The sequence below is a fragment of the Bacteroidetes bacterium GWF2_43_63 genome (assembly GCA_001769275.1).
GTDB lineage: Bacteria > Bacteroidota > Bacteroidia > Bacteroidales > DTU049 > GWF2-43-63.
Map to the genome: position 1 here is coordinate 1 of MEOQ01000047.1, position 57,671 is coordinate 57,671.

General features: G+C 44.6%; 37 protein-coding genes (1 of these 37 running past the window's edge). 22 read left to right on the forward strand and 15 right to left on the reverse strand.

Features of this window, described 5'->3' with window-relative positions:
- Positions 1 to 100: 100 nt before the first annotated feature.
- The 5 genes from A2W93_07460 to A2W93_07480 are packed head-to-tail and all read right to left on the reverse strand — an operon-like array spanning position 101 to position 6,888.
- On the reverse strand, positions 101 to 319 hold the full coding sequence (locus A2W93_07460) for a hypothetical protein (GenBank protein ID OFY52757.1): 219 nt from the start codon (positions 317 to 319) through the stop codon (positions 101 to 103).
- Between the two features lie 11 nt (positions 320 to 330).
- On the reverse strand, positions 331 to 3,711 hold the full coding sequence (locus A2W93_07465) for a copper transporter (protein ID OFY52758.1): 3,381 nt from the start codon (positions 3,709 to 3,711) through the stop codon (positions 331 to 333).
- An 18-nt stretch (positions 3,712 to 3,729) separates the two neighbouring features.
- Entirely contained in the window at positions 3,730 to 4,863 is a 1,134-nt protein-coding gene (locus tag A2W93_07470; protein OFY52791.1) for a hypothetical protein, read from the reverse strand.
- Between the two features lie 10 nt (positions 4,864 to 4,873).
- Positions 4,874 to 6,262, reverse strand: a complete 1,389-nt coding sequence (locus A2W93_07475; protein ID OFY52759.1) for a hypothetical protein — start codon at positions 6,260 to 6,262, stop codon at positions 4,874 to 4,876.
- Positions 6,259 to 6,888, reverse strand: a complete 630-nt coding sequence (locus A2W93_07480; GenBank protein OFY52760.1) for a hypothetical protein — start codon at positions 6,886 to 6,888, stop codon at positions 6,259 to 6,261. The genes A2W93_07475 and A2W93_07480 overlap by 4 nt, the downstream gene beginning before the upstream one ends.
- 500 nt (positions 6,889 to 7,388) lie before the next feature.
- On the opposite strand from A2W93_07480, the gene A2W93_07485 reads away from it, so the two are divergent.
- The 7 genes from A2W93_07485 (at position 7,389) to A2W93_07515 (ending at position 18,011) form a co-directional block, all read left to right on the forward strand.
- Positions 7,389 to 8,672: an X-Pro aminopeptidase gene (locus A2W93_07485; protein OFY52761.1), complete on the forward strand. Its 1,284-nt coding sequence runs from the start codon at positions 7,389 to 7,391 to the stop codon at positions 8,670 to 8,672.
- A 451-nt stretch (positions 8,673 to 9,123) separates the two neighbouring features.
- Positions 9,124 to 11,025 carry a 1-deoxy-D-xylulose-5-phosphate synthase gene (locus tag A2W93_07490; protein OFY52762.1) on the forward strand — a complete coding sequence of 634 codons (1,902 nt, stop codon included), beginning with the start codon at positions 9,124 to 9,126 and terminating at the stop codon, positions 11,023 to 11,025.
- 3 nt (positions 11,026 to 11,028) lie between these two features.
- Positions 11,029 to 11,364, forward strand: a complete 336-nt coding sequence (locus tag A2W93_07495) for a hypothetical protein (GenBank protein ID OFY52763.1) — start codon at positions 11,029 to 11,031, stop codon at positions 11,362 to 11,364.
- 1 nt (position 11,365) lies between these two features.
- Positions 11,366 to 12,142 (forward strand): hypothetical protein, encoded by a 777-nt coding sequence (locus A2W93_07500; GenBank protein ID OFY52792.1) that lies wholly within the window; start codon positions 11,366 to 11,368, stop codon positions 12,140 to 12,142.
- A 64-nt stretch (positions 12,143 to 12,206) separates the two neighbouring features.
- Entirely contained in the window at positions 12,207 to 14,246 is a 2,040-nt protein-coding gene (locus A2W93_07505) for a methionine--tRNA ligase (protein OFY52764.1), read from the forward strand.
- Between the two features lie 400 nt (positions 14,247 to 14,646).
- Positions 14,647 to 16,626: a glutamyl-tRNA(Gln) amidotransferase subunit E gene (locus A2W93_07510; protein OFY52765.1), complete on the forward strand. Its 1,980-nt coding sequence runs from the start codon at positions 14,647 to 14,649 to the stop codon at positions 16,624 to 16,626.
- Positions 16,626 to 18,011 carry a glutamyl-tRNA(Gln) amidotransferase subunit D gene (locus tag A2W93_07515; protein ID OFY52766.1) on the forward strand — a complete coding sequence of 462 codons (1,386 nt, stop codon included), beginning with the start codon at positions 16,626 to 16,628 and terminating at the stop codon, positions 18,009 to 18,011. The genes A2W93_07510 and A2W93_07515 overlap by 1 nt, the downstream gene beginning before the upstream one ends.
- A 49-nt stretch (positions 18,012 to 18,060) precedes the next feature.
- On the opposite strand, the gene A2W93_07520 is transcribed toward A2W93_07515, so the two are convergent.
- On the reverse strand, positions 18,061 to 18,357 hold the full coding sequence (locus A2W93_07520; GenBank protein OFY52767.1) for a hypothetical protein: 297 nt from the start codon (positions 18,355 to 18,357) through the stop codon (positions 18,061 to 18,063).
- A gap of 135 nt (positions 18,358 to 18,492) precedes the next feature.
- Here A2W93_07520 and A2W93_07525 point away from each other — a divergent pair, with 135 nt between their 5' ends.
- From A2W93_07525 to A2W93_07550, 6 genes are all read left to right on the forward strand, one after another.
- Positions 18,493 to 19,251: a hypothetical protein gene (locus A2W93_07525; protein OFY52768.1), complete on the forward strand. Its 759-nt coding sequence runs from the start codon at positions 18,493 to 18,495 to the stop codon at positions 19,249 to 19,251.
- 194 nt (positions 19,252 to 19,445) lie between these two features.
- The gene (locus tag A2W93_07530; protein OFY52769.1) at positions 19,446 to 20,300 is read left to right on the forward strand and encodes a hypothetical protein; all 855 of its coding nucleotides are present in this window, start codon (positions 19,446 to 19,448) and stop codon (positions 20,298 to 20,300) included.
- Positions 20,301 to 20,423: 123 nt separating this feature from the next.
- Positions 20,424 to 21,182 (forward strand): hypothetical protein, encoded by a 759-nt coding sequence (locus A2W93_07535; GenBank protein ID OFY52770.1) that lies wholly within the window; start codon positions 20,424 to 20,426, stop codon positions 21,180 to 21,182.
- Between the two features lie 493 nt (positions 21,183 to 21,675).
- Positions 21,676 to 22,119 carry a hypothetical protein gene (locus tag A2W93_07540; GenBank protein OFY52771.1) on the forward strand — a complete coding sequence of 148 codons (444 nt, stop codon included), beginning with the start codon at positions 21,676 to 21,678 and terminating at the stop codon, positions 22,117 to 22,119.
- Between the two features lie 61 nt (positions 22,120 to 22,180).
- A complete protein-coding gene (locus A2W93_07545; GenBank protein ID OFY52772.1) occupies positions 22,181 to 22,618 on the forward strand; it encodes a hypothetical protein in 438 nt (145 codons plus the stop codon).
- A 410-nt stretch (positions 22,619 to 23,028) separates the two neighbouring features.
- Positions 23,029 to 23,676, forward strand: a complete 648-nt coding sequence (locus tag A2W93_07550; protein ID OFY52773.1) for an isoprenoid biosynthesis protein ElbB — start codon at positions 23,029 to 23,031, stop codon at positions 23,674 to 23,676.
- Here the strand turns inward: A2W93_07550 and A2W93_07555 are convergent.
- Complete coding sequence (locus A2W93_07555) at positions 23,651 to 24,829, reverse strand: hypothetical protein (GenBank protein ID OFY52774.1); 1,179 nt, start codon at positions 24,827 to 24,829, stop codon at positions 23,651 to 23,653. The two genes, A2W93_07550 and A2W93_07555, sit on opposite strands and share 26 nt — an antisense overlap.
- Positions 24,830 to 24,877: 48 nt before the next feature.
- Here A2W93_07555 and A2W93_07560 point away from each other — a divergent pair, with 48 nt between their 5' ends.
- Genes A2W93_07560 through A2W93_07575 form a run of 4 tightly spaced genes read left to right on the forward strand, consistent with a single transcriptional unit; the run spans position 24,878 to position 29,430 of the window.
- The gene (locus A2W93_07560) at positions 24,878 to 26,335 is read left to right on the forward strand and encodes a hypothetical protein (protein OFY52775.1); all 1,458 of its coding nucleotides are present in this window, start codon (positions 24,878 to 24,880) and stop codon (positions 26,333 to 26,335) included.
- Positions 26,320 to 26,859: a hypothetical protein gene (locus A2W93_07565; protein OFY52776.1), complete on the forward strand. Its 540-nt coding sequence runs from the start codon at positions 26,320 to 26,322 to the stop codon at positions 26,857 to 26,859. Before A2W93_07560 ends, A2W93_07565 begins: the two co-directional genes overlap by 16 nt.
- Positions 26,860 to 26,912: 53 nt before the next feature.
- Positions 26,913 to 27,944 (forward strand): hypothetical protein, encoded by a 1,032-nt coding sequence (locus A2W93_07570; protein ID OFY52777.1) that lies wholly within the window; start codon positions 26,913 to 26,915, stop codon positions 27,942 to 27,944.
- 10 nt (positions 27,945 to 27,954) lie between these two features.
- On the forward strand, positions 27,955 to 29,430 hold the full coding sequence (locus tag A2W93_07575) for a hypothetical protein (GenBank protein OFY52778.1): 1,476 nt from the start codon (positions 27,955 to 27,957) through the stop codon (positions 29,428 to 29,430).
- A gap of 233 nt (positions 29,431 to 29,663) precedes the next feature.
- Here the strand turns inward: A2W93_07575 and A2W93_07580 are convergent, their stop codons facing one another.
- Positions 29,664 to 30,602 carry a UDP-3-O-(3-hydroxymyristoyl)glucosamine N-acyltransferase gene (locus A2W93_07580; protein OFY52779.1) on the reverse strand — a complete coding sequence of 313 codons (939 nt, stop codon included), beginning with the start codon at positions 30,600 to 30,602 and terminating at the stop codon, positions 29,664 to 29,666.
- Between the two features lie 17 nt (positions 30,603 to 30,619).
- Positions 30,620 to 31,186: an elongation factor P gene (locus A2W93_07585; GenBank protein ID OFY52780.1), complete on the reverse strand. Its 567-nt coding sequence runs from the start codon at positions 31,184 to 31,186 to the stop codon at positions 30,620 to 30,622.
- A 482-nt stretch (positions 31,187 to 31,668) separates the two neighbouring features.
- On the opposite strand from A2W93_07585, the gene A2W93_07590 reads away from it, so the two are divergent.
- Positions 31,669 to 38,697, forward strand: a complete 7,029-nt coding sequence (locus A2W93_07590; protein ID OFY52781.1) for a hypothetical protein — start codon at positions 31,669 to 31,671, stop codon at positions 38,695 to 38,697.
- Between the two features lie 205 nt (positions 38,698 to 38,902).
- On the opposite strand, the gene A2W93_07595 is transcribed toward A2W93_07590, so the two are convergent.
- The 3 genes from A2W93_07595 to A2W93_07605 are packed head-to-tail and all read right to left on the reverse strand — an operon-like array spanning position 38,903 to position 42,941.
- Positions 38,903 to 39,466 carry a guanylate kinase gene (locus A2W93_07595; GenBank protein ID OFY52782.1) on the reverse strand — a complete coding sequence of 188 codons (564 nt, stop codon included), beginning with the start codon at positions 39,464 to 39,466 and terminating at the stop codon, positions 38,903 to 38,905.
- A gap of 1 nt (position 39,467) precedes the next feature.
- Positions 39,468 to 40,346 carry a hypothetical protein gene (locus tag A2W93_07600; GenBank protein OFY52783.1) on the reverse strand — a complete coding sequence of 293 codons (879 nt, stop codon included), beginning with the start codon at positions 40,344 to 40,346 and terminating at the stop codon, positions 39,468 to 39,470.
- A 6-nt stretch (positions 40,347 to 40,352) separates the two neighbouring features.
- Positions 40,353 to 42,941: a DNA mismatch repair protein MutS gene (locus A2W93_07605; protein OFY52793.1), complete on the reverse strand. Its 2,589-nt coding sequence runs from the start codon at positions 42,939 to 42,941 to the stop codon at positions 40,353 to 40,355.
- Positions 42,942 to 43,057: 116 nt separating this feature from the next.
- On the opposite strand from A2W93_07605, the gene A2W93_07610 reads away from it, so the two are divergent.
- The 4 genes from A2W93_07610 to A2W93_07625 all read left to right on the forward strand — a co-directional run bounded on the left by A2W93_07610 (position 43,058) and on the right by A2W93_07625 (position 51,962).
- Positions 43,058 to 43,606 carry an RNA methyltransferase gene (locus A2W93_07610; protein ID OFY52784.1) on the forward strand — a complete coding sequence of 183 codons (549 nt, stop codon included), beginning with the start codon at positions 43,058 to 43,060 and terminating at the stop codon, positions 43,604 to 43,606.
- A gap of 165 nt (positions 43,607 to 43,771) precedes the next feature.
- Positions 43,772 to 45,472, forward strand: a complete 1,701-nt coding sequence (locus tag A2W93_07615; GenBank protein OFY52785.1) for a hypothetical protein — start codon at positions 43,772 to 43,774, stop codon at positions 45,470 to 45,472.
- A gap of 467 nt (positions 45,473 to 45,939) precedes the next feature.
- The gene (locus A2W93_07620) at positions 45,940 to 47,034 is read left to right on the forward strand and encodes a hypothetical protein (GenBank protein ID OFY52786.1); all 1,095 of its coding nucleotides are present in this window, start codon (positions 45,940 to 45,942) and stop codon (positions 47,032 to 47,034) included.
- Between the two features lie 245 nt (positions 47,035 to 47,279).
- Entirely contained in the window at positions 47,280 to 51,962 is a 4,683-nt protein-coding gene (locus tag A2W93_07625) for a hypothetical protein (protein OFY52787.1), read from the forward strand.
- A 270-nt stretch (positions 51,963 to 52,232) separates the two neighbouring features.
- Here the strand turns inward: A2W93_07625 and A2W93_07630 are convergent, their stop codons facing one another.
- From A2W93_07630 to A2W93_07640, 3 genes are all read right to left on the reverse strand, one after another.
- On the reverse strand, positions 52,233 to 52,451 hold the full coding sequence (locus tag A2W93_07630) for a hypothetical protein (protein ID OFY52788.1): 219 nt from the start codon (positions 52,449 to 52,451) through the stop codon (positions 52,233 to 52,235).
- A gap of 174 nt (positions 52,452 to 52,625) precedes the next feature.
- A complete protein-coding gene (locus A2W93_07635; protein ID OFY52789.1) occupies positions 52,626 to 53,324 on the reverse strand; it encodes a hypothetical protein in 699 nt (232 codons plus the stop codon).
- A 77-nt stretch (positions 53,325 to 53,401) separates the two neighbouring features.
- On the reverse strand, positions 53,402 to 57,671 hold part of the coding region annotated (locus tag A2W93_07640) for a hypothetical protein (protein OFY52790.1) (this coding region is incomplete at its 5' end). 3,702 nt of the annotated region lie beyond the right edge of the window; 4,270 of 7,972 annotated nt are visible.

Sequence of the window (57,671 nt, forward strand, 5' to 3'; positions counted from 1 at the left end):
ACAACGTAGTTGTGTTAATCAATTACAGCAAAATGAATTCTGAAAGCGCGCTTTCAAATTAACTTTGCTGTAATTGATATCGGCTTTTGCCTGAATAAATCTACTCTGTGCGCCTCTGTGTGTACTCCTGAAAACTCTGTGTTACAGAAGTTACATAGGCGTAAATTGCACGCTTATAGTCGGCATTGGATGCATTAACCAGAAGTGTTCTCAGGCATTTTAATACTTCAACCCTGCGGATGAGATTTTTGAACTGGCGAAGCCATAAAAAACCGGAGCTCTCATGCGAAGAACTCCGGTTGTTGTAGAAAAAATACAATTAGAAAAAAACTATGCTTTTGCGATTTTTTTGATTTTATGCCTGATTTGCGCGCGTTTTAGTTTCACTTTCATTGAATAGTGAATCAGGTACATGGCTGGCACAAAAATCAGTGTGAGCAAAGTGGCGAATGAAAGTCCGAACACGATGGTCCAGGAGAGAGGTCCCCAGAACATTACGTTGTCGCCGCCGAAGTAAATCTGCGGATTCCACGAAGTAAGCAGGGTTTCAAAATTGATGTTCATGCCCAGGGCAAGCGGAATCAAACCAAGAATAGTAGCCGTTGCAGTAAGTATAACAGGCGTAAGACGTGTCGAAGCAGCCCTTGCTATAGCCACGCGCGGACGGAGTCCTTCGGCAAGAAGCTTGTCGGAGAATTCCACAATCAGAATTCCGTTCCTCACAACAATCCCTCCCAGCGCAACCACGCCGATACCAGTCATAATAATGGATACCGGCATATTGAATATGACAATTCCGAGCAGTACACCAATGAGCGATAAAACAATTTCGCTTAGAATAATCAGCGTTTTTCCGATGCTGTTGAATTGCGAAATAAGAATAAAGAAAATCAGACCGATTGAAATAACCAACGCTTTGGATAAAAAGCTCATGCTTTCCTGCTGGTTTTCCTGTTCGCCGGTGAAATTGAATGTTGTTCCTGGCGAAAAACTAAAATCGCGTGAGGCAGACTGAATCTGCTTAATGATTTCGTTGGCATTGTAGCCACTCACAACTTCGGACGACAACGTGATGGCCCTCTTGTTGTCCACGCGGCGAATACCGCCGTAAGAGCTCGTGTATTTCACATTTACGAGCGAAGAAATGGGAACATCTTTCACCCTGCCAGTTGCAATATCGCGAAAAGTGATGTTCATATTCAGAATGTTTTCCAGATTGTCGCGGTACTCTTCACTATATCGCAGCATGATCGGATATTCATCTTCGAACTCTTTGAATTTCGACACTTCTTTTCCGTAGATTGATGTGCGCATAGCAAGACCGATGGTATAAGTGTTCACTCCTTCGGCATTGGCCTTGGCACGGTCGAGTTCTATTACAATTTCCGGCTTGGCTTCCTGAAGGTCGGACTTTAATTCCTGAATGCCTTCAATTCCCGAAGCATTGATGAAATCGGAAAATCGTTTTGAATCTTCAATCAGCAGATCGATGTCTTCGGAATACAACTCAATGTTGATGGGCTTTCCGGTAGGAGGACCCATGCGGTTTTTCTCAACAGTAATCACAGCTCCTGCAATATCATTGAGCGAGTCTCTGATCTGGTTCATATACGGAGTGGTGCTTGTCGTGCGGAATTTGCTTTCGATAAAATTGACGGACACCATGGCTTTCTCTGGTGTGATGGAGCGGTCAAAGCTATTCGGATCAGCGCCCAGAGCCACTTTTGTAATTATAGATTCAACATTGGGATTGTCTTTTCCAACAATTCCTGAAACCCGATGTTCAACAATTTTCGCAACACTGTCAGTCACCAGCACTTCGGTTCCCGGAGGCATTTTCACCAACACGTTAATCTGACTTGGATCATTGTCGGGGAAGAAAACAACTTCGGGTTTTGCCACAGCTGTTATCACCATTGTAATGATAAACAGACTAAGCGTGCCCCACATGATTTTTTGCGGGTTGCGGCCTTTCAGCACCTGAGCGATGAGTCTTTCGTATCGCTTCACAATGCGTGGCCACAAGTTGTGCTGAAATTTGTATACCCAGTGTGCCGTAACAAATTTGTGGAAAACAACGATGATAAACATAATGATAAGGAAGTTTCCTATCGCCGGAATATGTGCAATATGGAAAAGCACGGCAGGAATCAGAAACCATGAAGCTGAACGCAGAACCGATTTCCAACCCGGAGATACAGGAATCTTATGCTCATCTTTTTTCATGAAATTCACTGCAAAAACGGGATTAATAATGTAGGCAACAGCCAGTGATGCAAACAGCGCAATGATAATGGTCACTGGCATGTAATGCATGAATTGTCCGACGATGCCGGGCCAGAAAGCCAGCGGGAAAAAAGGAGCCAGCGTGGTGAGTGTTCCGCTCAGGATGGGATAGAACACTTCGCCCGCAGCATATTTTGCAGCCTTTTTAATATCCGGAACCGTCTTGTGCATCCGGTAAGTATTCTCCACCACCACAATGGCATCATCAACAATAATCCCGAGTGCGAAAATAAAGGCGAACATCACCATCATATTCATGGTAAAATCGAGTCCTGGCAAAATGATGTACGAAACCATCATTGAAAGAGGCACCGCTGCAGCCACAAAAATGGCATTGCTGACACCCATGAAAAACATAAGTACCAGTGTAACTAAAATAAACCCAAAAATAATAGTATTGTTAAGCTCTTCCAGTGTATTGCGTGTATGTCGGCTCTGGTCGCCGGTTTTATCAATTTTGAGATCGTCGGGCAAGGAGCTTACTTTCAGATCGGTCAAGATTTCATCAATCTGATCATTCGCATCCAGAAGGTTTTCGCCGGTTTTTTTAATCACGTTCAGCAGAACCACATTTTTACCGTTGAATCGCGCATAGCTCTCCTGTTCTTCGAATCCATCTTTTATTTCGGCAATGTCTTTCAGATAAACACCGCCACCGGTGGGTGTGTGAAGCACAATTGAATAAAGATCAGAAATCTGAAGAAATTGTCCTTTTACCGAGATGGAGCTGTTTACACCGTTGTTGGTGATGGAACCCGCTGAAATAATGGCATTTTCACCAGCAATTCCGCGCTCGATGTCGGTGAAAGTGAGACCTGCTGCTTTCATTTTATTGAGATCGACATTGATTTGAATTTCTCTGTCAAGCGCCCCAATGATATCTACTCTGGTGATTTCGGAAAGCGATTCAATACGATCCTGAATCAGCTCTGCATAATTTTTCAGTGCCTGATTCGAATAATCGCCTGAAATGTTTATGGTCACAATTGGGATTTCGCTCAGGTCAATTTCCCTTACTTCAGGATCGGCCAGAAGGTCGGTCGGCAGATCTGATTTTGCTTTATCAACGGCATCTTTAACCTTATCCTTTGCTTCCGAAACATCAACATCGGTATCGAATTCCACAACGACGCTGGAAAAGTCCTGCACCGAATTGCTCGATACTTTTTTTACTCCGTTGATGCTTTTAATTTGTTTTTCGAGCGGTCGCGTCACAAGGTTTTCAATGTCTTTCGGCGATGTGCCGGGATAAACAGTGGCCACCATAATGGTTGGAATAACCACCTCGGGCATTTGTTCTTTCGGAATGGAGCGATAGCTCATGAACCCGATCAACAGTATCAACACCGCAAGTACATATACACTCGTGTTATTGTTGATGGCCCAGCTTGAACCAATAAACTCCCTGTGTTTGGTTTTTTTCATTTTAAAAATTCCCCCGTATTATTTTTTCGACGACACATGAAGTTCAGATCCTTCTTTCAGATTGTTGTATCCAAGCACAATTACGCGGTCACCTTTTTTAAGACCAGTGAGAATTTCCACCGTACCCTGATACACTTCACCGGTAGTTATGATGCGCATTTCAGCAACTTCTTTTTTTCCTTTTTTTACGGCGACATACACAAATTCGCCATTGGCTGAGGACTGAACAATATTCTGCGGAACCACAATGGCTTTAGGATTTGTGTACACGCTGATTTTCATCACCGCAATCATATTGGCCCGATAGTCCACATCCTTAACAGAAGGCATTACACATTCAATGCGAAATGAACGGCTGCCGGGATTGATATACTTGCTTACAAACGACAGCGGAGCCTCGGTTTCATAATTCAGATCCGGAATAGAGACCAGCACCTTGCTTCCGATTTTTATGTTTTTGGAATAGGACTCACTTACTTCGGAAGCAACTTTTATTTTGTTGAAATTCACCACACGGAATGCGGGAGTGCCAGGAGCTACCGATGAACCAACCTTGACGTTAACTTCCTCAATGCGACCAGAAATAGGCGAGGTAATATAATTCATGGCAATCTGCTGCTTTGTGGTTGCAATGCGATTCTGAATTCCTTCGAGATTGTTCTTTGCCTGAAGATACTGCATCTCACTTCCGATATTCTGCTCCCAAAGCGACTTCTGACGATTAAAAACATCCTGCAAAAATGTTTCCTGCTGTTTCAGTTCAGCCAATCCCTGCTGCATTACGGATGCATCCATCATGGCAAGGGTTTGTCCGCGCGACACCATCTGTCCTTCCTTTACCATTACATTCATAATAACACCCACTGTTTTTGCAGTAGCAGTAACATTTTCGTCACCATCAACTTTTCCCTGCAAATCGAGATACGATATAAATTCGGTTGTGTCGATCTCAAGCACTTCTACTTGTGTTCCTTTGTCCTTCACGAGTAACCCTTCAGCAATCAGCTCTTCTTCGAGTGCGTTGATTTCTTTGGTCAGACTTTCCCGTTCTTTTTTCAGTTCTTCGAGTTTTTTTATTCTGTCGTCGCTGCTTCCATTATTGCACGAAGCCAGGATCAATGCGATCAACAGGATGGTTCCCACCTTTTTCATATTCTTTGTTTTATTTGTTTTCAAAAAGTTTTTGCATTTTGTTTCGGGATGAAACCAGTTCAAACACCGCGGCGAAATAATTTCCCTGAGCACTCTGATGCTGCATCTGAGCCTGAGTAAGTTCCATGCTGCTGCTTAACCCTTCGCGAAATTTTATCATGGTTTTGTTCAGAATTTTTTCTGCTATCGCAACATTTTCCTTTTCATGCTGATACTTGTCAAGCGCCGACAAATAGCCGATTCGCGCCTGTTCGTACTGAAGCAACAAAGCTTGTCCAACCATATCGCGGCTGGTAATGCTTTTCTGCAAATTCAGCTGCGCCTGTTGAATTTTTGTGTGACGTGTGCCACTGCTCCAAATAGGAACTTCGAGTTTTATTCCAACAAGCGTTGTAGGATACCACGACTGCTCGCTGTCGAAAAAATTAAATTCATCGCGCATAGCTTTTCGGGAATACGAAAAGTATCCGGCCATCGTTGGCAAATAGGCCGATTTCTCGCGCTTGAGCGATAGCTCCTGCAGGCGAACCTGTGTTTCCATTAACTGAAAATCGATCACGGCAGATGGATTAAAAGCCGACCCTGATAAGACTTCGGTACTGGTGCCATTCAGGATTTTTTCAAGATCATCGGTCAGGCGAACAGGCAACGTCACTTCCATACCGATCTGATATTTCAAAAGCATCTGGGCTGCCTCAATCTGGCGCTTGAGCGAATTGACTGCATTGTCGATATTTGACACATTCAGTTTAAGCTGGTCAACATTTGTCTCTTCGATGAAACCCTGATCAAACATGGCTTCGGACTCCCTCAGCAGTTTCTGAAAATGCACCAGATTGGAATCCAAAATGATTGCATTTTCCTGGAGGGATAAAATGAGACAATACGTTTCAGTGACTGAATATTTTATGTCGGTCGCACTTTTCTGAAGACCCAGTTCCGACATGTTTCCAAACACGCGCGAAGCCTGCAGTCCAACAATATATTGACCACTGAAAATCAGCTGCGACAAAGTCACTCCATACGCAGCATTGTGCTGAGTTCCGAATTTAGCCGGGAAGAACTGGGCCTCATCCGACGAAGGCAATTGAGCAGGCGTTATAAGACCTTCCTGAAGTAAGACTCCGTACACCGCTGGGCTTATAAAGTCTGGTAATAGCGTGGTCGGAATATCGAGAAAATTCTGGTACTCTACTGAACCATTGATCTGTGGCAAGCCAATGGCGGTGGTTTCCATGATTTTTTTCTTCGCAATTTCAACATCAAGCTGAGCGTTTTTTAAAGTGGGACTGTTCTCCTGTGCATAACGGATGGCCTGTTCAAGCGACAGATCCGTGCTTTCCTGAGCCCCCGACAACAGGCAAGCAAACACAAATACAACAACAAACGATTTTCTCATTTCTTTCCTTTTAGTTCTTTCAGTAGTTTATTTTCGAGATATTCAACGCCTTTTTCATTGGCAATACCTCTTATGTGATATATTAGCAGTTCGCGAAGAATGTCTTCGGTTTTTACATCTTTCAAACTCTCATCGCTGGCATCGAGGGCGAAAATCTGATCCATGCGTGCCATATAGAAATACGCAATGATTTTCACATTTAACCCCTTTCGGTATAAACCTTCCTTAATGCCACGGTTCAGGTTGAGCTCTATGTTTTCGAGCACATGACTATGTTTGTGGTCAAGCAGCGCTTTGAAAGCTTCAGGATAATACTTCTGCAGATCGAAATTAACCGCAGGGTTGATCTTCCCGAAATTTTCAATAAGAATTTCGCTCACTTTAACCAGGATGTCGATGGCGTTACCTTCCAGCTTCGACAATTCGTGAAAGCAAAAATTTGTTTCGGCCGTGTGATGGGTAATGATGGATAACACCAGGTCCTTTTTGTCGGCAAAATACTGATATAAAGTCTTTTTCGACATGCCCAGATGGTTGGCAATATCATCCATCGAGACACTTTTTACGCCATAGCGAATAAAGAGTTTTGAGGTTTCCTCTATTATATGTTTCAATTTTTCGTCCATGCCGCAAAGATATAAACTTTCAACACACCGGAAACTTTATTTATCATTTTTGTTTCCTGGGTTTTTTCAAAAATATACAAATTGGGCATTTCGGCTTGCATCCAGCTGTCGAAAATCTGCCAACTGTCAGAATTACTATATGAATATTTTGCAACCCCCATTCGATTTCAGATAACGCGGCAAAAGTATTTCGATAAACACAGGCAGAAATGTACTTTCCGGTGAACGGCGGTTTTTCTCGGGTGAATGGAGAAGAGTCACGCGTCGGGAGACGCGCGACCACTAACATATCGGGAGACGCGCCTAAGTTTAGGGATCATTTTGGTAATGCGCTGCTGCAAACGCACAACGCAAATTTGTTCTTCTTCAACGCACTCAGGTCACTATGCGATGCAGAGAGGTTGAAGAAGGCTGAGGGCGACAGCAATGTTGTAACGCGTAACGTCTGTAACGCGTAACGAAAAAAGAATTAGCATTTTTTGTATTTTAGCAAAAAAATCATGCGCTACCAACCGATAAAATCCGAATTTTTCAAACGAAACAGAAAGCGTTTAATTGAAAGACTGCTGCCCGATAGTCTCGTGGTGCTGGCCGGCAACGAACATATGCCCTGGAGCGGCGATCAGGACTATGCTTTCCGACAGAATTCCGACTTTTATTATCTTACCGGAATTGATGAAGAAAACGCGCTGCTTTGTTTGTGCCCGCATCATCCTGATCCGAATCAGCGCGAAGTCTTATTTGTGCAGGAAGCCGATCCCACCATGGTCATCTGGTATGGCAAACGCGTGAGCCGAGAAGAAGCGTCGGAGCTATCGGGAATAAAAACGGTAAAATGGGTGGCCGATTTTAAATCTGCACTGCGTGACATGGCGCAACAGTCGCGTACTATTTATATGGGTCTGAACGAATATCTGAAATACAGCACCAACACTCACGATGCGAATCGTCGTCTGGTCGATGAAATTAAAAATACTTTTCCGCTTCATCAGTATGAACGTCTTACGCCACTAACAACAGAGCTGCGCCTATGCAAATCGCCCGAAGAAATTGACATGATCGGAAAAGCGATTGAAATTACTAAAGAGGCCTTTCTACGCGTTTTGGAAACAACAAAACCCGGCATGATGGAATATGAGGTCGAAGCAGAAATGACGCATGAATTCATTCGCCGCGGCGCATCGGGACATGCCTACAGTCCCATCGTTGCCGGAGGCGAAAACGCCTGCGTGCTTCATTATGTAACCAACGACAGCCCACTGAAAGACGGAGATCTGCTGCTGCTGGACTTCGGCGCAAGTTATGGAAACTATGCATCGGACTGTTCGCGCACGATTCCGGTGAATGGAAAATTCACTCCCCGTCAGAAACAATGCTACAATGCGGTTCTTGATGTTTTGAAAGAAGCAAAAAAAATCCTAATTCCAGGTGCCACCATCGAAAAAACAAACAAGCAAATTGCGTTGATGATGGAGCAGAAAATGATTGAACTTGGATTGTTTTCAGCAGAAGAGGTGAAAAATAATACCGGCTCCACCCCGCTCTACTTCAAATATTATATGCACGGTGCTTCGCACTTTATGGGACTCGATGTGCACGATGTCGGCCTGCGTTCGATAATACTTAAAAAAGGAATGGTGCTTACCTGCGAACCCGGCATCTACATTAAGGAAGAAGGCATTGGCATCCGCATCGAAAATGATATTCTGGTCGATGATGAACCCATTGATCTGATGACGGAGATTCCGCTTGAGGCGGATGAAATTGAGAATTTAATGCGCTGATGCGACATAAGTGAAGATGTGCGACGGAGTTTATCCCGCTGGAAGCGGGGCGCATGTGGCGCCGTCGGCTCATGTGAAAATATAAAATTCCGGGAAAGGTTGTAACGACTAAGCTTTGTCTGAGAGCTGATTGCTGACAACTAATAACTGTCAGCTTTGCTGTAACGACTGCCACCTTGTTACACTGTCTCCTTGTAACCATGTAACTTTGTAACCATGTAACTTTGTAACGATTTCCGCTTACAGCGGAATAAATTCCACGTCCGTAACGTGTAACGACTATTTATATTCAAAGATCCTGACAATCAATCACCAAGAAAGAATGTGCAATTAAAGGGGAAATCTGCCGTTAGTCAATATTCTTAACAATAAAGTCCAAAATCGTACATCCGATCGAAAATCATAAAACTCAAATCATATCTCGTAAATCATTACCTTTGCACCCCGAAATATGGTAGTAAAAGCCGGCACATATTTATCCCGCATCGATGGGCCCGAAGACCTGAAGAAGTTTACCCCGCAGGAATTAAAAATTCTAGCTGAGGAGCTCCGTGATTTCCTTATTGAGAACATGGCACGTCATCCCGGGCACCTGGGAGCCAATCTGGGCGTGGTTGAGCTGACCATCGCCCTGCATTATATTTTCGATTCACCGAAAGACCGTATAATCTGGGACGTTGGTCACCAGTCCTACATTCACAAAATTCTGACAGGGCGTCGCGATGTTTTTCATACAATACGCCAGAAAGATGGTCTCAGTGGTTTTCCAAAGCCATCTGAAAGCGAACATGACATTTTTGGCACCGGTCACAGCAGTACCAGTATTTCGGCGGCGCTGGGCATGGCCGTAGGAGAGCAAATTGACGGACTCAATAAAAATCATTTTATAGCATTCATCGGCGATGGAAGCATGACCGGCGGAGAAGCGTTTGAAGCATTAAACAATATTGGCGCAACTAAAAACAATATTCTGGTAGTGCTCAATGACAACGGAATTGCCATTGATGAAAACACTGGATCTTTTACAAGATATCTTACACGTATTACTGCTTCGCACACTTACAACAAACTCAAATACCGCATCTGGCGCGTGTTCCGCGGAACCTTTATTCAGAAAATCGCCAATAAAACATCGACCGCACTCAAATGGACCTGGCTTAAAAAATCAAATCTGTTCGAGGCTTTTAATCTTCGCTATTTTGGTCCGGTAGACGGTCATGATATCCGGCAACTGATCAGCGTTCTCGAAGATTTACGCGACATCAACGGTCCAAAGTTGTTGCATGTAATTACAACCAAAGGCAAAGGATACAAGCCGGCTGAAAAAGATCAGGTTACGTTTCATGCCCCCGGACGCTATGATGCAAAGACAGGAGAAATTCTTGAAACTTCATGCGAATCCACTCCACCCAAATATCAGGTAATCTACGGCAAAACCCTCACCGAGCTTGCGGAAAAGAATGATGACATTTGTGCCATCACACCCGCCATGATTTCAGGCAGCTCGCTCAATATCATGCAAAACCGTTTTCCTGACCGCGTTTTCGATGTCGGCATTGCCGAACAACATGCAGTTACATTTGCTGCGGGACTCGCAAAATCAGGACGAATTCCATTCTGCACGGTTTACTCAACTTTTCTGCAGCGCGCATACGATCAGCTTATACACGATGTTGCCATTCAGAATCTTCCGGTTATTTTCGGTATTGATCGCGGTGGACTTGTTGGAGAAGATGGCGCTACGCATCACGGAGTCTTTGATCTGGCCTATTTGCGGACAGTTCCAAATATGATTATCGCTGCACCAATGAACGCTTTGCAGTTGCGCAATCTCATGTTTACAGCGCAACTGAAAAAGTCAGGACCATTTGCAATCCGCTATCCGCGCGGAAACTCAGATGATAAAAAATGGGAACAACCTTTTTCTGAAATCGAAATTGGTAAATCGGAAAAACTCCGCGAGGGAAAAGATATCGCCGTAATCTCAATCGGACAACCCGGTCTTGATGTTGTTTCACTATATCCAAAGCTGGATTCAGAAGGCATCAGCATCTCGCATTACAATATTATTTTTCTGAAACCTCTTGATGAAAATGCTTTGCACGAAGCATGCAAAAATCACAAAGCTATAATTGCCATTGAGGACGGGACTATTAAAGGCGGCCTGGGAACAGCTGTTGCAGAATTCATGATGGAACATTCCTATTTCCTTCCATTAATCAAACTGGGCGTCCCGGATCGTTTTATTGAACACGGCACTGTGCCAGAACTCAAGAAGGAATGCGGTTTTGATGCCGAAGGAATTTATTCGGCAATCAAACAAACACATACAAAAACAAATCAAACAAAATAAGCTATGGCAAACAAAAGAGCAATTAAAAAAGACGTGAATTATCTGACCAACGAAGTATTGGTTGATGGAATCATGCTCATGTCCTTATACAAAGAAGAAGAAGGCGAAGTAATCATGAAGGAACTTGAGAAAGTTGCCGAAAAAAGAAATCATGTGATTGATGCCCTTCAGCATGCTGAAAAAAAATTCGTACGTCTGCCGGACGAAGAAAGAAAAAACGGACGTGCTGCACGTTCAAAAGCTTTCCGCAAAGTAGTGAATGAAAAATTTGCCGCTTTCGAAGAAGCTCTGGATGCTGCTTACGAAAGTTTCGGCAAGCTGGCCAAAGAAGAAAAATAAAATGGATACACATCTTTTTGGAAGCATCATTTTCGGTCCGGTGCGCAGCCGCCGCTTAGGTTTATCCCTGGGTATCAACCTGCTGCCAGCTAATAAAAAGGTCTGCACATTCGATTGTGTCTATTGCGAATGCGGATGGACCGATAAAACTTCAGCCGACGGATTACCAAAAGCCACAGAAGTTGTTGCGGAACTTGAGAAAAAACTGCAGGAAATGCAGGCTGCCGGCGAACTTCCTGATGCAATCACCTTTGCCGGCAATGGCGAACCCACCATGCATCCTGATTTTAGTTTCATTATGCGTGATTCGGTGCGATTGAGAGACGAGTATGCACCCGCCGCCAAAATCACGGTGCTCACCAACTCAACACAGCTTCACAAGCAAAAAATTGCGGATGCTATTGCTCTTGCCGATAAAGGGTTACTGAAACTCGACACGACCGATCCAAAACAATTCGAGTTGATAAACCGCGCTGCCAAAGGCATTGAGCTCAACGAGGTTATGCATTTCATTGAACAATTCACTGGTGAAAAAATCATTCAGACCTTGGTGCTGCGCGGTGATAGTGAAGGCGAAAAAATCGACAACACTACCGAAGAATCGCTCCTGGCGCTGGCTGCATTTGTTTCGAAAATCGATGCTATTGAATGGATGATCTATCCTATCGATCGCCCGACACCAGAAAAACAGCTTGAAAAAATGAGCCGCGAAGAGATGGATCGCATCGGTGAATTTGTCAGAAAACATACAAATGTGCCGGTGACAATCCGGTATTGATTTTTAACCAATTCTGTCATCCTGAGCGAAGTCGAAGGATTGACAGCCCTTTCCTTTTTGACCCATGAAAGACTACAAACGATACACTGTTACAACTGCACTGCCCTACGCCAACGGACCGATACACATCGGACACATGGCCGGCGTTTATGTTCCCGCTGATATTTATGTGCGCTTTCTGCGCAAAACCGGACGCGATGTTCTTTTCATCGGCGGCAGCGACGAGCACGGCGTTCCCATCACCATCAAAGCGCGTCAGAAGGGCATTACACCGCAACAAGTCGTAGATGAGTATCATGGAATAATAAAAAAATCATTTGAAGATTTCGGAATGACTTTCGATATTTATTCGCGCACCAGTCTGCCCATTCATCACGAAACTGCTTCCGCCTTTTTCACAAAGCTGCATTCAGAGGGCAAGTTGACGCAAATGGAATCGGAGCAATATTTCGATGAAGAAGCTCAACAATTTCTGGCTGACCGCTATATCACAGGCACCTGCCCGCATTGCGGCAATGAACGCGCCTATGGCGACCAATGCGAAAAGTGCGGAACGTCGCTCAACGCCACAGATCTGATTGATCCAAAATCGACATTGTCGGGAAGCGCTCCTGTGAAACGCAAAACTTCTCATTGGTTTCTGCCGCTCGATCAGTACGAAAACTGGCTCCGCGAGTGGATTCTCGACGGACACAAAGAATGGAAGACCAACGTGTATGGCCAGTGCAAAAGCTGGATCGATCAGGGCTTGCAGCCACGCGCCGTTACGCGCGACCTCGACTGGGGAGTGAAAGTTCCGCTTGCCGATGCCGCAGGTAAAGTTCTGTACGTTTGGTTTGATGCGCCTATTGGATATATTTCTGCTGCGCGCGACTGGGCACAGCAGACCGGAAAAAGCTGGGAAGAATATTGGAAAAGCGACGATTCGCGATTGATTCATTTCATCGGAAAAGACAATATTGTTTTCCACTGCATCATATTTCCGGCTATGCTGAAAGCCGAAGGCAGCTACATTCTGCCCGAAAATGTTCCAGCCAATGAGTTTCTGAATCTCGAAGGAGAAAAGATCAGCACCTCGCGCAACTGGGCTGTCTGGTTGCATGAATATCTCGAAGATTTTCCCGGAAAGCAGGATGTGTTGCGCTATGTGTTGACTGCCAATGCGCCGGAAACCAAGGATAACGATTTCACGTGGAAAGATTTTCAGGCACGCAACAACAACGAACTTGCCTCTATTTTCGGCAACTTTGTGAACCGTGCTATGGTGCTTACTCATAAATATTTTGAAGGTAAAGTACCTGCTTCAACACAAGGCGCAGAGCTCGATGACATCCTGAAGGAAATCGGCGTTCTGAAAGAAAAAATCACCGGAAGTCTCGAACATTTTCGATTCCGCGAAGCGTTGGGATTTTTCATGGACATTGCCCGGATTGGCAATAAATATCTCACCGACAAAGAGCCATGGAAAGTATTTAAAGAAAACCCGGAAGCCGTGAAAGGCATTCTGAACAACGTGTTGCAGATCTCTGCAAACATGGCCATCCTTTCTGAAATATTCCTGCCGTTCACGGCGACAAAGTTGAAATCGATGTTGAACATGAACGAAGCTTCTTGGGATGATATCGGCAAAGCGTTGTTGAATGAAGGATTGCAATTGAACCAACCGGAATTACTTTTTGAAAAAATTGATGATGCCGATATACAGAAACAGCTGGATAAGCTCGAGGCATCGAAGATTGCGAATAAAGCTTCAAATGTCAGCTACGAGCAGGTGAAGCCGGATATTTCGTTCGACGACTTTTCAAAAATAGATTTACGCGTTGGAAAAATTCTTGAAGCTGAAAAAGTTGCCAAGACAAAAAAACTCATGAAGCTGAGTGTTGACATGGGTTTTGAAACACGCACCATTGTATCGGGTGTTGCTGAATATTTTACACCAGAGCAGATGATCGGAAAGAAAGTCGTTGTGGTAGCCAATCTCGGCAAGCGCGACATCAAAGGCGTGGAGTCGAACGGAATGATTCTCTTTGCCGAAAATTCCGATGGCACGCTGATGATGGTGAATCCGAGTGATGAAGCCATGTGCGGTGGAATGGTTAAGTGAACATCGAACACTGAACAAGGAACAAGAAAGGCAGAAGGAACACCGAACACTGAACAAGGAACAAGGAAGGCAGGAGGAAGAAGGAAATACAAAAATCTGAACATCAATCTTTGTTCAGAGTCCAAAACACAGTCTATGGTTTTCACTTCGAATTTCACACTTCCTTGTTCAGTGTTTATAAGACGTTCTTTTGCATTTACTTCGAAATTTCATCCTTCCTTGTTCAGTGTTCGATGTTCTACAGGGGATTTCACTTCAAATTTCTCATTTCCTTGTTCGGTGTTCATTGTTCATAGGGGGTTTTTAACCAATGTTTGAAAAAAAGCCGTGTTTTTTATCGGTTTGTTTCTGATTTATTTTACTTTTGACAAATAATTCAGAATAAAACAGTATCAATCACATGAGAACTGATTTCGACGCTCGTGCCAATTACGAGAACAGCAAAAAGGAAGTCGGGTATGTACCTCGTCGCGAGGCCACACAAGCCACTTACGACTCCATCGGCTTTATGTCGGGCCTTGAAGTGCATCAGCAATTGCTGACGGAAAAGAAACTTTTCTGCAACTGCCCTGCCGGCAAATTCAATCACAGCGATGTTTACGATGCAGAAGTCATTCGTCATATGCGCCCTACACTGAGTGAGCTTGGCGAGTATGACGGAACCGCGCTGATGGAATTCAAAACCCGCAAGGAAATAGTTTACCGCGTTAAAAACGAAACTACCTGCACGTATGAAGTGGACGACACACCGCCGTTCCCCATCAATCGTCAGGCGCTGGATATTGCAATCAGAATCTCACTTTTATCGAAACTGAACATTGTAGGCGAAGTGCATATTACCCGCAAGCAGTATCTCGACGGCAGCATCCCGACAGGGTTTCAGCGCACCGCCATCATTGGTGTTGAGGGCGAACTTGCGATGAAAGATAAAAAAATTCGACTGATTCAACTCAGCATCGAAGAAGACAGCTGCCGCGAAATCAGCGATATTGGCCACACCCGCGTTTATAAAACCGATCGTCTTGGAATGCCGCTGATCGAAACAGTGACTTATCCGGACATGAAAAATCCGGACGAAGTAAAAGAAGTCTGTGATTATATTCGTTTTCTGAATCGTAGTACAGGACTTGTCCGCACAGGCATCGGCGCCGGCCGCGAAGACGTGAATGTAAGCTGCAAAGGCGGAACCCGCATCGAAATCAAAGGCGTGGCTCACACCAAATGGATTCCTGAACTCACACATGTCGAGTGCTTCCGCCAATGGGCATTGCTGAAGGTGCGTGAAAAACTGCAGAAGAAAATCGGCACTGCTGCCAATTGGAAAATGCGTCATGAATTTCTCGATTACGACATGTTCGAAATCACATTCGAACCGCTGAAAATCGCACGTGATGCGGGCCACAAAATTGTCGCGGTTAATCTTCCGGGCTTCCGTGGCATTCTGAGCCATTTCACCCAGCCGACCAAAATGTTCGCCAATGAAATTTCGGATCGTCTGAAAGTGATTGCCTGTCTCGAAAAACCGAATATGCTGCATACGGAGCAATTCGACAATATAATTACAGCTGTTGATCTGGAAATCATCGCCCCTATGCTCGATGCACGCGACGACGATGCACAGATTATTTTCTGGGGACCTGAAGCCGACATCAAAACAGCTCTCGAAGTCATCGAGGAGCGTTGCCGTATGGCTTTTGAAGGCATTCCCAACGAAACACGCAAGAGCTTCGAAGACGGCTCAACCATTTTCGAACGCGTGCTGCCAGGTGCCGACCGTATGTATCCAGACACCGACAGCGCTCCGATTCCGCTCACCGACAAGCAGATCGAAGATCTCCGCAAAGACCTACCGACTGAAGTGAGTGAACGCTACACCCAATTGAAAAAATGGGGCGTTGCCGAAAGTACGTATTACTACCTCTTCACAAATAATCTGTATCCGGCCATAGAAGCCATCAGCAAGAATACCGACACCGATCCGAAATGGGTTGGCAATTTCATCGGTCACCGCCTGAAATGGGTGGAAGGACATTTTGAAAAAGGCGCCGGTTTCAGCATCAACAATATTGAAAGCATGATTCAATATCTGAAGAAAAATCACATGGATCTGCGTTATGCATACAACATGCTGCCCGTGGTTTATCAGTATCCGAAAATGGATTTTGATTCTGTGCTGATCAGTTTGAAATTCAAAGCGCTGAAATCCGATGAAATAACCGAAAAGATCAGTTTCCTGAATGAAAAGTTTGGAACGGTTTGTCACACCGACACACCCGAAAACCGCACCAACTGGATCATGGGAGAGCTGCAGCGCATAGCCCGCGGCAACATGAGTCTGACCGAATTACACACAATCGTTAAACAGAAAATTTCAAAATAATGAGCGAAGATTTTTTCCAGGGATATAAGGGCCATGCGCTCGAACTGCTGAAGAAATATCAGGTCCGTGTTTGGGGTCAGGCCGAAGTGGAAACCACCCGCGGCAATTTTCAGGGCACCGTGCTGCCACGTTCCGAAAACGACGATGACAAACACATTGTGTTGAAAATCATCACCGGCTATAACGTTGGTGTTGACACCACCACCATTCTGAACATGAAGGAGACCGGCTACAAAAAAGCCAATTATAAAATTCCTGAAAAGCAATTTCCGGTTACTCCCGGTTTACCGAAGGTAAAACTGCTCGGAACCGGCGGTACCATTGCTTCACGTCTCGACTACCGCACCGGAGCTGTGATTCCGGCGTTCACTCCGGGAGAATTATATGGCGCTGTTCCCGAACTGGCCGATATCTGCAACCTCACCACCGATAAGCTCTTTGCGGTTTTCAGCGAAAACATGGGACCGGAGCAGTATAAAAAACTGGCCATTGCCATTGGCGAAGAAATTGAAAAAGGAATTGATGGTATTGTGATCGGTCACGGAACCGACACACTCTCACATACCGCAGCTGCATTAACTTTTATGGTGCAGAATTCACCAGTACCCATCGTACTCGTAGGCTCACAGCGCTCTTCGGACCGACCAAGTTCCGATGCCGCACTCAATCTGATGCATTCAATGACCGCTGCTGGTCATGGCGATATTGCCGAAGTAATGGTGTGTATGTTCGGACCAACATCGGACGAATATGGATTCCTCCACCGTGGTACGCGCGTTCGCAAAATGCACTCGTCGTATCGCTCTACATTCCGCACCCTGAGCGATGTTCCGCTTGCCACCATTACACGCAAAGGCGTTGTTCCGATCAAACAGAATTACAATCCGCGTCGCAAAGACCGCAAAGTCAATATCTATCCGTATTTCGAAGAGAAGGTTGCCATCGTCTATTATTATCCGAACATGATGCCCGACATTATCGACAGTCTGGTTGACAATGGCTACCGCGGAATCATCATTGCCGGAACCGGATTGGGACACATCAACAAACCGCTGTATCCCGCCATTGAACGCGCGCACGCAAAGGGCGTACATATGTTCATGGCCGTTCAAACGATGTATGGATATTGCCATATGTTTGTGTATGACACCGGTCGCGACCTGATGGCAAAAGGCATTGTTCCTGCCGGCAACATGTTGCCCGAAACTGCTTACATCAAACTGGGCTGGGTACTTGGTCAGACCGACGATCCCGAAGAAGTGAAGCGACTGATGCTGACACCCATCAACGATGAAATCACCGAGCGAGAGCCATACAACGGGTATCTTGTTTTGCAGGGCGGCGTGAAAGAGGTGGACGATTTTGTGAAAGCATTCCACAAGTAATAGTTATTGGTTAATAGTGAATGGTTATTGGTGAGTGGTCCGTTGTGAGTTATGCTTCGCAAAGGTGGAAATGCGCGACTGCGATTGACAAAATAATTGAGTGGTGCACATCGATACAAAAAAACTTTTGACTAATTGTTTTTTTGAAAATCAACAAAAGAATTAAAATTGATTCCCGGTCGTTTATGATATTTAGCTTCAATGACACAGCCGGGATCACATTCAACTCAACAGACTTTTCTTTTGTTGGTTTTCGCTGTCTCCTTCCTTGCACGCTGCCCCCTTCCTTGTCCGCTGCGAAGCTGGTGGAGATACGTTTGAAGACAGCTGTTTTCCAGGTCGTCATTTCAAACACTCAGGATGACAGCTGGCGCGGATACTTCGCTAGCCACTCAAGGAAAAGTGCTACAGGAGCGAATTCCGATAGCTATCGGAACAGGATGATAGCGGCTTTAAGTTCTACCCACTATACTCGTAAGCTTTGGAAACAGAATTAGTCATCATTTGTGTCGTATCTTTTTTCGCTGGCTTCATCGATTCGATTGCCGGTGGTGGCGGGCTGATACAAACGCCGGCGATTTTGTTTTTATTTCCTCAGTATCCGATTGCCACATTGCTGGGAACCACCAAAATTCCATCCTTTTCCGGTACAGCGTTGGCGACGTATCAGTTTTCGAAAAAAGCAACCATCAATCCTAAACTTTTTTTGTTTCTTGTTCCCGCCGCATTTGCCGGATCGGCTCTGGGAGCGTGGTGCATCACCATCATTGAAGACGATTTCATCAAACCGGTCATTCTTGCATTATTGGTGATTGCTGCCATTTATACTTTTCTGAAAAAAGATCTCGGATCGGTAAAAACCAAAGACGTTGAATTGAAAAAACAAATTGTGGCAGGTGTTCTTTTCGGCTTCATCATTGGGTTCTACGATGGAATGATTGGTCCCGGCACCGGATCGTTTTTTATTTTGTGTTTCATTTTCTTTATGGGATTCGATTTCATTGCAGCGAGTGCCAATGCAAAAATGTTGAATCTGGCCACCAATCTGAGCGCCATAGGCCTGTTTGCTGCCACCAACAATATCATTTACCGCTTAGCCATTCCCATGGCCATCTGCAATATGGGCGGTGCATACCTGGGCTCGAAGCTGGCCCTGCTGAAAGGCAATCGTTTTATCCGCATTTTCTTTCTGCTGGTGGTTACGGCAACCATTGTGCGGTTTGCGTTTGAGGTGTTTTGAAAATGATTTTCAGTAATTATACAAGCTAAATCATCTACAGGAAACATTATTGACTTTTCAACCGGTTTCTGAAATTATTCTTAATTTTGAAAAACAAAAAAGTTGCATTTGTAACTTGATTTCAGCTTTTAATGAAAACTCAAAAACATATAATCTAATTTATTCACCTGGCAAAAAGCACGGAGGTTTTTAAAATGAGTGTAGAAATAATAGATGGTTTTAAGTTTTTAATTGGGACAAAAAATTCCAAAAAATTGATAATTGAGTCCGAAAGGCTTGAAAAATGCATTGAATATATTGAAAGTGGAAAAATATCACACATTTCCATAAACTCATTCATGGGTTATAAGCTGCCGGATATTTCGTTTATAAACAGAATTAAGGACAAAATTGAAGGGCTTCATATTCCTGAAACCAAATACGATATTCAAGAAATAAACTCTTTGCACAATTTAAAAAAGTTAGGATTTGCTGACAACGGAAAGAATATTATTGATTTGAGCAATTTTCCGGAATTAACAAGTTTAGCCTGCGATTATTCTAAAAGACTCATTCATTTGGAATCCTGCGCAAAACTGATGCATTTATCATTAACAGGTTATAAACCGTCATGTCGCAGTCTAATTGAATTGCCGGAACTACCAAATATAGAGGGCATCTCTTTGTATAAATCAAATATTGCAACACTCAACGGTATCGAAAAATTTCAACGCCTATCAGAACTGGAACTTTATGGTCTTTCCAAACTTGAAAAAATTGAGAGTCTGATCAGTCTTAAAGAGAGCCTGACTCAAATAGAAATCGAAAACTGTAAAAAAATATCTGATTACTATTTTCTCGGTGAGTTGAAAAAGCTGCAGACATTAAGAATATCTGATTCCGGGCAAATAGAAAATCTTTCCTTTATCCGAAAAATGACAAATCTTAAATTTCTGAGTTTTGTTGGCACCAATATTCTGGATGGGGATATCAGTCATTGCCTGCATTTGGATTATGTCGGCTTTGATAATAAGCGTCATTACTCTCATAAAATGAAAATGTTAAAGTAAAAATAACATGAAAAAACTCATAATATTATTTTTCTTGAATGCGCTTTGCTATGCTATCAGCGCCCAAACCAACGACTTCGAATACAGCTATAATTACAACGGCTACCATTGTACGATTTGCGTTTGAGGTGTTTTGAAAAAAGTATTATTTTTGACAAACACGAAATTCATATGAAAGTTTTTCTGATTGGAATTGTAAGCTTTTTATCACTTTTCTGCAGTGCCCAAAATGACATTTATGAATGGGGCGAAGGGCTGACAAGCTACAAAGGTCGGTTTGATACTGCGAAGTATTCGTATGGGCAACTCGATAGCATTCATCGTTACTTGTTCAATTGGCCCAGCGATATTTCGGGCACATGCAGCATTTGGAAAATTGAGCAGATGGATTCTGTTTCAACAGAAAAAATCGATGCGTTTTATACTGACCGAATGAATTTATACGACAACATTTCAGTACCCAGCACTGAATTCTGGGACAGTCTTATTATTTACCGAAAAAAAGAACTTTCAGACATCTATATTGCCAGCAGGGAATACCTCATCGGATTTGTAAATCCATCCTCTTTATTAAACCTGGACTATCTTGATTGCCGGAAATATTCAATCGCAATGAATGGCGGTGAGGAAGAATTGCTTGCCGGGTGGGATGATCTGATTGATGAAATGAAAAAGAAAAACGGCTATCCGGAACAATTAGAAGCTAGATATCAGAAAAAACTAGAGTCTCCATTCAAATTAAAATACGCACGACTTGAACTAATGAAATATGGCTGGTGGAATTGTCGGAATCAGTATATCTACTACCACGAAGACTATTATCGTATTGAAGAAGAATTTGAAAAATTGTTTATCAGTGTTGAACGCTTCGATGAAGAATAAAGGCATTTTCTTTTTTTGAGGTGCTGAAATTAATTGATGTAACGTAAAGCTTTTGCTGCGCACCCAACATTTTGGCGCGGAGTTTATCCCGCTGTCTCCTTCGATACTTCGCAAGCTATTTCGCAAAAAGCGCTACAGGAGAGAATTCCGATGGCTATCGGAACAGGATGACAGTGGCGGGGCTAAAATGTCGATGAACACCCATGTTTGAATATAAAAGCCTATTGCTTTTTCGGTATTAGAATTCGAATTAACTCGTGCTAATGTGTGTTTAATAATTTCATTGGCACCTCAAAAAAAGATATGGCCAGAATAAACCGATATAAGTTGTCTGAATTTCTTGTTTTTTTGAACAACATATAGCGTGAAATCATATATACTTTTCTATATGTGTTTTTCTTTGTTTTATCGATGGTATGTTAAAGCATTTACGGTTTTTAACACATATTAAAAATATTTCATACATTTGCTTAACTCAAAAAAAGAAATCAACATGAAATCAATGTCTAAAATCACAGTTCTTTTAATCATGGTCGCTTTTGTAGCGGTATCATGCGGAAAATACGAAGAAGGTCCAAAAATCAGTCTTGCATCGAAAAACGCCCGATTGATAAACACCTGGAAAATTGACGAAGTGTTTAAAAACGGTGCGGCCCAAACGGTGACTGCAGATGAAAAAGATGATTATTATGAAGTGAAAAAAGATGGTGTTTTGAGCGTAACCTTTGTTTCAAGCGGTTACACAATGACTTATGCCGGAACATGGGAATTCACTGCCGATAATGCCAATCTGCGCCTTGCTTACACCGGTTCTTTGCTTGGAATTCCTTTCTCTTCGGACGAAGAATACAGCATTCTGAGACTGACCTCCGACGAGCTCTGGCTCGAGCAGGTAGAAGGCAGCAACACCTATGAGTATCATTACATTTCGAAATAAAATATTCCGGGGGGATCCTGGAAAAGATAAATAAAAACCAAAAACAACTTTTATGAAATCAATGACGAAAATTCTGATGGCTATTGTAGCCCTTTCATTTGTGGTGACTTCTTGTGGTAAATACGAAGAAGGTCCAAAAATCAGTCTTGCTTCAAAAGAAGGACGCGTTATCAATGTGTGGTCACTCGATGCCCAATTTGAAAATGGTGTTGAACAAACACTGACTGCTGAAGACAAAGACGATTATATCGAATTTATGAAAGACGGTAAAGCGGTAATTTCATGGGTTTACAGTGGAACCACTACCGACATCGATGCTACCTGGGAACTGTCAGACGACAACGAAGAACTGATCATGTACATGACCTATGAAATGCTCGGCACAACCTATACCGACACCACCGAAAGCACCATTCTCCGACTGAAATCAAACGAAATGTGGCTCGAGGAGGTTGATGGAAGTTATACAACCGAATATCATTACATCACAAAAGAATAGCAAGCAATAAGCTTGAAAATAAAAACCTGCCCCAAAGGCGGGTTTTTTTGTTTTATGGTTTTGCTGATTTTTTGTGCCGTATTTATTGAATTTGCTTAAACATCAAATAAGTCTTTCAAAAGCTCACAGAGGATGTCTCAGAAAATCTCTTCTTCAAAAACAATATTCCATCGTCCGAATGCGACGTAGGAGCGAGAGGATATGGAATCGTTGTTTTTGAAGCTTTTACGACGATTCCATATCCGCCAGCCGGCGGACGATGGAATATCGTAACGATTTATAATTTTGAGACATCCTCCAGATGTCCGTGATTCTTCTGGCAAAACATCGTAATATTCAAGTGACAAATTAATATTTACCACGCGAAAATTTGCAGAAATTTTGTTTTTATTAAATTCGCAACAAAAAGCATGAAGAAAATCGCCATAGTTTTATCGGGATGCGGAGTGTTCGACGGAACCGAAATACACGAAGCCACCATGAGTATGCTGGCTGTCGACCAGCAGGGAGCGCAATATGAGCTGTTTGCGCCGGATATTAATCAGGCCCACGTGATCAATCATCTCACCGGAAAACCTGGCGAAGAAATTCGCAATGTGCTTGTTGAATCGGCCCGCATTGCACGAGGAAAAATCAGAAACCTGAAAGATTTCAACCCGGCAGAATTCGACGCACTGCTTTTTCCGGGCGGATCTGGCGCAGTCAGGAATCTGAGTGATTATGCATTCAAAGGAGTAGAAATGAGCGTGAATTCAGATGTTGAGAAAGCAATAAAATCGATGCATGCTGCTGGCAAACCCATCGGGGCTTTATGTATTGCACCAGTGTTGCTTGCAAAAGTGATTGGCGGATGCAACGTGACCATAGGCAACGACAAAGATACCGCTTCACATATTGAAAAAATGAGCGCCCACCACAGCAGCACCAACGCCACTGGAATTGTGATTGATGAAAAGAACAAACTGGTCACCACACCCTGCTATATGCTTGGCACCCGAATTTCGGAGATTTACGAAGGAACCGGAAAAGTTGTTACGGCGCTGTTGAAAATGATGTAGCCCTAACTTCCTCGAGTGCTTCCTGAATTACGTTCCAGCACTTTTCTGCGCTTTCTGTCCATGAAAAAGCCATGGCTCTTTTCATCCCTTTTTCGCAAAGAGAAATTCGCAGGTTTTCGTCGTCAGTCAGTTTTTTCATTGCATTTGCAATTTCTCCAACATCATGCGGATTGGCAAGCAGAGCCGAACCCCCTGCTACTTCAGGAATGGACGAAACATCGGAGGCAACTACCGGGACACAGGAGGCAAACGCCTCTATCACAGGAACACCAAAACCTTCAAAGACTGACATATAGAGCAGCGCAAATGCCGAGCCCAGGGCTTCCCCAAGTGCCTTATTATCGAGATATCCGGTAAAAACAATGTCTTTTCTATACGGGTTGCTGCTGAGAATATTTCCAAGGTTTTTATTGACAAAGAGTTCCCGCCCACTCACTACAAGCGGATAATCACAATTCGTTTGTTTTCGGAAAAGGGTGTATGCCTCGATTGTTTTTGCCAGATTTTTCCGGGGATGAATGGATCCCAAAACAAAAAAATATGGTTTACCGCTTGTCAACTTAAATCTTGTTTCGGAAATGACCCATGAGTTTAATGGCGCAAAGTGGCTGGCAACGCCATTGTAAACAACATGAATTTTATTCTCCGGCGTTTTGTATTGCTCAATTATGTCATTCCGGCTGAAATCCGAAACCGTAATTACCTTGATGGCCTTGCTAATAAACCGGGACGTTTTTGTATTGTAATACGAACTGTATGTTAGCGGCAGGTCGTAGGGATAATGCACAAAATTCAGATCATGGATTGCTGTAATCGTTGGACAGTGCGCTTTCAGGGAGTTGATATTGTCCGCCGAAATAAAAATATCAGCTTTGATTTTCTTTAGCTTCATTGGCACAGACCACTCATACCAAAAGTAATAAAGTCTTGGGTGCCTGGCCGGAGGAAATAAAAAATGGATTTTCACGTTTTCAGGCAAATCAATACCAAGTCGGGGTTTGCGGTCGAAAAACCAATGGAATTCAGCTTCGGGATGAAGTCGGCTAAGCTCAGTCGCAATGTTCATTTCGAAGCGACCGATGCCCTCCATACGACCCGGAATCCAGTGGCGGGTGTTGATGGCAATAACCGGTTTTCGCTCCGTAAGATTCATTTTGATTAATTTAGCTGCAAATTTGCGCTTTTTTTGTCAATTTCCCTAATGCAGAAAAAATTCATCATAAATCTGTTTTTCCTCATCGGCATCAACCTGCTGGTGAAACCATTCTGGATTTTCGGCATTGACCGGACTGTTCAGAATGCAGTGGGAGCTGCAGATTACGGGCTGTATTTCGCCGTAATGAATTTTTCGTTCCTGTTCGGATTCATGCTCGATTTTGGCCTGACCGGTTTCAATAACCGCAGTGTAGCTCAGCATGAACATATGGCCGGCAAATATACCGGGAGCATTCTTGGAATGAAATCGGCGCTGGCATTGCTTTATGCGCTCATTTCATTTGTTGCTGCATTCCTGATTGGCTACGACACCATCCATTTCAAATTGCTGATCTGGCTCGGAATAAACCAAATTCTTTCGTCATTCATTCTGTTTCTGCGGTCCAATATTTCAGGTATGCAGATGTTCAAAACCGACAGCCTTTTGTCGGTGCTTGACCGCCTGCTCATGATCGTTTTCTTTTCTGTTTTGCTGTGGGGAAATGTTTTTGACGTAAGCATCGACATATTTTATTTTGCAGCATTTCAGACCCTCTCCTACCTCATCACTTTTCTGATTGCATTGTTCATCGTTCTGCGAAAGGTAAAGCTGTCGAAAATCAAGTGGAGCAACAAGTTGAATATTGTTCTATTCAGACAGAGTCTGCCGTTCGCTGTGTTGAATTTTCTGATGCTTTTCTACTACCGGGTCGATTCCGTTATGATTGAGCGACTGCTGCCACAAGGCTCATTACATGCAGGGATCTACGCTTCGGCCTATCGTATTCTTGATGCATTCGGTATGTTTTCTTATTTGTTTTCTGTTATTCTTCTGCCATTTTTCAGCCGATTGATGTCCAAAAAGCAGGATGTAGGGCCATTTCTGCAGCTATCGGCCATTTTGCTTCTGAGCTCGGCCATGATGGTGTCGGCTGTTTCTTTGTTCAATGCCGACCTGATTATGAACTGGCTGTATACCGAACATGTGACTGAATCGGCGCGGGTGCTGCAAATACTCATGTTCACTTTTATTCCGGTTTCGTCGGTCTATATTTTTGGAACATTGCTCACGGCCTGGGGAAGCATGAAAAAGCTGAATATCATCGCGCTTTTGGGCGTGGTCCTGAATATCGGACTCAATCTGATTCTCATCCCGCGCTTTCTTGAAACCGGTGCAGCCTGGTCGGCCCTCATCACACAATCATTGGTAGCCATTTCGCAAATTGTGCTGGCTTTTATTATTGTAAAACCTTCCGGCCTGAGCAGAACCATCACGCTGCTTATCATATTTGCGCTGGTGATATTCCCGACAGCATGGATTACCGGTACTGCGCAAATGCAGGCCGGCATTGCCATTATAATTATTGCAGCTGTGTGGATACTATTTCTGCTGGTTAACACGTTACTGATGTTCCGAAGGAACAAACTCACCATAAGCGACCTTCTTTCATGGAGAAAAAACTAAATCTGGGCTGCGGCCACGACATCCGGCAAGGATGGATTAACCTTGATATTGCGCCCATTGAGGGCGTGGATGTAGTGCACGACATCAATAAACTGCCGTTGCCATTTGATAACGAGAGCATGGATTTTATCCTTTGCCAGGATATTTTTGAGCATATTGAATACATTCCATTGCTTCAGGAGTTGCACCGCATTCTGAAGCCGGGCGGCGTTGTTGAAATCCGGGTTCCGCATTTCAGTTCAAGATTCAATTTCATTGATCCGACCCACAAAAAAATGTTTTCCATTCAGACCTTTGATTTTTTCACACAGCACGCGCCATTCGAAAGATCATACTATTTCCCGTTTCATTTTGAAAAAGCCGTTTACCGAAAAATTGCCTTTTCGAAAAGCTGGGTGTTTTTCATTAATTTTCTGATTGAACCATTGGTGAATTGCGGCCAGCGCATGCGCACATTCTACGAAGCATCATTTCTCTCCAGACTTTTTCCGTGTGCGAACATCATTGTACGTTTAAAGAAATAAACCCAACACAATAAATTCGAAACATTACCTTTGCATTGTCAATTATCAGCCCCATGAAAGAAAGCACCACCCCGAAAGAACTGACATTTGAAAACACAAACTTTCTGTTTTTCCTTTTCAAATGGAGAAAACTGCTCATCATCATTTGTATTGCAGCGGTTGTAATTTCAGCCGGAATATCGCTGTTGATCAAGAACAAATATGTGTCAACAGTTGTAATTTTCCCGACCTCCACCAATGCAGTTTCAAAAGCGCTGATATCAAGTCAGTATGGAGCAAAGGAAGATATCATGGCGTTTGGTGAAGATGAAGACGCAGAGCAGATGCTTCAGATTCTCAATTCAAATGAAATTCGTCAGCGAATTATTCAAAAGTTCGACCTGCTGAAACATTATGACATTGATCCGGAATCAAAATTCAGGAACACCCGTTTGTACGAAACTTACAACGAAAACATTTCCTTCAACAGAACCGAGTATATGGCCGTTGAAATCAAGGTGGTTGATGAGAATCCGCAGATGGCAGCCGACATTGCCAATGAAATTGCAAACCTGTATGATACGGTAAAAAATAATCTGCAGAAGCAACGCTCATACGAAGGTTTTAAAATTGTTGAAGGAGCCTATACCGAATTGGAAAAAGACATTGAAACAAAAGAAGATTCATTGTCAATCCTCCGCAGCAAAGGTGTTCAGGATTACGAATCGCAAGCCGAACGTTTGTATGAAGGTCTTGCGCGTGAGATTGGGAGCGGAAATCAGCGTGCTGTGAATCAGATTCAGGAACGTCTTGACACCCTTGCAAAATACGGCTCTGCCTACGTTTCGCTGCGCGACGGGCTTGAGCACGACAAAAAACAACTCAGTGATTTGAAGGGTAAATACGAAGAAGCAAAGGTAGATGCAGAATCTTCTCTTCCACAAAAATTTGTTGTTGACTACGCATTCAAAGCTGAGAAAAAATCATATCCAGTTCGCTGGCTCATTGTTGTTATTTCGACATTTGCCACATTGCTCACTTCAATCATTCTGATTATTCTGTACGAAAATTTCAGAAAATTCAAACAGCTTACAGCCGTAGAATAATCAGAACTCAATGAACACCGGCCTCGCAAAAAACTTTCTAACTTCGAAAACCGAACGATGGATTCTGGCTCTGTCATTTATTTTCCTATTGACAAATCTGGCAGCCATTGTTTTTAAAGAAAATTATTTTCTTGCACTTCTGCCTGTTTTTCTTGGTCTGGTTTATCTGTATTTTTTTTCCGTCGAAACAATTTTCCTGATCATTGCATTCACATCACCGCTGGCAATCAATCTCAGCGACTGGGATGCGAGACTTGCCGTGAGTCTTCCAACAGAGCCATTACTTGCCGGCCTGCTGTTGATATTTCTTTTGAAATCGCTCTATGAATTTAATAACTGGAAAGCCTTTCTGCGAAATCCAATCACTATTGCCTTCCTGTTTTATTTTGTGTGGCTCGCCTTCAGCAGCCTCACAAGCCAGATGCCAGTGATATCCTGGAAATATTTTGCCTCACATCTCTGGCTCATAGTGCCCATGTATTTTTTTGGAACACGGCTTTTTTTCATCAAAGAAAACACGCAACGCAACTTTATTATCGTTCAGTTTATTGCCCTCACTTTTGTTGCAATATACACCCTTGTGCGGCATGCCGGCTACAATTTCGGCGACGACGAAAGTCATTGGGTGATGCAGCCTTTTTATAAGGACCATGCCATTTACGGCTCTGCCATTGCAATGTTTATTCCGGTTATGTTTTTCATGGCGACAGAAAAGAAATACAATTTCACGCAGAAGTTTTTCATAATGGCTTCTATTGTTGTACTGGTGCTGGCGCTGCTGTTTTCCTACAGCCGTGCTGCGTGGATGGGCTTTGCTATTGCGGCCGGCATTGGCGTTGTTGTGTTGTTCCGGATTAAATTCAAAGTCATTATTGTTGCATTATTAACGTTGCTGCTGGCCGGATTTTTCTTTCAGACACAGATCATGCATCGGCTCGAAAAAAACAAGCAGGACTCATCGGAAGACATTGTAGAAAACATTGAATCGATGAGTAATATATCGACCGATGCGAGCAATCTGGAGCGCATCAATCGCTGGAATTGCGCATTGCGAATGGCCGCCGATCATCCTCTTACAGGCACAGGCCCTGGCACTTATCAGTTTTTGTATGCCCCTTATCAGTTTTCGTACGAAAAAACAATAATCAGCACCAACGCAGGAACCCTTGGAAATGCGCACTCTGAATTTCTTGGAGCGCTGGCTGAGACTGGAATTCCAGGCATGCTGATTATGATTTTTCTGGTGTTTTCAATCTTTTATATTGGCTTTGTTACCTACACAAAACTTCGGGTTATTGATCGAAGCAAAGCCAGATTTATTCTGGGTTTGCTACTGGGTTTGGTCACCTATTTTGTGCATGGTTTTCTGAATAATTTTCTTGATTCCGATAAAATCGCCATTCCGGTCTGGGGCTTTGTTGCTATTATTGTGGCCAATAGACTTGCACTGGAAAACAAGAAAGTCGAAGACCACTCTGCAAACTAAAAGAGGAAGTCTCAAAATAACTACTTCTTCAAAAACAATATTCCATCGTCCGAATGCGACGTAGGAGCGTAAGGATATGGAATCGTTGTTTTTGAAGCAGCTACGACGATTCCATATCCGCCTATCGGCGGACGATGGAATATCGTAACGATTAATAATTTTAAGGCATCCTCATGCCATGTTGCGAGGCATAAAAAAACCCGGTCTTTCCGGGTTTCAATATTTAAAGATTTCTATTTCAATTTTTCAAAGATTTCCGGCAAGCGTTTAATCATGGCCAGTTCTTTCATTTTGTCAACGGCATCGCGAACCGGACTGCCGAAATAGGTTTTTCCACCTTCGATTGATTTGGCAACGCCGGATTGTCCGAGAACAACCGCGCCTTTTCCAATAACAAGGTCTTTCTGAACACCCACCTGACCCCAGAGAATCACGTCGTCTTCGAGTTTCACAACGCCGGCAATTCCTACCTGAGATGAAATCAAACAATTACGGCCGATAATGGTGTCGTGTCCGACCTGAATATGATTGTCGAGTTTCGATCCCCATCCAACGGTAGTGTCACCGGAAACGCCACGATCGACTGTGCAGCAGGAGCCAATTTCAACATTGTCTTCAATTACAACGCGACCACAACCTTCCAGTTTGTCGTAGAAATCCGGTCTGCGTTTAAAATAAAAAGCTTCGCCACCAATCACGGTACCGCTGTTTATAATCACATTGTCGCCAATGACCGTATCTGCATGAATTGTAGCATTGGCCATAATGATGCAATTGCGGCCGATTTTAACATTATGTCCAACAAAAACCAGAGGCTCAATGATGGTGCCTTCACCAATTTCGGCACTTGGGCTAATGGAAGACTGTGAAGGAATAAAGGGTTTGAAGTGCCTGGCAAGCTTCACATAATCGCGGAACGGATCGTCCGAAATAATGAGGGCTTTCCCTGCAGGAGCTTCTACGTCTTTGTTAATAATCACTGTTGTGGCTGCAGATTCCAGCACCTTCGTATAATACTTCGGATGATCAACAAAAGAAAGATCTCCTGGTTCAACGCTGTGAATTTCATTCAATCCTGTGACAATAAAATCGGGAGAGCCCTTCATCTGAACCGTTTTGGCACCGATGATGTCAACCATTTGCTGTAAAGTGTAGTTTTTGGAGAATTTCATGGAACAGTAGTTACTGGTTATTCTTTCACACGTTCGGAATATTCTCCGGTACGGGTATCGACTTTAATTTTATCGCCTGTGTTAACAAAAAGAGGAATTCCAATGCTGGCACCTGTTTCCAAAGTTGCCCGCTTCAGAGAATTCGTTGCCGTATCGCCTTTCACACCAGGCTCGCTGTATGTGATTTCAAGCGCTACAAATGGAGGCAGTTCGCAGCTGAGCGGAGATTCGGTATCGGCATGAAAAACAACTTCGACGGCCTGACCTTCTTTCAAAAACTGGGGAGCATTGATGAGTTCCTCCTCAAGAGAAAACTGCTCATAGGTTTCCTGATGCATGAAAAAATAGGTCTTATCCTCTTTGTACAAATACTGATAAGGCCTGCGTTCGACTCTTTGAATTTCAATCTTGAAGCCCGAAGGGAACGTGTTTGGAATCACACGGCCAGTGGTAAGGCTTTTCAGGCGGGTACGCACAAAAGCTGCACCTTTTCCAGGTTTAACATGCTGAAATTCAATAACAACATACAAGTCGTTGTTGAAAGAAATACAAAGTCCGTTTTTAATATCTGCCGTTGTTGCCATTGATAATTTTTTGCAGCTGCAAAATTACACATTTTGCTCATTGGTCAAACACTCTTTCAGATATTAACCTGATTATTCGACTCCTGCCGTTTTTTTGGAAAAAGAAATATTTATTCAAGCTGCTACTGATTTTATGCAAAACGACATGTTCTGACATATGCTTTTTCGAATATATTTAACGTTTTATCATATATATCTGTGTTTTCATCTAAAATATGTAGAAGACCTTGATTTCTGAACATCAATGTCGTATATTTAAGAAATGTTTTTTTAAAGCCAGAAAGCATGATTTTAAGTTTACTCAACACTTCATTTTTTAACTTTTGGCTACCTGAAATATTTCACATTAGGGGGACTATACTTTTAGCTTCTAATGTTGTCAAAGATTCGTTAGTTTCACGCACCAGAAAGCTTTTTCAAGAAAAGACACCGGAATATGTTTTCGTTTCATCTCACACCTGAAACGCACAAAATATCGAGCCATGAAAAAATTTTACAAGATTATCGGGTTACGGTTTCAGTTTGGACGGCTACCGGCAAGATTGCCGGCATTGCTGTTCATAGTTGCAACTCTTCTTGCAGCTCCGGTATCGACCAGCGCCCAGTCAGGGCTGTGCGATCCGACTGTTCCGTTTTTCACAGTTGATCTAACGGCAAGTCCATCCGGGACATGGATTTCGCCAACTGTTGTACGCACCGACAATTGTTGCGGCACAACAAGTCCGGATCGATGTCTTGAATTTGAAATTACATTGAACACCGGGACCATTGCCATCAATTTCGATATTGCTTCAGGAGCTGTTCCTCCAGGGGCTATGTTTTATCAAATCGACTGCGGCCCTCCGGTACAGGTTGGAACACCCATCTGCTTAACTGGTCCCGGCCCGTACACACTCACCTTCTGTAAGCCGGGAAACAACCCAAACACCTATGCAATTATCGCTCTTCCTGAACCATCGGTTGGTCCTCCTGTTTATGCGAGCAGCACTTGTCCCGCCAGTATCTGGGTTGATGGACTGGTGCCAGGAACAATCACCTGGACCGATATCACCGGAGGAGGTCTGTACAATTCCTACCTCAGCTGCACCGGCTGTGCTTCGCCAATTGTTACTCCTGCCGCCGGACATCCGGCTTATGTCGATTATGTAGCCTGCGGAACCATTGCGGCAGGTGCATGTTCAGGATCTTCTACTTTCTGCGACACTGTGCGTGTGAATATGTTCGATCCAATTGAAGCAACTGTAAACCCAAATCCTGCCTTTTTCTGTCCTTCGGATCCTGGTGTTCAGCTCACAGGTTCACATACAGGCGGTTTCGGAACTGTTGTTTACAACTGGTATAATTCGTCATGGGTTTCAGTTGGAAGCGGCACAGGATATTTTGCAACCGCAGCAGGCACCTATTATCTTGTTGTAACTGATGATATGAGTGCAACATGCCCCGCTGACACTGTACCCGTCGTTGTTTCATTATACGTTCCCCCAATACTTATTTCTCCGAATTATGCCGGAATCTGCGAAGGAACCTCGGTGACATTGACAGCCACCGGAGCCGAAACATACGTCTGGGCACCAACTACCGGCCTTACTCCTTCAACCGGATCGGTTGTTATTGCAGCTCCTGCAGCAACCACTACCTATACTGTTACCGGCACCGACATACACGGATGTACGGGTTCCATGTCGGTTCTGATTGATATTTTTCCACTTCCTGTCATTGAAGCAGGCCCCGACCAGGAAATTTGCCTGGGTGAGTCAGCTCAGCTAAACGGCAGCGGCGCTTTCTCCTATGAGTGGACCCCGGCCGCAACGCTGAATAATCCAAATATTGCCAATCCGATTGCTACTACTGCAGTAACAACCACTTATTATCTTACCGGATATTCTATCGGAGGCAACCTAATATATAATGGTAACTTCGAATTGGGAAACACAGGATTTACAACTGACTATGTTTATGATCCTGATCTTGTCCCCGAAGGAAATTATTATATCACCAACAACCCCAATACCCATCACTCTAATTTCGCACCCTGTGCAGATCACTCAGTTGCCCCGGGAGCACAAATGATGGTTGTTAACGGCGCCCCAAATGCCAATGAGGAAGTCTGGTGTATGAATGTTGCCGTAGTACCGAATACGGATTATGCTTTTTCCACCTGGATTACGAGTGTACATCCCACCAATCCGGCCGTGCTGCAATTTTCTATCAACAGCGTGCTTCTTGGAAGCCCATTCACTGCAACAGCAACCACCTGCGACTGGCAGCAGTTTTATGAAATCTGGAACAGCGGCGCTACAAGCTCTGCTCAGATTTGCATCGTCAATCAGAACGTAATCCGCAATGGAAACGATTTTGCCATTGACGATATTGGCTTTGCTCCGCTTTGCTCCAATGTTGACTCAGTGACAGTAACTGTCAATCCCAATCCTGTTTTAACCGTCACTTCAACGGATCCTGATATTTGTGTTGGTGGAAGCACCACTCTGACTGTTACTTCAGATGTTCCGGGAACAACTTTTGTCTGGAGCAATGGTGCAACAACACCGTCCATTACCGTATCGCCTGTCACTACCACCACATACAGCGTTACAGGAACAGCCCTCGGCTGCACCGGCACCGCCAGTTTTCAGGTTGTTGTCAACCCGCTGCCGATAATAACAGTTGCAGCTTCCGACCCGAATATCTGCGTGGGTGAAAGCTCAACATTAACGGCTACAAGCGATATTCCCGGCAGTTCTTTCCTGTGGAGCACGGGCGCCAATACCGCCTCAATTACCGTTTCACCGATTGCGACCACTATTTATAATGTAACAGTTACCAGTCCTGAGGGATGCGTAACTACAGGAGCCGTAACAGTTACCGTTTTCCCGAATCCGGTGCTTACAGTTACTTCAAGCGACGGTGTTATTTGCTTCGGCGATCCATCGACCCTGACGGTTTCTTCAAATATTCCGGCCACTACATTTGCATGGAGCACCGGAGCAACTACTGCAAATATCACTGTTAATCCAGTAGCTACAACCACCTATTTTGTGACCGGGACTGCTGCCAATGGTTGTACAGGCACTGCAAGCATTCAGATTATTGTCAATCCATTGCCGGTTATTACTGTTGCTGCATCTGATCCCAATATTTGTGTAGGTGAAAGCTCGATACTTACAGCCACCAGTGACATTGCAGGAAGCTCATTCCTCTGGAGCACGGGTGCCGGCACCGCTTCAATCACTGTTTCGCCAGTAGCAACAACAACCTATAATGTCACTGTTACCAGTCCGGAAGGATGTGTAACTACAGGTTCTGTGTTGGTTACTGTATTTCCGAATCCAGTACTTACTGTCAATGCCAGCTCAAACGCAATCTGTTTCGGCGATCCAACCACAATTAATGTGACTTCAAATCTTCCCGGGACCACCTTTGCGTGGAGTTCCGGTGAAGTTACCGCCGCAATCACGGTTAGTCCTGTTGCAACAACTACATACTTTGTAACCGGAACCGCAGCCAACGGCTGTACGGGTACCGCAAGCATTCAGATTATTGTCAACCCGCTGCCGATTATAACTGCTGCAGCTTCCGATGCCAATATCTGTGTTGGCGAAAACTCTGTATTAACGGCTACAAGCGACATTGCCGGAAGCTCATTCCTCTGGAGCAACGGTGCAAACACAGCTTCAATCACTGTTTCACCTGTCGCAACCACCACATACAACGTGACCGTTACAAGTCCCGAAGGATGTGTAACCACTGGTTCTGTTTTAGTAAACGTATTTCCAAATCCTGTTCTGACAGTAAATGCAATGGACGGCATCATTTGTTTCGGCGATCCTTCAACCCTGACGGTTTCTTCGAATCTGCCCGCCACTTCATTTGTCTGGAGTACCGGAGCAACCACCACAAACATTACTGTTAATCCAACAGCAACCACCACCTATTTTGTGACCGGAACGGCAGCCAACGGCTGTACCGGAACGGCAAGCATTCAGGTTATTGTCAATCCGCTACCGGTAATCACAGTTGCCGCATCCGACGCTAATTTATGTGTTGGCGAAAGCTCTGTGTTGACAGCTACCAGCGATATTGCAGGCAGCACCTTCTTGTGGAGCAATGGCGGAAATACAGCTTCAATTACTGTATCACCTGTTGCAACGACCACATACAATGTCACAGTAACAAGCCCTGAAGGATGTATTACAACAGGATCTGTTTTGGTCACTGTTTTCCCGAATCCAGTACTTACTGTAAACGCAAGTTCAGGCACAATCTGTTTAGGAGAGTCTTCAACACTAAGCGTCGCTTCAAATCTTCCAGCCACAACCTTTGAGTGGAATACAGGTCAGACAACAACAAGTATAACTGTTAATCCTACTGCAACAACCACCTATTTTGTGACCGGGACTGCTGCCAATGGCTGTACAGGAACCGCAAGCATTGAGATAATCGTCAACCCGCTGCCGGTTATTACTGTAGCTACATCTGATGCAAACATTTGTGTGGGAGAAAGCTCTGTATTAACGACTACAAGCGACATTGCAGGAAGTTCATTCCTTTGGAGCAACGGTGTAAACACTGCTTCTATCACGGTTTCACCCGTTGCAACAACAACCTATAATGTTACTGTTACCAGCCCTGAAGGATGTGTAACCACGGGTTCTGTTTTAGTTACTGTATTCCCGAATCCGGTACTTGCAATCAGTGCAAGTTCAAGCGCCATCTGTTTCGGTGATCCGACAACAATAAACGTCACTTCCAATCTGCCCGGCACAACGTTCAGCTGGAGTTCAGGTCAAACCACGGCTGCCATTACGGTAAGCCCGGTGAGCACTACAACATACATCGTAACCGGTACAGCTGCCAACGGATGTACAGGTACAACCAGCATTGAGATCATTGTAAATCCGCTGCCGGTAATCACTGTTGCCACCTCTGACGCTAATATTTGTGTGGGTGAAAGCTCTGTATTGACCGCTTCAAGCGACATTGCAGGAAGTTCATATCTCTGGAGCAATGGAGCAAACACCGCTTCAATCACGGTTTCACCCGTTGCAACAACAACCTATAATGTTACAGTTACCAGCCCTGAAGGATGTGTCACTACGGGTTCTGTGTCCGTTAATGTTTTCCCCAACCCGGTATTGACTGTTACTACAACCGCTACAGAAATCTGCAACGGCGCTGCGGCAACAATTACAGTGTCATCATCGGTTGCAGGAACAACCTATGAATGGAATACAGGATCGACAAATACATCCATCAGTGTCGGCCCGAACACAACGACCATCTATTCCGTAACCGGAACTGCAGCAAACGGCTGCACAGGCACTGCAAGCATTCAAATTATTGTGAATCCTCTTCCGATAATCACAATGACTGTTTCCGACAGCATAATTTGTGACGGCGAAAGTGTAACAATGACCGCTGCATCTGATATTGCAGGTTCATCATTCCTCTGGAGCACAGGCGCATTAACACCTCAGATTATTGTGACTCCCAGCCTGACCAACACCTATTACCTGACTGTCACGTCACCACAGGGTTGCGTATCGACCGCCAATGCCACAATCATTGTCAACCCGAATCCGGTGCCGGGCATTGTTGCATCCTCAGGCGCTATTTGCCTTGGAACAACAGCAACGCTGACAACCAACACCAATATTGCAGTGAGCAGTTATCTGTGGAACAATGCAGAAACAAACCCGACCATTTTTGTTTCACCGGCAAGCACCAGCTCATACACTGTAACGGTTACAACTGCAGAAGGCTGTACAGGCACTGCTGACATCACGATTGTTGTCAATCCTCTGCCAAACATAAATGTGACAGCTCCAACGGCAGCCATTTGTCTGGGATCGTCGGTTGATCTTACTGCAAACAGCAATCATCCATCGACAACATATTTATGGAATACAGGGCAGACTACCGGCACCATCAACGTGTCTCCGGCCGCAACAAGCACCTATACAGTAACCGGAACCGACATGAATGGATGTACGGGTGTTGCTGAATATGCGGTCACTGTAAATCCGCTGCCTGATGTTAACATCGTTTCCGCACAGAATGAAATCTGTCAGGGAATGAGTAATCAGCTGACGGCCTCCAGTAACATTGCCAACACCAATTACATTTGGAACACCGGACAAACTACAACGTCCATCATTGTCAGTCCGACGTCCAATACGACTTATGAGGTAACTGGCACCGATGCCAACGGCTGCACCGGAAGCAATCTTATCACCATTCAGGTGAATCCGAATCCACCGGTAGCCATCAACCCGAATACGTTTACCATTTGCCCGGGCGATACAGCAACACTGAACGCATCATCAAGCAGTCTGTTGAGTTTTGTATGGAACACTGGGGCAACGACAAACAGCATTTTAGTCTGGCCGGCATCGACTACCAATTACACTGTTACCGGAACTGACGACAATGGTTGCGTCGGCGCAGCATCAGCTACCATCGTTGTCCGTAACGCACCTATTATTTCAGTGAGCCCATTCAATCCCAATATCTGTCATGGCGGTTCTGTGACAATGATTGCTTCGGGAGCTGTTCTCTATGACTGGACTCCAGCCACAGGTCTCAATACCAATGTCGGCAATATCGTTGTTTCTTCTCCGGATTCAACACAAACATATATTGTTGCCGGTGTTGATCTTTATGGATGTCAGGGCTCAGCCAACATCACCGTTATCGTGCATCCTATTCCAACGGTTGACTTCGTCGCAGATGAAACAGATATTTGTCTGGCCACTGTTGTACACTTCTCTGGAATTGCTTCACCGTCGATACAATCATGGGTGTGGGACTTTGGTGACCCATCTGCAGGTTCAGGCAATTCTTCCGCTGTGCAGAATCCGATGCACGCTTATTTTGAAACAGGAACCTATACAATAGGGCTGAGTGTAACGACCACTGCAGGTTGCAAAAATGCGATTCAGAAGCCAAGCTACATCATTGTACATCCAAATCCCATTGCGAGTTTCGCACGCACACCAGATATCACAACCCTTGAATATCCGACTATTCAGTTCTACGATCAATCGTTGGGCGAATCGTGGCGTCTCTGGGATTTTGATGATCCGGGCAGTGGACTTGACAACAACAGCATTGCCAAGAACCCGACACATACTTACAGTGCAGAAGGCGAATACTGGGCAACATTATTTGTCAAAAACGAATGGGAATGCATGGATTCAGTAAGTAACCGCATTATCATCAACCCGACCTGGGATGAATATATTCCGTCGGCATTCTCACCCAATGATGACGGCAACAATGACATCTTCAGACCGATGGGATTCAACATCGACTTCACTCAGTACAAGATGTACATTTACGATCGTTGGGGTAAAGAAATTTTCGATACCGACAACATTGAAGAAGGCTGGGATGGCAGAGTAAACGACCACGGAGAAACCGTTCAGCAGGACGTTTATGTGTATCTGATCATTCTCACCGACATTACAGGACTTGAACATCAGTTTATCGGACACGTAACCGTTGTCAAATAAACCAGTTCAATTACATGGCTCAAAAAACCCTCCTGTCCCGGAGGGTTTTTTTATGAAGTCGAGTAAGTCACGCGTCGGGAGACGCGCGCCCAATTCGAGTCACGCATCAACGTAAAACGTTGCATGCAGGAGAATCGCGCCCAGAGCAAGATCAAGGTCAAGATCAAGGTCAAGGTTGAGATAAAGGTTGAGATAAAGCCGTTGATCAGCTTTTTAGAAAATCACTGACTTTCGCCGCGGCCTCACTGACGGCGATGTCCAGGTGATCATTGGTGATTACAATATCAAACTGCGGAGCAAAACTGAGTTCGTATTTTGCACGATCGAGTCGTTTCTGAATAGATTCTTCCGATTCTGTATGTCTGAATCTGAGCCGTTCTTCAAGGATTTCGAATGATGGTGGCTGAATAAAAACTGAAAGTGCATTTTCTCCGAAAATTTTTTTCAGACTCACGCCACCTTTCACATCCACATCAAAAATAATGGCTTTGCCTTCGTTCCAAACGCGCTCTACTTCTAATTTTAAAGTGCCGTAATATAGTCCATCGTAAACTTCCTCCCATTCAACAAATTCATTTTGTCCCACTTTTTTTCTGAACTGTTCAATAGAAAAAAAGAAATAATCGACTCCGTCTATTTCGTTTTCGCGCGGTTGGCGACTGGTTGCCGAAATTGAGAATCCAAGCGGCAATCCGGCATCAATAAGCTTGTGAACAATGGTTGTTTTGCCTGCTCCGCTGGGCGCTGAAAAAATCACGGCTTTTCTCATACTACAGAATATTGGCCAATTGTTCCTTGATTTTTTCAAGCTCATCTTTCATCACAACGATGCGTTTCTGGATTTCAAAAAAACTGCTTTTATTTCCAAGTGTATTTATTTCGCGACCCATTTCCTGAGAAATGAAGCCCAGCTTTTTTCCTGCAGGCTCCTGATCATCCTGAGCCAATGTGTTTTTGAAATATTCGATGTGTTTTGCCAATCTCACTTTTTCCTCATTGATGTCCATTTTATCAAGGTAATAAAACAGCTCCTGCTCCAATCGTGATTCATCTGCATTCACATTCAACTGCGCCTGCAGCAGCTCCTTGTTCAGTCGTTCACGCACCTGTTCCTTGCGTTCCGGATCAAGCTTTTCGATTTCAGGCAAGAGCTCTCCGATCAACTGCACATGTTTAAGCATGTCTTTTTCAAGGATTTTTCCTTCTTCAATTCTGAATGCATCGGTTTCTTCGCATGCCATGCGAACCAATTCAAACAAAGCGCTCCACTCATCTTCGGCAACAACTGGGGTTCCATAACCGACCACTTCGGGAAGACGAATCAGAATTTCCATCCAGTTTTCCGGTCTGGCAATTCCAAGATGATCGGAAAGCAGCGAAAGTTCCTTAAAATATTTTTCAGCCAAAACTGTATTTACGCTGGCATCGGCATTTGAAACGTCTTCGATGATCACATTGATGTCTATTTTTCCACGCACCAGAATTTTTGCAGCGATATCGCGAATCTGGTTTTCACGTTCACGGTACCGGAACGGAGTCTTTACAGAAAGATCGAGCTGTTTATTGTTGAGTGTTCGCACCATTACCGCAACTGTTGAATTACCAACCGTTGCATGCACCCTTCCGAATCCTGTCATTGATCTGAGCATACGGGTTTATTGTTTTTTATTTTTCTCCAAAAGTTTTTTAATACTGTTCAATTTCATCAGTGCCTCAACCGGCGTGAGCATATCAACATTGGTGTTTAAAATATCGTCGCGCAAATTTTCCAGAAGCGGATCGTCGAGTTGAATGAGACTGAGTTGAAATGATTCCGCCGATGTTTTGGTTTTGTTTGTTTCGTTTACCGAAATGTCTGAACCATGTTCTTTTTCAAGCCGCACAAGAATTTCACCTGCTCGCTCGATGATAGTCCGGGGCACGCCAGCCATGCGGGCTACGTGAATTCCGAAGCTGTGCTCTGTTCCACCGGGCGTGAGTTTTCGGATGAACACAATATTATTTCCGCTCTCTTTTACAGAGATATGAAAATTTCTGACGCGCGGCAAATAAGTCGCCAACTCATTCAGCTCGTGGTAGTGTGTTGCAAAGAGTGTTTTGGCGCGGTAGAGCGGATGGTTGTGCAGATACTCCGTTATCGACCAGGCAATGGAAATGCCGTCGTAGGTTGACGTTCCACGACCGATTTCATCGAGCAAAATAAGGCTTCGCGAAGAAAGATTATTGAGAATACTGGCGGTCTCGTTCATTTCAACCATAAAGGTCGATTCACCGGAAGTGAGATTATCGGAGGCTCCCACGCGGGTGAAAATTTTATCCACCATTCCAATCTCTGCTGAATCAGCCGGAACAAAACTTCCACACTGCGCCAATAAAACAATCAAAGCTGTCTGCCTTAGTAGTGCTGATTTTCCGGCCATATTCGGCCCAGTGAGAATTATGATCTGTTGATCATCACTGTTGAGTTGCACATCGTTTTCAACATATTTATCTCCCGGAGGAAGCTGCGTTTCAATGACCGGGTGACGGCCGCCTTTGATGTCAATGGCCAGGCCATCATTGAGCTGCGGGCGACAGTAATTATTTTCGGAAGCTATCAGTGCAAAAGATAAAAATACATCAAGCATCGCCAGCAATGCGGCATTTTTCTGCAATGCACTTGTAAACGGCATCGACTGCTGAATGAGCTGAACGTAGAGTTCCTGTTCGATGCGCAGGATTTTTTCTTCGGCACCCAGAATTTTTTCTTCATATGTTTTCAGCTCCGGAGTAATGTAGCGTTCTGCATTTGCGAGTGTTTGCTTCCGGATCCATTCTTCCGGCACCTTATCTTTATGCGTGTTGGTCACTTCGAGATAGTAACCAAAAACATTGTTGAAACTAATTTTCAAAGAAGAAATCCCTGTGCGCAATGCCTCATTCTGCTGAATTCCGGAAAGAAAGTTTTTACTATCGGTACTCAGCAATCGCAATTCGTCAAGGTCGTTGTTTACACCCGAACAAATGACACCTCCTTTGAAAATGAGTGCTGCCGCGTCTTCGCGAATGAATTTTCGGATAAGCGAAGCCAATTCATCCAGATCGGCAAAACGCGAAACAATTTTTCTGAGCGGTTCCGATTCATATGGGATCAGTGCGCACAACTCTTTGGTTTTATCGATGGAGTATGCGAGCGTTAGAAATTCGCGCGGGTTGATTTTCCCAACGGCCAGTTTTCCGCAAAGGCGCTCCAAATCTGCTATTTCGGCCAACAGTTGTTGAATCTGAAACGACAGTTCTTTGTTGTCATAAAAACAGGAAACAGCATCAAGCCGCTCTGTGATTTTTTCTTTGCTGATCAATGGAAGGAGCAACCAGCGCTGAAGCAGGCGTCCGCCCATGGGCGAGGAAGTCCGGTCGATGGTATTGAGCAATGTTCTGCCGCGTTCATTATATGATTGAATCAGTTCGAGATTGCGTATGGTGAAGCGGTCAAGCCAGACGTAATCGTCATTATCGATACGCGAGACCGAACGAATATGCGAAGAACCGCTGTCCTGACGGGTTTCGTTCACATAATGCAGACAAGCGCCGGCAGCAATAATTGCATTTTCAAATTGATCAATTCCGAATCCTTTCAGATTTTCGGTTTCAAACTGGCGAAGAAGAAGATCGTGTGCATATTGCGAAGAGAAGATCCAGTCGTCGAAAGCAAAGACATTGAATGGACCAAATACATCCAGAAAGTCGGTTTTATGCGATTTTTTAACAAGGACTTCGGCTGGCTGCATATTCTGAAGCAGCCGGGCGATATATTCATTGGAGCCTTCGGCTACAAAAAACTCACCGGTAGAAACGTCGATAAATGCGGCGCCGGTTTTGGGTTGATTCAAAAAAACAGCAGCCAGAAAATTATTGCTTTTGCGATCGAGCACACTATCGGAAAAAGCAACGCCGGGAGTAACGAGTTCGGTAATTCCTCTTTTGACAATTTTCTTGGTGAGTTTCGGATCTTCCAACTGTTCACACACCGCAACACGCTGACCAGCTTTTACAAGTTTAGGCAAATAAGTTTCAAGTGCGTGATGTGGAAATCCGGCCAGCTCGATGTGCGAAGCTGAGCCATTGGCTCTTTTGGTGAGTGTAATACCCAAAATAGCCGAAGCCCTTTTGGCATCTTCGCCAAAGGTCTCGAAAAAGTCGCCCACCCTGAAAAGCAGGATTGCATCGGGGTATTTGACTTTAATTTCATTGTATTGCCTCATCAGAGGCGTTTCGGCAACAGATCCTTCGCTCACAGAATTCGGTCTTTGCAACAAAAATATGAATTTCTTTTGAACCATGTTTGTATTTTTGTTTCAGAATATTGAAGTCAAAGCTTATGAAGAAAAGTATGTCGGACCTCGGGCGCATGACGCAGGAAGAATTCAGGGAAGCGCCGAAACTCCCATTGGTAGTCCTTCTGGACAATGTTCGCAGTCAGCACAACATTGGTTCGGTTTTCCGCACCTCCGACGCTTTTAGGGTCTCAGAAATCATTTTATGCGGAATCACTGCAACACCGCCAAACAAGGAAATTCAGAAAACAGCGTTGGGGGCAACGGAAAGTGTCGCCTGGCGGTATTTTGAAAATGCATCAGAGGCAGTGGCTCAACTTAAGCAGGAAGGATTTACCGTTGTGGCCGTTGAGCAAACGCACAATAGCCTGATTATCAACACTGAAGAATGGATATTCCCGGATGAAAAAATAGCACTGGTATTGGGCAACGAAGTCTTTGGAACATCGGATGAAGTATTGGAATTGTGCGACAGAACGATAGAGATACCACAATTTGGCACCAAACACTCGCTCAATGTCTCAGTATGCGCAGGCATTGTGATTTGGGAGATATGCAAGTGGCATCTGGAGCATAAAACAAGGCAATTATGAATGTAATGATTTAACATATTATGCGGCAAACTGAAAAAAATATTATATATTTGCCCAAAATTCTTATTTTTGCAGTTCAACAAAAAACGAAACCAATAAACAACCAATCTTATGAAAAACCTTAATCTGAAAATTGTTGTTGCTCTAGTACTTTCAGCAGCACTCATGTCAGGTTGTGGTCTCAGTAAAATGGCCAAGAAATACGATACGGTCAAATACGAGGCAAAACCTGAAATGCTGGAAACCCACGGCGGCAAAATCAACACCGCTGTTAAAGGTGTCTTCCCGGCAAAATATTTCGACAAGAAAGTCACCCTTGAATTCACTCCTGTTCTGAAATGGGAAGGTGGAAGCTACACATGCAAATCAATCAAGATTCAGGGCGAAAGAGTAACCGGAGAAGGTGTCACAATCAATAAAGTTAGTGGTGGTACTATTGACTGGTCAGACGTTATTCCTTACAAACCGGAAATGAATGCTTCGGAACTTGTAGTGAACGTAAAAGGCACAAAAGGAAAGAAAACAAAAGATTTTGGCGAAGTAAAACTGGCCGACGGTGTAATTTACACCAGCGAACGCGTTGGACGTGACGAGGAAATGGCTATTGCTGAACATGGATACAAAAAAGAAGTTCTGGTTACTGAAACCGCCAGCCTCTATTTTGATTACAACAGCGCCAACTACAGCACAACCCAGAAGTTGAACAAACAGGACGCGAACAAAGAATCGCTGAAAAAAGCTGAAGAATTCATCGCCAAAGGTTGGAAAGTTAAAACCATCGACATCAACGCATGGGCATCACCTGAAGGTGAAGAAGCTTACAACGCCGAACTGTCAAACGATCGTTCAGAAGTTGCCAAGAAATATGTTGATTCATACATTGAAAAACTTGACAAGCAGATTGCTAAAGATAAAAAAGTGAAATACGAAGAAGTTAAACGCGTATACACTATCAACCCAAAAGCCAACGGAGAAGACTTCGAAGGATTTATGGCAGCTGTTCAGAAATCAACGCTTCCTGAAAAACAGGCTATCATCAATGTGATCAAATCACAGCCAAGCAAAGTTCAGCGCGAACAGGAAATCAAGAACATGACCGTTATTTATGCTCAGGTTGAAGAAATTCTCGAGCCACTGCGTCGTTCAGAAATCTCAGTTATTTGCTTCGAACCAAAACGCACCGACGAAAACATTGCAATGCTTTCAACCACAGCTCCTGACAGCCTGAAAGCTGAAGAGCTTCTTTTTGCTGCTACGCTCACCGAAGACAAACAGACAAAAGTGAACATTTATAAATCAGGAACAAAAACATATTCTGATAACTGGAAATTCTGGAACAATGCCGGCGCCATCCTGATGGAAATGGGCGAAGCCAGCGATGCTAAACCTTACATTGAAAAAGCAAACGCTCTTTCACCAAACAACGCAATTGTAATGAACAACATGGGCGTTCTTGCTTCATGGGATAAAGATTATGCAACTGCAAAATCACGTTACGAAGCTGCACAGAGTGGTGGTGTAAGCGCTAACTACAACCTGGGTATCCTCAAAATCCGCGAAGGCGACTATGACGGAGCTCTCCAGTTGTTCGGCAGCAAAACCTGCAAATACAATGTTGCTCTTGCTCAGGTTCTGAAACTTGACTATACCAATGCTACATCAAACCTGAATTGCACCAAAGGTGATCAGGGTGCTGTTGCTTATCTCCTCGCTGTTGTAGGTGCCCGCACCAACAACTCAAGCATGCTCTATGACAACCTGAAAAAAGCCATTGCAGCTGACAACAGCTACAAAGCTCAGGCTAAAGAAGACCGCGAATTCTTCAAATTCTTCAACTCAACTGACTTCCAGAATATCGTGAAATAATATTCGGGATTCCAATACTGAAGGGGCTTTCCAAACGGAAGGCCTCTTTTTTTGTGCCCCGAGGTCAAGCAGCTGTTAGCTGTCAGTAATCAGCTGTCAGCTCTGAAAAGGAGCTGAGAAGACAGGTCTTCTTTAACGCTCACGATAGCAATCGTGACAGGTCGCTCTGCGACGCAGAGAGGTCAAAGAAGGAGTTGAGGGAAAACACTGTTACGGATGACATATCCGCACCAGTGCAAGTGGAGCACCCAACATTCTGTCGTCTGCCAGACTTTGATTTGCAAAGAGGAGCGGACACGGAAGCGTTGGGTGCAATGCACCCTCCTTCCCCTGACGATTCCAGGTCAGTAATGCTTCATTGTCAACCTATTCAAACTGACGCTAGAATGTCTTGAAGCACCCAATATTTTGTCGTCTTTTGGATGCAAGAATACTATCTTATTCGTGAATTTAAATACATTTGTATTATGGATAAAAGACTGCAATATATTGTTTCTCAATTCCGCATTCAGAGCGATATTTCAGATATTGTCGCTTTTGGAAACGGACATATCAACGATACTTATTTAGTCATTACAAAAAGCGAAACAACGCCCGATTATGTTCTTCAACGCAAAAATCATCAGGTGTTTAAAGATGTTCCCGGCATGATGGACAACATTGTGCGCGTAGGAAATCATATTCGCGAAAAGCTCATGAATGCTGGGGTAGCCGATGATGATCGTCGCGTAATTACGCACATTCCAACACATAGCGGCGCATACTTTTTTCAGGATGATAGTGAAAATTTCTATACGTTGTGTTTGCGAATTGCAAATAGCAGAAGTTTTGAAATGATTGAAAATTCGCATCAAGCCTGGCTTACAGGAAAAGCATTCGGGCAGTTTCAGAATCAGCTTTCCGATCTGCCTGCGCCACCACTGTATGAAACCATTGTTGATTTTCATAATATTGAATTCCGCTATCGAAATTTCAGGAAAGCCCTTGCAATAAATTATAATAATCGTGCGGCATTGGTTCAAAAAGAAATTGATTTTGCACTTGCTCATGAAATAGAAATGCATACATTATTAAATGCGCAGCGCTCCGGACTAATTCCCATGCGGATTACACACAACGACACCAAAATCAACAACGTGCTGTTTGATGAAAACAACGAAGTGCTTTGTGTAATAGATCTCGACACCGTGATGCCCGGGCTCGTGCATTTTGATTTCGGAGACGCTATTCGTACAGGCGCATCCACAGCCGCCGAGGACGAGACTGATCTGGATAAAATAACCATCGACCTGAACCTGTTCGAAGCATTTGCAAAAGGATTTCTCGAAGAAACAAAAGCCGTGCTTACTCATTCTGAAATTATCCTGCTGCCTCATTCCGCAAAATTCATGACTTTCATTATGGGCCTGCGTTTTCTCACCGATTATCTCGAAGGCGATGTGTATTATAAGATCAAACATCCCGAACACAACGTGCAGCGCGCCCGCGCACAATTTAGACTGGTGGCCGAAATCGGGAAACATGAAGCAGAGATGGCGGAGATTGTGGCGGGGCTGGTGTAATAGCTGAAATTGTTTATCTATTCCGATTAATCACAAACACAACATCGGATAATCTGGACGCGCGGCTGTGCGTGCAACGTTTCACGTTGACGCATGACCTTACACCTCAAAGGAGCTTCGCACACCTTGTCCCCGGGGCGTTGCCCAGCGCTACCAATATGTTGTCCCTACGGGACATCTGATGGTTCTTCGCAGCTTTATTTTTACCTTCGGCGTCACAGAACACATTTTCTTACTTTTGCATTATGAACCGCACCATCACAATCCGCAACGCGCGGGCGAATAATCTGAAAAACATCAGCCTTGAAATCCCGCACGGGAAGCTGGTTGTGGTGTGTGGTGTGAGCGGCAGCGGCAAGTCGTCGCTGATATATGATGTCCTTGGAAAAGAAGGCCAGCGGCTGTTTTACGAACATTTTCTGCCTGGAAGCTATCATCAGAATATTAAACTCGGCCGGCCCGAAGCTGACAGCATAGAAGGCCTGCCCGCAGTTTTGATGCTCAATCAACAAGGCAACGCCTCGAGTCCACGCTCGACGGTAGGCACTATCACCGGGATCTGGGATCTGCTGCGTTTGCTGTTTGCCCGATATACGCACAGCGACAGCGTTACAGAAGCCAATCGCAGTTTGTTTTCGTTCAACAGCCCTACAGGACAATGTCCCGCTTGCAAGGGACTGGGCGTTGAAGACCATATTGATCCACAGCTTCTCATTGGCGATGAAACCAAAACTTTGCGCGAAGGCGCATCGGTGCTGACCACACCGAATGGCTACATCATTTATTCGCAGGTCACCATGGAAGAGCTGAACAAGGTGTGTGTGGCCGAAGGCTTTTCGGTCGACATTCCCTGGAAGGATTTGACCGATGCTCAGAAAAATATCGTTTTAAACGGCTCTGAGAAGATCAAAATTCTTTTTGGTAAACACACCCTCGAATCGCGCCTGAAGTGGTCAGGAATCACCGCTAAACCGCGAGAGGAAGGTTTTTACAAAGGCATTGTTCCTGTGATGGAAGAAATTCTGAAGCGCGACCGCAACCCGAACATTCTGCGCTTTGCAAGATCGTTCACTTGTGAGTCATGCAAGGGAACACGCCTGCGCGATGAAGCCATGTCGTTTAAGTGGAAAAACAAAACCATCGACGATTTTCACCGGATGAGCATCGAAGAAATTCATCAGACCTTTTCGGAATTGACTGCTGAAAACGAAGGACTGATGCAGATTTCACAACAGATAATTAAAAACACAACGACCCTGCTTGAACTCGGCGCCGGCTATCTGCAGCTGAACCGTGAATCCTCCACGCTTTCCACAGGCGAACTCAATCGTCTGCGGCTGGCGGCCTACACCACTTCGGGCATTCGCAACATTCTGTACATCCTCGATGAACCCGGCGCAGGACTGCACGACAGCGAACAGCAAAGCATGATGAATGTATTGCGTCGTCTGGTTGATAACGGCAATTCCGTCATTGTAGTCGATCATCACGAAAAAAATATTGCTGCGGCTGATTATATCATAGAAATAGGTCCTGGCGCGGGAAATGACGGTGGCGAAGTTTTATTTTCGGGTAACACTTCTCAATATTTTTCGCACAATATTTCCAACAGTCCCACACAAAAATGGCTGAAAAATATTCCTGAACTTCAATCAGAAAAGCACTCCGGATCACCATTTAAAATAGTTCATGCCGATAAAAACAATTTAAAAAATATTTCCGTTTTCTTTTTTCGAAGCGCATTCAATGTGCTTTGCGGAGTGTCGGGGAGCGGAAAAACAAGTTTGCTGAGCGTGGTACATGATCAGGCAACACACGCCGGATTCAGCAAAATCATTCACATCGACGCCGATCCTTTCGGACGCAGTCCGCGCAGCAATCCTGCCACCTACACCGGATTATCGGATGTGTTGCGCGATCTGTTTGCATCGACTGCTGCTGCCAAAGAAAACAAACTGACGAAAACACATTTCTCGCTTGCTGTACCTGGCGGCCGGTGCGAGGATTGCATGGGTGCAGGACTGAAACAAATCGGCATGCACTTTCTCGGTAATGTGGAGATACCCTGTGAAACCTGTGGCGGCAAGCGCTTTTCGGATACTGTACTTCAAATTCATGTCCGGGAAAAAAACATGCACGACGTCTTGGAGATGTCAGTATCCGAAGCACACGATTTTTTCAAAACTGACCCAAAAGTATTAAAATATACAAAGCCGATGCTCGATCTCGGGCTCGGTTATATCAAGCTCGGACAGTCGTCCACCACTCTTTCCGGAGGCGAGGCGCAACGCGTGAAACTGGCTTCGGAACTTGTTCGCGGCACAAGCGGATCGGTGCTTTTCCTACTCGATGAACCCGCCACCGGTTTGCATCCATTTGATGTAAACAATCTGATTTCGGCCCTTCGTGAACTCACCAAAAAAGGTCATACTGTTATTGCCGCCGAACACGATCTACGCATGATTGCACAAGCAGACCACGTTTGCGAACTCGGACCTGGCAGCGGCACCCATGGCGGAAACCTTGTTTTTTTAGGCGTTCCCGCAGATCTGATTGCAAACAACAAATCGAAAACAGCGCAGGCACTTGCTGAAATGGCAGCGCCAAAGCCATATTCAGAAGTTTCATTGCAAACTCAAAAGTCATCTTACAGTGACATCATACTGAAACGGGTTCATACCAACAATCTCGACATACCGGAAATACAATTTCATGAAAACACTGTAAACGCTGTCTGCGGGCCAAGTGGCAGTGGTAAGTCTTCGCTGGTTTTCGATACATTATATGCTGCTTCGCAGAATGCACTTATGGACGGACTTTCGTTCCGCATCCGGTCACAACTGAAAAAAGCAGGTAACGCCGCACTTGATGAATACACAGGACTGATGCCGGCTATAGCGCTTGAGAAAAAAAGTGCATCTGGAAATCCGCGCTCTACCATTGGCACCTACACAGGATTGTACGACCTATATCGCCTGCTGTACAGCCGCTTTTCGAAAAACGAAGAAACATCGTGTACGCATTATTCAAATGCATTTTCGTTCAACAACGAGGCAGGCGCCTGTCCCGATTGTCATGGCCTTGGATATATCACACAATGCGATGCAGAAAAATTAGTAAGCAATCCTTCGAAACCGCTGATCAATGGCGCGATTGACGGAAGCAAGCCTGGAAAGTTTTATGGAGAGCCTGACGGACAATATGTGGCAACCTTGCTCGCCGTTGCTAAAAAATATGGGATTGATTTTTCTGTTCCCTATTCGGAACTCAGCGATGAAGCCCGTCGCATAGCCATGCATGGACGCGGCGAAGAATTATTCGAAGTCGAATGGAATTACAAACGCGGCAACGTAATCGGTGTTCATAAAATGAAATCGAAATGGCCGGGATTCTGCGGACATGTGGAAGAAGAGTACAAACGTGTACATAACGATCATCGCGCAGAGCATATTCTTCCGGTCATGAGCGACATTAAATGTCCTTCGTGCACCGGCTACCGCATTCACCACGAACGTTTGCAATATCGTATTGACAACAAGCACATAGCAGAAACAACCGGCATGTGTGCAAGCGAGGCTGTATCATGGTTTCAGCAAGTTCAACCCGGACCGGGAAGCGAAAATATTGTTGCAGAAATTTTGCAACGATTGAATTATCTGATGGAAAGCGGCATCGGTTACATCGCGCTGAGCCGCATTACAGCAACGCTTTCAGGAGGTGAGTTTCAGCGACTACGCATGTCGGCATTATTACAATCACAACTTTCCGGAGTCTTGATTGTCATGGATGAACCATCGTTCGGTTTAAGCAAAAGCGATTGTTCACGCATTTCACAATTGCTGAAAAACATTGTGCAGCGCGGAAATACGCTGGTGATGACCGACCACCATCCCGAAATGATTAAGCTGGCCGATCGCATAAAAGTGCTTGGCCCGGGAGCAGGAAAACAAGGCGGCAAACTGGTGAAAGAAGTTTCTTCGTCGGAATATATTTCGGAAATCGAACATATTTATTCGAAAGTCAATCCTATGCGCAGCACAGCCGATGCGGCGCTACAGGTTTCCGGCGCCTGTGCCAATAATTTGAAAAACATTGAGGCCGACTTCTTCGGCGAAACTTTAAATGTAATTACAGGCAACAGTGGAAGTGGAAAAACAAGTCTGCTGCAATATGTGATTCATGATTCACACATGGCGGGACGACCGGTGAAATGCAGCAGCATCAAAGGCTTTGAGAACTTCGATTCGATTGTATTTATTCAGCAGGATGTTCCTTCGGGCAGCACTGCCAGCATTCCGGCAACATGGCTCGGCTTATACGACACATTGAAAAATATTTTTGCCGCAGAAGCGGCACGCCTGAATATGCCTTTGAAAGCGGCGCATTTCTCCGTGTTTTCGAAAGAAGGGCGTTGCCCCGAATGTGGCGGAACCGGTGTGATTAAAACCAGCATGGACTTCCGCAGCGATAGCGAAGTCACTTGCGAAAGCTGCAACGGAACCCGCTTCCGAAGCAATATTCTGAATGTTGTGGTCGATGGTATTTCCATTTCCGTTGTATTGAATATGAGTATTTCAGACGCAGCTGAATTTGTAGAAAAAAACACAACCTCTTCAAAAGCCGCATCGTTTCTGGCCATTGCTGATTTATGCAGTCGCTGCGGTGTGGATTATATTTCGTCCGGACAAAATCTGAGTACGCTCAGTACCGGCGAATTGCAGCGTCTGAAGCTGATTCAGGGCATTGCCTCCGCCAAAGGAAAAACACTTTTTCTGCTCGATGAACCCAGCGGCGGCCTGCATCCAACCGACACACTCCAGCTGCTGGATTTGTTTGAACATCTTGTAAAACAAGGCCACACCATCATTTGCGCCACACACGATGAGATGATCAGGAGAGCGGCTGCGAGAGAAATTTTGTTGGGTTAGCATTTATGGCGGAAGGCACAACGCGCAAAGTCCTGCCTTCGTTGGGATAAACTCCACACATAATGCACAACGCAGGAAAGTCGGGCGCGCGTTTTCACTTCCCGGAATCGTCATACACCCAACATTCTGTCGTCAGCAGAAATATTACTCAACTTGGGCGCGCGTCTCCCGACGCGTGACCAGAATTCACCCTTAAGATTTTTGCGGACACGGAATTCCGCCAGTGGGCGGACAAGCTGTTGGGTGTGATGTTTTTCGCAATCACTCTTTTCACTCACTTTTATTCTCTTTACCATTGAATCCGAAACGGTAGTTCTCCGAAGAATAGGTTCTGTCTGTTTCAAGTGAACCGAAAGGATAATAATCCTGGGCGCTGGTGATCACAGCAGCATACGAATCAACCACACCATCGGCATCGCCATCGGCGGTCAGCTTTATATCTGACACCGTGGTGAGCACATTGCCCAGATGGTTGGAGAATTCGTACATTTTTTTGCCTAAATCACGGCTAAAATATTAAAATTATTTGCACTTTACTCGGATTCTGTCAAACACTGGCAAATCGCTCCGCTCATTTCTTTGACGCCTTTACAACTGATAGCTGACTACTTTTATCCCTTCGACAGGCTCAGGACAGAGCTTTTTACATTTGTCTTTTATCTTCTACTCATAATAATCAATCTTCCTATCAATTATGGTACAGGTATTATCGCCGCTGCTGTAATATGCCTGGCGGGTCCAGTTGCCATATACATCGGTTTTCAGAATTTTAACTTTGAGCACATTGTCTGTCTTAGGCGGGGTGGTGTTTGTGTTGACTGTATGTATGGAAATTTCTTCTTCATTGCCTTCGCTGTCACGCTTATACTCATAGGAAATCTTCAGCGTGCCATCGGACCAGGTGGTGGTTTGTTTTGACACCAGCCCATCTACATATTCGCTCACATTTTCCGACACCTCTTTCCCCGCGCCATCTTTGGTGAGCATTGCAATTTTTTTGCTTGAAATTTCAGTCACTGTTGTTTCTCTGAATAAACTCCCTTTGCCGTCCAGATCTTTTGTACCGGCATAGTTGCCATCCTCATCATACAAAACTTCAGTGGTTGAATAAACGGTTCCGTTGGTGAGTTCCATTTTTGCATCCACCCACTTCCCCTCCTCATCAAAATTGCGTATGCTGATGAACGAAACCGAAACTGCGGTATCGGGATACACATTCCAGTTTTTATCATAAATACCCTGACTCTGAGTGTCGGTAATTGATTTAACTTTCCCTTTTAGATTGAAGGAGTCGGTATTGATGGTTATCTCATTGCTGCAGGCAGCCAGAAAAACGAGAGACAGAAGAATCCATTTTTTCATACAAGTATTTTTTTCAACGCAATATTACAAAAAAAGGGACAGCTGAGCTGTCCCTTTTTATTAGAATTCTGAAAGATTTATTCAACAACCATTACTCGTGTAATTGATTGCTCATTGTAAGTGAAGCGGACATTGTAGAGTCCGGCGTTCACTTCGCCGAGTGTCACATGGAACACTGATCCGCCATTCATCGAAGACAGGTCTTCGGTGAGGATGAGTCGTCCGGTAACATCGTAGATATCCATCAGGAGTGAGCCGTTATTCGTTCCGGAGAGTGTGATGTCAAACTCACCATTCGATGGGTTCGGATACATCTGCAGACTGATGTCGCCAAGCTCCATAATTGATACAGCTACAACATCAATGGTGGTTGAATACGTATTCTGGCAAGCACCGTTGTACGCAACCAAAGTCACATTGAATAAGTTGTTGGATGCATAAGTATGAATAGGACTAAAAGCTGTTGATGTTCCGCCATCGCCGAATGTCCAGCTGTAAGAAGTCGCGCTGAACGAAGTATTGATGAACTCAATCGTCGGATCAAGATTGTTGTAGGTAAATGAAGCAACAGGGGCTGCAAGTACATTTATTCCTATGTAATCTGATGTATCAACACCGCAGGCACCGCTCTCAATAACTGCGCGGTATTCCCAAACACCTGCAGCAGTTGTAATTTCAGAGAAGGTTCCAAATCCGGCGGTACCGGGAAGATTAGCCCAGGTTCCGCCATCGATACGACGCTGCCAGTAGAGGATGTCACCAACATTGCCACTGAGAATAATTGTTCCGGTAGATTCACCTTCACAAACTTCGGCTTCCATGCTGCTCATGACACCACCAACGGTGTAAGGAGCAATGACAATTGTTATATCGTTAGACACAGCCGGATTGTTGCTGGTACACACCTCATCCGAAGTCAGCGTACAACTTACCTCATCACCATTAATCAATGTTGAAGAAGAGAAGGTTGAGCTGTTTGATCCAACTGCAGATCCGTTCACGGTCCATGCATAAACAGGGCTGGTGCCGCCGTTTACATCTGTTGCAGCGAATGTAATATCAGTGCCTTCACAAACCGAAACGCCAGGAGTTGCTGCAATGGTTACACTTACAGGCAACGTTATGTTGACGGTCATAACCACTGGAACTGATGTTGCTGGATTGCTGCTTGCACATGTAAGATCCGAAGTTACTTCACAGGTAACAACATCTCCGTTTGCAAGGGTAGCGCTTACATAGGTGTCGCTATTTGAACCGTCAGCAACACCATTCACATACCACTGATAAACAGGAGTTGTTCCGCCATTCACCGCACTTGCTGTAAACGTTACCGGAACACCTGAGCAAACAGTACCTGCAGGAGAGGCAACAACATCTACACTCACCAGATATGAGGTGTTCACCGACATAACGATCGGAGCAGATGTGGCTGGATTACCAGAAACACAAGCCAGATCGGATGTAACGGTACATGTCACTGCATCGCTGTTTGACAGTGTACTGGTTATGAATGAGGATGAATTTGAACCAACCGCAGATCCGTTAACAAACCATGCGTATACAGGATTTAAGCCTTCATTTGAAGCGTTAGCCGTGAAAGTAACAGGTTCACCTGAACAAACGGCTCCGGCGGGCGAAGCTGTCACAGCAATGGTTACAGGAACCACCGTGCCAACATTCATTGTTACCGCATTGGATGTTGCCGGATTGCCAGAAACACAGGTTTCATTCGAATTCATAACGCAAGTGATCACATTTCCATCTGTGAGCGTTGAACTTGCATAAATAGCTCCGCTGGCAACTGGAACGCCATTGGCATACCAATTATAAACCGGAGAAGAACCTCCGTTAACCGGGGATGCAACGAACGTCACATTGGTGCCTTCGCAGATAGTTTCACCGGGGATTGCAGCTATAATAACGCTTGCTGCAAGTACAGGATTAACTGTCATTGTAACAGCGTTGGATGTTGCAGTTGCGCCAACAGAACAGGTAGCATTTGAAATAACGGTACAAGTAACAACGTCTCCATTGATCAGAGAACTACTGGTATATGTAGCACTGTTTGGTCCAATCAGAGTTCCATTGATATACCACGCATAAACTGGAGCTACACCTGCATCGGTTGCGGTAGCAGTGAAGGTAACAGATGTGCCGGCACAAACAACAGATGCTGATGCTGCAATGGTAACGGCAGGAGTCAGTACCGGATTCACGGCCATGGTAACGACATTGGATGTAGCCGGATTATTTGTTGTACACGTAGCATTGGATGTAAGGACGCATGATACCGCATCATTGTTTGCCAGAGCGACACTTGTAAATGTCGAGCTGTTCGATCCGGTCGCAATACCATTTACATACCAGTTATACACAGGGTTATTGCCACCATTCACAGGCGTTGCTACAAAAGTAACAGAGGTTCCCGCACAGATTGCACCCGGAGGAACACCGGTTATACTGACACTAACAGGCATATTTGTATTCACCGTCATCGTTAAAGCATTGGATGTAGCCGGGCTGCCTGAAACACAAGATTCATTCGAGGTCATCACACAGGTAACTACGTCGTTGTTTGTAAGGATTGACGAAGTGAATACTGGATTGTTGGACCCAACAGAAACACCATTGACAAACCATGAATAAACAGGGGTTGTTCCACCATTGACAGGAGTTGCAGTAAAGGTCACCGAAGTGCCGTCGCAAATTGCTCCGGCCGGCGATGCCACGATGGCAACACTTGCAGGCATCAGAGGATTAACATCCATGATAACCGGAGTTGAAACTGCCGGATTTCCGGTTGCACAAAGTGCATTTGAAGTCACAACCACGTTTACAGTCTGGTTATCCTGCAAAACATTACTTGTATAAGCAGAACTGTTTAATCCAACAGGTGCTCCATTGACGTACCATTGGTAAACCGGAGTTGAACCTCCATTTACAGGACTGGCAGTAAAAGTAACCGGAGTTCCTGCACAGATAGTTCCTGCAGGAGATGCTGAAACAGTTGCGCTTACAGGTAACGACGGATTTACAACCATCGTAACAGCACCCGAAACAGCAGGATTTCCGCTGACACAGGTAACACTCGAGGTAAGTGAACAGGTAACCTGATCACCATTGATTAAAGTATTGGAAGTGAAAGTAGCACTGTTGGCACCAGCAGCGGTTCCATTGACGAACCAGGCATAATCAGGTGTGGTGCCGCCATTTGTCGGAGTGGCTGTAAATGTTACAGGGGTTCCCGCACAGATGGTCGTTGCCGAAGCTGCAATGCTAACACTTACCGGCAGATTATTCGTTACTGTCATTGCAACAGCATTTGAGGTCGCCGGGCTTCCCGAAGCACAACCGATATTCGAAGTCAGCTCACAGGTTACTGCATCGGCGTTATTCAATGTACTGCTTGAGAAAGTTGAACTGTTTGATCCAACCGATACACCATTGACAAACCATGCATAAACCGGAGTTGTACCTCCATTGATGGGTGTCGCTGTAAATGTAACAGGAGTACCTTCGCAAACAGAGCCTGCTGGTGAAGCTGCTATGCTCACACTTACCGGCTGCAACGGAGCTACGTCCATAATTAACGTATTCGATGGTGCAGGATTGTTGATTGCACATGTGGCATTAGAATTCACAACACAAACCACAGTCTGGTTGTCAAGCAGCGTATTACTGGTGTAGGTCGGGCTGTTGGAACCAACAGCTGAACCATTGACAAACCATGCATATACCGGAGTTAAGCCACCATTGACAGGTGTTGCTGTAAAGGTCACCGAAGTGCCTTCGCAGACTGTTCCGGCAGGAGCTGCAGCAATCGCAACACTGACTGGTAGAGATGGATTAACGATGATTGCCACTGGATTTGATGTAGCAGGACTACCAGTCACACAAACGGCATCTGAAGTCATTGAGCATGTGACAACATCACCATTAAGAAGTGTACTGCTGACAAATGTTGCACTATTGAAGCCAACAGATGTTCCATTGACGAACCAGGCATAATCAGGTGTGGTGCCGCCATTTGTCGGAGTGGCTGTAAATGTCACAGCGTTTCCGGCACAGATGTTTGTGGCTGAAGCCGCTATGCTGACACTCACCGGGAGATTATTCGTTACTGTCATTGCAACAGTATTTGAGGTCGCCGGGCTTCCCGAAGCACAACCAACATTCGAAGTCAGCTCACAGGTTACTGCATCGGCGTTATTCAAAGTGCTGCTTGCAAATGTTGAGCTATTTAAGCCAACCGATACACCATTGACAAACCATGAATAAACAGGAGTAGTTCCACCGTTAACAGCAGTCGCAGTAAAGGTTACCGAAGTGCCTTCACAAATGGAGCCT

Excerpts from the sequence above, each read along its gene's own strand:
- A2W93_07490 (OFY52762.1), top strand. The coding sequence starts at position 9,124 with ATGGTAGTAAAAGCCGGCACATATTTATCCCGCATCGATGGGCCCGAA.
- A2W93_07585 (OFY52780.1), bottom strand. The coding sequence starts at position 31,186 with ATGGCAACAACGGCAGATATTAAAAACGGACTTTGTATTTCTTTCAAC.
- A2W93_07560 (OFY52775.1), top strand. The coding sequence starts at position 24,878 with ATGCAGAAAAAATTCATCATAAATCTGTTTTTCCTCATCGGCATCAAC.
- A2W93_07615 (OFY52785.1), top strand. The coding sequence starts at position 43,772 with ATGTCAGGTTGTGGTCTCAGTAAAATGGCCAAGAAATACGATACGGTC.
- A2W93_07580 (OFY52779.1), bottom strand. The coding sequence starts at position 30,602 with ATGAAATTCTCCAAAAACTACACTTTACAGCAAATGGTTGACATCATC.
- A2W93_07505 (OFY52764.1), top strand. The coding sequence starts at position 12,207 with ATGAAAGACTACAAACGATACACTGTTACAACTGCACTGCCCTACGCC.
- A2W93_07595 (OFY52782.1), bottom strand. The coding sequence starts at position 39,466 with ATGAGAAAAGCCGTGATTTTTTCAGCGCCCAGCGGAGCAGGCAAAACA.
- A2W93_07500 (OFY52792.1), top strand. The coding sequence starts at position 11,366 with ATGGATACACATCTTTTTGGAAGCATCATTTTCGGTCCGGTGCGCAGC.
- A2W93_07565 (OFY52776.1), top strand. The coding sequence starts at position 26,320 with ATGGAGAAAAAACTAAATCTGGGCTGCGGCCACGACATCCGGCAAGGA.
- A2W93_07515 (OFY52766.1), top strand. The coding sequence starts at position 16,626 with ATGAGCGAAGATTTTTTCCAGGGATATAAGGGCCATGCGCTCGAACTG.
- A2W93_07545 (OFY52772.1), top strand. The coding sequence starts at position 22,181 with ATGACGAAAATTCTGATGGCTATTGTAGCCCTTTCATTTGTGGTGACT.
- A2W93_07495 (OFY52763.1), top strand. The coding sequence starts at position 11,029 with ATGGCAAACAAAAGAGCAATTAAAAAAGACGTGAATTATCTGACCAAC.
- A2W93_07510 (OFY52765.1), top strand. The coding sequence starts at position 14,647 with ATGAGAACTGATTTCGACGCTCGTGCCAATTACGAGAACAGCAAAAAG.
- A2W93_07635 (OFY52789.1), bottom strand. The coding sequence starts at position 53,324 with ATGAAAAAATGGATTCTTCTGTCTCTCGTTTTTCTGGCTGCCTGCAGC.
- A2W93_07470 (OFY52791.1), bottom strand. The coding sequence starts at position 4,863 with ATGAAAAAGGTGGGAACCATCCTGTTGATCGCATTGATCCTGGCTTCG.
- A2W93_07530 (OFY52769.1), top strand. The coding sequence starts at position 19,446 with ATGAGTGTAGAAATAATAGATGGTTTTAAGTTTTTAATTGGGACAAAA.
- A2W93_07605 (OFY52793.1), bottom strand. The coding sequence starts at position 42,941 with ATGAGGCAATACAATGAAATTAAAGTCAAATACCCCGATGCAATCCTG.
- A2W93_07540 (OFY52771.1), top strand. The coding sequence starts at position 21,676 with ATGAAATCAATGTCTAAAATCACAGTTCTTTTAATCATGGTCGCTTTT.
- A2W93_07465 (OFY52758.1), bottom strand. The coding sequence starts at position 3,711 with ATGAAAAAAACCAAACACAGGGAGTTTATTGGTTCAAGCTGGGCCATC.
- A2W93_07485 (OFY52761.1), top strand. The coding sequence starts at position 7,389 with ATGCGCTACCAACCGATAAAATCCGAATTTTTCAAACGAAACAGAAAG.
- A2W93_07570 (OFY52777.1), top strand. The coding sequence starts at position 26,913 with ATGAAAGAAAGCACCACCCCGAAAGAACTGACATTTGAAAACACAAAC.
- A2W93_07620 (OFY52786.1), top strand. The coding sequence starts at position 45,940 with ATGGATAAAAGACTGCAATATATTGTTTCTCAATTCCGCATTCAGAGC.
- A2W93_07520 (OFY52767.1), bottom strand. The coding sequence starts at position 18,357 with ATGACGACCTGGAAAACAGCTGTCTTCAAACGTATCTCCACCAGCTTC.
- A2W93_07555 (OFY52774.1), bottom strand. The coding sequence starts at position 24,829 with ATGAATCTTACGGAGCGAAAACCGGTTATTGCCATCAACACCCGCCAC.
- A2W93_07480 (OFY52760.1), bottom strand. The coding sequence starts at position 6,888 with ATGGACGAAAAATTGAAACATATAATAGAGGAAACCTCAAAACTCTTT.
- A2W93_07630 (OFY52788.1), bottom strand. The coding sequence starts at position 52,451 with ATGTACGAATTCTCCAACCATCTGGGCAATGTGCTCACCACGGTGTCA.
- A2W93_07610 (OFY52784.1), top strand. The coding sequence starts at position 43,058 with ATGAAGAAAAGTATGTCGGACCTCGGGCGCATGACGCAGGAAGAATTC.
- A2W93_07625 (OFY52787.1), top strand. The coding sequence starts at position 47,280 with ATGAACCGCACCATCACAATCCGCAACGCGCGGGCGAATAATCTGAAA.
- A2W93_07575 (OFY52778.1), top strand. The coding sequence starts at position 27,955 with ATGAACACCGGCCTCGCAAAAAACTTTCTAACTTCGAAAACCGAACGA.
- A2W93_07475 (OFY52759.1), bottom strand. The coding sequence starts at position 6,262 with ATGAGAAAATCGTTTGTTGTTGTATTTGTGTTTGCTTGCCTGTTGTCG.
- A2W93_07600 (OFY52783.1), bottom strand. The coding sequence starts at position 40,346 with ATGCTCAGATCAATGACAGGATTCGGAAGGGTGCATGCAACGGTTGGT.
- A2W93_07590 (OFY52781.1), top strand. The coding sequence starts at position 31,669 with ATGAAAAAATTTTACAAGATTATCGGGTTACGGTTTCAGTTTGGACGG.
- A2W93_07550 (OFY52773.1), top strand. The coding sequence starts at position 23,029 with ATGAAGAAAATCGCCATAGTTTTATCGGGATGCGGAGTGTTCGACGGA.